This window comes from Paenibacillus agaridevorans, assembly GCF_018604145.1.
Classification (GTDB): Bacteria; Bacillota; Bacilli; order Paenibacillales; family Paenibacillaceae; genus Pristimantibacillus; species Pristimantibacillus agaridevorans.
Window position 1 is genome coordinate 4424731 of the sequence record NZ_CP075889.1, and the last position, 57671, is coordinate 4482401.

At 47.3% G+C, this 57671-nt stretch carries 38 protein-coding genes (2 of these 38 only partly in view); 3 read left to right on the forward strand and 35 right to left on the reverse strand.

The window, feature by feature from the left end; genetic code table 11:
- Together KJW29_RS18295 and KJW29_RS18300 are read left to right on the forward strand one after the other, a co-directional pair.
- Positions 1-448: the 3' end of a phytanoyl-CoA dioxygenase family protein gene (locus KJW29_RS18295; RefSeq protein WP_214630884.1), read on the forward strand. Its footprint begins 464 nt before the window's first position; the window shows 448 of its 912 coding nt (coding positions 465-912); its start codon lies off the left edge, out of view; its stop codon occupies positions 446-448.
- The gene (locus KJW29_RS18300; RefSeq protein ID WP_246608772.1) at positions 441-1328 is read left to right on the forward strand and encodes a sugar phosphate isomerase/epimerase family protein; all 888 of its coding nucleotides are present in this window, start codon (positions 441-443) and stop codon (positions 1326-1328) included. The genes KJW29_RS18295 and KJW29_RS18300 overlap by 8 nt, the downstream gene beginning before the upstream one ends.
- 76 nt (positions 1329-1404) lie before the next feature.
- On the opposite strand, the gene KJW29_RS18305 is transcribed toward KJW29_RS18300, so the two are convergent.
- From KJW29_RS18305 to KJW29_RS18330, 6 genes are all read right to left on the reverse strand, one after another.
- Positions 1405-3339, reverse strand: coding sequence for a heavy metal translocating P-type ATPase (locus tag KJW29_RS18305; RefSeq protein WP_246608773.1), 1935 nt, complete (start codon positions 3337-3339; stop codon positions 1405-1407).
- A 215-nt stretch (positions 3340-3554) separates the two neighbouring features.
- Positions 3555-4034: a glycosyl-4,4'-diaponeurosporenoate acyltransferase CrtO family protein gene (locus KJW29_RS18310; RefSeq protein WP_214630886.1), complete on the reverse strand. Its 480-nt coding sequence runs from the start codon at positions 4032-4034 to the stop codon at positions 3555-3557.
- A gap of 14 nt (positions 4035-4048) precedes the next feature.
- The gene (locus KJW29_RS18315) at positions 4049-5170 is read right to left on the reverse strand and encodes a glycosyltransferase family 2 protein (protein ID WP_246608774.1); all 1122 of its coding nucleotides are present in this window, start codon (positions 5168-5170) and stop codon (positions 4049-4051) included.
- A gap of 30 nt (positions 5171-5200) precedes the next feature.
- Entirely contained in the window at positions 5201-6700 is a 1500-nt protein-coding gene (locus KJW29_RS18320) for a phytoene desaturase family protein (protein WP_214630887.1), read from the reverse strand.
- Positions 6697-7611 (reverse strand): phytoene/squalene synthase family protein, encoded by a 915-nt coding sequence (locus KJW29_RS18325; protein ID WP_214630888.1) that lies wholly within the window; start codon positions 7609-7611, stop codon positions 6697-6699. Before KJW29_RS18325 ends, KJW29_RS18320 begins: the two co-directional genes overlap by 4 nt.
- Positions 7580-9121, reverse strand: coding sequence for a phytoene desaturase family protein (locus KJW29_RS18330; protein ID WP_214630889.1), 1542 nt, complete (start codon positions 9119-9121; stop codon positions 7580-7582). The genes KJW29_RS18325 and KJW29_RS18330 overlap by 32 nt, the downstream gene beginning before the upstream one ends.
- A gap of 206 nt (positions 9122-9327) precedes the next feature.
- Between KJW29_RS18330 and KJW29_RS18335 the strand changes: the two genes are divergently transcribed.
- Entirely contained in the window at positions 9328-10236 is a 909-nt protein-coding gene (locus KJW29_RS18335) for a MerR family transcriptional regulator (RefSeq protein WP_214630890.1), read from the forward strand.
- A 221-nt stretch (positions 10237-10457) separates the two neighbouring features.
- On the opposite strand, the gene KJW29_RS36165 is transcribed toward KJW29_RS18335, so the two are convergent.
- The 29 genes from KJW29_RS36165 to KJW29_RS18475 form a co-directional block, all read right to left on the reverse strand.
- Positions 10458-10895 (reverse strand): sensor histidine kinase, encoded by a 438-nt coding sequence (locus KJW29_RS36165; RefSeq protein WP_246608775.1) that lies wholly within the window; start codon positions 10893-10895, stop codon positions 10458-10460.
- Positions 10896-10899: 4 nt separating this feature from the next.
- Complete coding sequence (locus KJW29_RS36170; protein ID WP_246608776.1) at positions 10900-11433, reverse strand: histidine kinase dimerization/phospho-acceptor domain-containing protein; 534 nt, start codon at positions 11431-11433, stop codon at positions 10900-10902.
- Positions 11434-11823: 390 nt separating this feature from the next.
- Positions 11824-12120: a helix-turn-helix domain-containing protein gene (locus KJW29_RS18345; RefSeq protein ID WP_425517545.1), complete on the reverse strand. Its 297-nt coding sequence runs from the start codon at positions 12118-12120 to the stop codon at positions 11824-11826.
- Positions 12121-12214: 94 nt separating this feature from the next.
- Positions 12215-13408 (reverse strand): winged helix-turn-helix domain-containing protein, encoded by a 1194-nt coding sequence (locus tag KJW29_RS18350; protein WP_214630891.1) that lies wholly within the window; start codon positions 13406-13408, stop codon positions 12215-12217.
- A gap of 47 nt (positions 13409-13455) precedes the next feature.
- Positions 13456-15120, reverse strand: coding sequence for a M56 family metallopeptidase (locus tag KJW29_RS18355; RefSeq protein WP_214630892.1), 1665 nt, complete (start codon positions 15118-15120; stop codon positions 13456-13458).
- Between the two features lie 9 nt (positions 15121-15129).
- Positions 15130-15483, reverse strand: a complete 354-nt coding sequence (locus tag KJW29_RS18360) for a BlaI/MecI/CopY family transcriptional regulator (protein WP_246608777.1) — start codon at positions 15481-15483, stop codon at positions 15130-15132.
- Positions 15484-15717: 234 nt separating this feature from the next.
- Positions 15718-16266 carry a hypothetical protein gene (locus KJW29_RS18365; protein ID WP_214630893.1) on the reverse strand — a complete coding sequence of 183 codons (549 nt, stop codon included), beginning with the start codon at positions 16264-16266 and terminating at the stop codon, positions 15718-15720.
- Positions 16267-16301: 35 nt separating this feature from the next.
- The gene (locus tag KJW29_RS18370; protein ID WP_214630894.1) at positions 16302-18266 is read right to left on the reverse strand and encodes an ABC1 kinase family protein; all 1965 of its coding nucleotides are present in this window, start codon (positions 18264-18266) and stop codon (positions 16302-16304) included.
- 258 nt (positions 18267-18524) lie between these two features.
- Positions 18525-18926, reverse strand: a complete 402-nt coding sequence (locus tag KJW29_RS18375; protein WP_214630895.1) for a hypothetical protein — start codon at positions 18924-18926, stop codon at positions 18525-18527.
- 185 nt (positions 18927-19111) lie between these two features.
- Positions 19112-20185 carry a DUF4432 family protein gene (locus tag KJW29_RS18380; protein WP_214630896.1) on the reverse strand — a complete coding sequence of 358 codons (1074 nt, stop codon included), beginning with the start codon at positions 20183-20185 and terminating at the stop codon, positions 19112-19114.
- A gap of 105 nt (positions 20186-20290) precedes the next feature.
- The gene (locus tag KJW29_RS18385) at positions 20291-25771 is read right to left on the reverse strand and encodes an S-layer homology domain-containing protein (RefSeq protein WP_214630897.1); all 5481 of its coding nucleotides are present in this window, start codon (positions 25769-25771) and stop codon (positions 20291-20293) included.
- 20 nt (positions 25772-25791) lie between these two features.
- Positions 25792-28902 (reverse strand): glycosyl hydrolase, encoded by a 3111-nt coding sequence (locus KJW29_RS18390; RefSeq protein WP_214630898.1) that lies wholly within the window; start codon positions 28900-28902, stop codon positions 25792-25794.
- Positions 28903-28904: 2 nt separating this feature from the next.
- Complete coding sequence (locus KJW29_RS18395) at positions 28905-30440, reverse strand: ABC transporter substrate-binding protein (RefSeq protein ID WP_214630899.1); 1536 nt, start codon at positions 30438-30440, stop codon at positions 28905-28907.
- Positions 30441-30504: 64 nt separating this feature from the next.
- Positions 30505-31395 carry a carbohydrate ABC transporter permease gene (locus KJW29_RS18400; protein WP_214630900.1) on the reverse strand — a complete coding sequence of 297 codons (891 nt, stop codon included), beginning with the start codon at positions 31393-31395 and terminating at the stop codon, positions 30505-30507.
- A gap of 11 nt (positions 31396-31406) precedes the next feature.
- Complete coding sequence (locus KJW29_RS18405) at positions 31407-32336, reverse strand: ABC transporter permease (RefSeq protein WP_214630901.1); 930 nt, start codon at positions 32334-32336, stop codon at positions 31407-31409.
- A gap of 200 nt (positions 32337-32536) precedes the next feature.
- Positions 32537-34771 (reverse strand): AraC family transcriptional regulator, encoded by a 2235-nt coding sequence (locus tag KJW29_RS18410; protein ID WP_214630902.1) that lies wholly within the window; start codon positions 34769-34771, stop codon positions 32537-32539.
- A gap of 78 nt (positions 34772-34849) precedes the next feature.
- On the reverse strand, positions 34850-34960 hold the full coding sequence (locus KJW29_RS18415; protein WP_214630903.1) for an AAA family ATPase: 111 nt from the start codon (positions 34958-34960) through the stop codon (positions 34850-34852).
- Positions 34961-35472: 512 nt separating this feature from the next.
- Positions 35473-36501, reverse strand: a complete 1029-nt coding sequence (locus tag KJW29_RS18420; RefSeq protein ID WP_214630904.1) for an S-layer homology domain-containing protein — start codon at positions 36499-36501, stop codon at positions 35473-35475.
- An 82-nt stretch (positions 36502-36583) separates the two neighbouring features.
- Positions 36584-39298, reverse strand: coding sequence for a cohesin domain-containing protein (locus KJW29_RS18425; RefSeq protein ID WP_214630905.1), 2715 nt, complete (start codon positions 39296-39298; stop codon positions 36584-36586).
- Positions 39299-39525: 227 nt separating this feature from the next.
- Positions 39526-40404, reverse strand: a complete 879-nt coding sequence (locus KJW29_RS18430; protein WP_214630906.1) for a carbohydrate ABC transporter permease — start codon at positions 40402-40404, stop codon at positions 39526-39528.
- A 17-nt stretch (positions 40405-40421) separates the two neighbouring features.
- Positions 40422-41321, reverse strand: coding sequence for an ABC transporter permease (locus tag KJW29_RS18435; protein WP_214630907.1), 900 nt, complete (start codon positions 41319-41321; stop codon positions 40422-40424).
- Positions 41322-41396: 75 nt separating this feature from the next.
- Positions 41397-43094, reverse strand: a complete 1698-nt coding sequence (locus tag KJW29_RS18440) for an extracellular solute-binding protein (protein WP_214630908.1) — start codon at positions 43092-43094, stop codon at positions 41397-41399.
- A gap of 152 nt (positions 43095-43246) precedes the next feature.
- Positions 43247-44881 (reverse strand): response regulator transcription factor, encoded by a 1635-nt coding sequence (locus KJW29_RS18445; protein ID WP_214630909.1) that lies wholly within the window; start codon positions 44879-44881, stop codon positions 43247-43249.
- Between the two features lie 2 nt (positions 44882-44883).
- The gene (locus KJW29_RS18450) at positions 44884-46659 is read right to left on the reverse strand and encodes a sensor histidine kinase (RefSeq protein ID WP_214630910.1); all 1776 of its coding nucleotides are present in this window, start codon (positions 46657-46659) and stop codon (positions 44884-44886) included.
- A gap of 298 nt (positions 46660-46957) precedes the next feature.
- Positions 46958-55057, reverse strand: a complete 8100-nt coding sequence (locus KJW29_RS18455; protein WP_214630911.1) for a family 10 glycosylhydrolase — start codon at positions 55055-55057, stop codon at positions 46958-46960.
- 311 nt (positions 55058-55368) lie between these two features.
- Positions 55369-55455, reverse strand: a complete 87-nt coding sequence (locus KJW29_RS36815) for an S-layer homology domain-containing protein (RefSeq protein WP_373271279.1) — start codon at positions 55453-55455, stop codon at positions 55369-55371.
- Positions 55452-56747 carry a histidinol dehydrogenase gene (gene hisD / locus KJW29_RS18465; protein ID WP_214630912.1) on the reverse strand — a complete coding sequence of 432 codons (1296 nt, stop codon included), beginning with the start codon at positions 56745-56747 and terminating at the stop codon, positions 55452-55454. Before hisD ends, KJW29_RS36815 begins: the two co-directional genes overlap by 4 nt.
- A gap of 31 nt (positions 56748-56778) precedes the next feature.
- A complete protein-coding gene (locus KJW29_RS18470) occupies positions 56779-56964 on the reverse strand; it encodes a hypothetical protein (protein ID WP_214630913.1) in 186 nt (61 codons plus the stop codon).
- A 146-nt stretch (positions 56965-57110) separates the two neighbouring features.
- Positions 57111-57671, reverse strand: partial view of a hypothetical protein gene (locus KJW29_RS18475; RefSeq protein WP_214630914.1) — the 3' portion only. Its footprint extends 1110 nt past the window's final position; the window shows 561 of its 1671 coding nt (coding positions 1111-1671); the start codon falls outside the window, past its right edge; its stop codon occupies positions 57111-57113.

Genomic DNA, 57671 nt, shown 5'->3' on the forward strand with positions numbered 1-57671 from the left:
CTATCTGGACCCGGCTGATCTGAAATCTTGTCTTTGGGTCATTCCGGGGAGCAACAAATGGACGGTACAGGATTCCTACGACCGTTGCAAGCGGGAAGGCTTCGATACGTCGGATGCCATTCCGGTTCCGCTTGAGGCGGGAGACGCCATCTTGCATGATATTACCGTTCTGCACGGCTCGCCAGCTGGCGACGGCAATGCGTTGAGACGCACAGTTTACTTCGAATTCCGTCCGGGCGAGATTGAAGCCGAATTCGGACCGCATACGCTTGAGTATTTGCCTCTCAAGCAACAGATGCTGATGGAATGTATTGAGCTGCGCAAGCAAACAAGCTATGGAGCGGCCGAGGAAGCGTATCGGTATGAGCCCGAGGGCGCTCTAGCCATTCAGAAAGTAGTGAAGCCGGGGAGCTTCCGCTATCCGCATGAGGAATTCTGGCGTGAGTAAAAACAGCTCGCAGTCCTCGTCCATTCGTCTTGAAGTTCAACAATCCTGGTGGTCCATGATGGGTTTAGGCGACGGAGACAGGGAGTGGACGCTTGAGGAGAAGTTCGAGCAAATCGCGAAGGCGGGCTTTACCGGTATATTCGGCGGAATCCCCCCTAAGGAGGAGCGAGGGAAATGGAGAAGGCTGCTTGATGATTACGGCTTCAGCTTTGGAACCGGCGGTTTCCCCGCCAACGCAGCAGATCTTCGGAGCTTGTTAGAAGATGCTAAGCAATTCGGGGCGCAATACGTCAACTCGCAAGTAATCGATAGCTTTGTTACAGGCGATGATGCGTTATGGCTGCTCACAGAGCTTGACAAAGAAGCGCATCGCTTATCCATGCCGCACTTCGTCGAGACTCATAGAGGCAGAATTACGCAAGATTTGCTCCGAACAGCAAGCTACGTGGAGGCTCTACCCGGACTACGATTAACGATCGACTTCTCTCATTATATTGTCGGAGGCGAAATGGACGGATTTCTCCCTCAATATGAGGAGAAGGCAGAACCTTTATTTGATCTCCTGCTCCAGAGAACTTCATCGATCCACGCACGCCTATCTAACGGTCAACAGGTTCAAGTCAGCGTGCAGAACGAGCCCCTGCTTGACCGCTTTAGCAAATGGTGGAGCAAGGGGATGCAGTATTGGTTGGAGGAAGCAAAGCAATTAGAAGATAATGGACGAGACGCGGCATTTCCATTTGTATGCGAGTTAGGTCCAAGTCCGTACGAATTAGCGGCTAACCAATCCAATCGATTTGCAGAATCCATTCTGCTCAAGGAACGAGCGGAAGATCTTTGGGCAAGTTTATGTTCAGAACACTTATCATGCAATTGTTGATTTGCGGATCGGCACAACTTCTCCTCCATCCAAAGATGCAGAACGCATAAACTTATGCGGCTGCATCTTTTTTCTTTTATCTTTGGACTCCTGCTGATGGTGAGTCCGATTGACTGGTTCGGTTAGCGTCGCGCTGTACCAACAGCCTCAAACCGTTGAGGATGACCAGAATCGTACTTCCCTCATGTCCGATCACGCCAATCGGAAGCGATATCCCTTCAATAAAATTGGCCGTGATCAACATAAGGATAATCCCCATCGCAAATCCGATATTTTGTTTAATGATGACTGTCGTTCTTTTGCCTAGCGCGATCGCATCGACGATTTTGGTCGTATCGTCATTCATCAGCACAAGATCGGCCGTTTCAAGCGCGACATCGCTTCCTGCCGCTCCCATCGCAATTCCCACGGTTGCTGTAGCCAATGGAGGAGCATCGTTTACGCCATCGCCAACCATGGCGACATAACCGAACGTTTGCTTCAACTCGTTGATCCTATACACTTTATCTCCCGGCAACAATTCGGCATATACCCGTTCAATCCCCAGTTCGTTCGCAATCGCATGCGCGGTTTGCGCTTGATCGCCAGTTAACATCGCAACTTCAACGCCCATTTTCCGCAGCATGGCGATTGCCTGCCTGGCTTCGGGGCGGATGTCGTCGCGCAAAGCGATCACGCCTGCGGCTCCCTCCGAATTGTGCATAACCGTCACTGTCTTTCCTTCGCGTTCCAACCGGTCAATGACGGCCGATAATTCCTCCGTCCGAAAAGAATCGTTTAGAAAAGCAGGCTTCCCTATTTTCCACAAGTCGCCATTCCATTGAGCCTGAATTCCCCAACCTGTCAACGTTTGAAATTCTGTGGGTCGTTCGAGCACCTTCCCCTGTGTCTGAGCTTCTTGCACAATAGCTTTGGCTAACGGATGCCCGGACAAACTTTCCAACGATGCGGCTATTCGCAGCACTTCCGATTTGTCATATCCCTGGAAAGCAGTCACATCGGTGACAATCGGTTTTCCCGCTGTCAGCGTGCCCGTCTTGTCAAATGCAACCGCCTTAATCCGGGCGAGGTTTTCCAAGTGCGCGCCTCCCTTAAAAAGAAGCCCCTTTCTAGCGCTGCTGGATATGGCCGAAAGCATGGCGGGCATAATGGAAGCAACGAGCGCGCAAGGAGAGGCGACAACCAAAAAAACCATCGCTTTATACATCGTTTCCTCCCACGGCAAGCGGAAAAGAAGCGGCGGAACCGCAATGAGAAGCAAGGAGATCAAAATGACAACCCTCGCATAAACACGTTCAAATCGTTCCATGAAGCGTTGCGATGCCGGCTTTTCACTTTGGGCTTCCTGCACGAGACGGATGATCTTCGCAAACAATGTCGATTCGCTCAGCTGATTAACTTGAACGAACAAAGCACCTTGACCGTTCAGCGTTCCTGCAAACACTTCATCTCCCGCGCTTTTATCGACCGGAACCGATTCGCCGGTAATGGAGGATTGGTTGACGTCCGACGATCCTTCAAGCACTACGCCGTCGGCCGGAACACGTTCTCCGGGTTTGACCACAACGATATCTCCGACCTTCAACGCTTCAATCGCAACAACCGTCTCAATCCCATCTATAATCCTTATACCTGTCTCCGGTTTTAAATCCATCAGCGAGGAGATGTCGCGGCTGCTGCGATCCATCGTGTAGCTCTCCAAAGCGCCGCTAAGCGAAAAAATAAAAATAAGCACCGCGCCTTCTGTCCAATACCCGATGCTGGCCGCTCCAATCGCCGCAACGATCATCAGCAGATTGACGTCCAGATCGCGTTTAACGATCAACGTGCGCAAGCCTTCTTTCGCTTTTACAAATCCTCCGACAGCGAATGCGATTAAATAAAAGATGACCGCCCACTGATAGAAGGCACTTTCGATCCCCCATGCAATCCCGATAAAAATCCCGCTCGCTAATGCCGCCAAGCCTTCCCCATATCGACGTAACCAACGATTATGAAAGATTGAGCTCATGACCATTTCTCCTCCTCTTTGAGAATGAATTCCATTACTGCCCCCCTTAAAACAGCACATGCTGCTCCAATTAAGGAGCAGCATGTGAAACGAGAATGATTCCCGTTTTTACTTTATACAATTTTCTTGCCTCAATACAACTTTATATTTTTAATTTTACGCCAGATTCGCAGAAAAATAAAGACCAAAACCATAAACAGAAAAAAGTTCATTTTCTATATGCGATCAATAAGCCGCTGCAGACGCGGACGATTATAACGCTGGGCAATAATAATTGGCACGTTGAATAACAAAGCGTAAACCACCATCAGCCAGCCTGCCCATGCCGGATTCCAAAGAAAGAAAAGCACGGCCGGAGCCATGGATAACCAATGCGCCAGTTCGGCGCGTCTCGATTCCTGAATAAAAATTAACAAGGAGGTCTTATCGCTGCCATTAAGTTTGCTTTTATTAAAACCTCTCTTTAGAAAAATCGTTCCGTCCGGAATCCAGTGTTTCCAGGCTTTAACTCGTGCGATTTGCTGCCAGATTCGCCCTGACGCTTCCCACTTTCTTATACGATAGAGGGAGTTATCTCTTTCAAAAAATCGTCGCGGAAGCTTCAGGGTGCATACCGAAACCGCGAGATGAATGATGAACCATGCCCCGACATTAAGGAGTATGGATATTTCGTTGGGCAGTTCTATAACTCGCATACGCTCCACCTACGTCATACTTTAATATTGCGGCCCCGCCACCGAACCGAACGGCGCACTTTGCCCAAGTAAAGCGACCAGACATGTACTACGCAAAAAAATAGCAAGAGGACCGGATAGAACAAAAAGTATACAAATCGAAAGTTTCCCGTTCTTCTGGCCAGCCAGAAAAGCTGCAGCATATACGCGAAGTAGACGGCGATTGAGCCCCAGAAGGAGTCTGCAGCCAATAGCAAGGCTCCAGCCAACAACAAAGTCGTCAAAAAGCCTGCGGCGATCCAAAGCACAATCATAGCCATAATAAGGGGATGAGTGGACTTCGACGCCGTACCAAAGCTCTTCGTCCAGCCTTCAACCAGTTGGCGCAGCCCCTCCGGATACATGCGGAAGTCGATGCAGCCCCTCCCTCCGAAACATCGGACAGGATAACCTGCTTGCCTGTATCTCTCTCCAAGCGCCAGGTCGTCCATAACCGCATCCTTGACTGCCGCATGACCGCCCGTCTCGAAGTAAGTCTCTCTTCGCGTCAGAATACAGGGGCCGAATGAGCCGGCTCCTCTGACTCTATCGTCGAAGACGGAGAACACGTTCATCCCCGCCATGACGATGATATTGAATAGCGCGGATAAATGCTCATACCCCTGCCTAACCGTATGATAGGGTTGAAATGAGAGGATTCCGAATTCCCCTGCGGCAAGGGAGAAAGTGGCCGCTATTCGTCTTAAGCTATCCTCTCGCACCAGTCTGGTATCGGCATCAAGAAAGAGCAGCCACTCGCCCGTTGCGGCCTTCGCCCCCTCCCAGCAAGCGGAGGATTTCCCGATCCATCCATTATCGATCTTGGGATTGGGAATGACGGTCGCGCCATTGCTTCTTGCGATAACCGCTGTCCGGTCGCTGGAATCGTCATCCACGACGATCACTTCATACGGCTTGAAGTTCTGGGCTTGCAGAGATTGCAGTAGCGGAACTATTCTCCCTTCCTCGTTTCGTGCCGGGATAATGATCGAAATCCGGGGCGATTCCCTTAGCGTCGATGCCCCTTCCACAGCGCGTGGAATTTTCCATAACATAAGAAATCCGCTAATTCCGCCTAAACCTGCGACGATCAAACCTATATTCCATAGTACATTCAACGCTTCCGTCCTCCCGCCGCATCTTAACGATTAATAAAAGCCTCTCTGCTTGGCCTCGCTCTTCACGATTAGGTCCCGAACTTGTTGTCCGCTCAGCGTAACCATTGGCATGCCGGCGCCGGGGTTCACCGTCCCCCCAACAAAATAAAGATTGCCATACCGGCTGCTATGCTTGGGATGCTTGAACCCGTAATTGCGGGCGCGGCTAGAGACTGTTCCATAGATCGCGCCGCGATGTGAGCCGTAGGCTGTTTCGATATCATTAGGTGTCCACATATCTTCGGTCACAATACGCTGACGAAGGTCCGTCAGTCCCATATGCTCCAGCTTGATGAGCACACGCTCCCTTAAACTGTCGTAATCCTCGCGAGAGAATGGCTGATCTTGAATGTAGGGAATATGCGGTAAAATTTTTAAATTTTCATGCCCTGGAGGGGCTTGGGCCGAGTCTGTCTTATTCGCGTTCACCACATAAATCGTCGGATCGTCGGGAAGCTCATAACGTCGAAACACTTTGTCCATCTGCTCCTGCAGCCGTTCGGAGAAGAAAAAATTATGGTGAGCCAGATGCGGATAGGAGCCCGCCACGCCCAGATGAAGCACGAGACCCGAGCTGGAGGGCTCGAATCGCTTTTCCAGCTTCCTTATGAACGCCGGCTCCTCGTTCAGAAGCTGCTCGTAGGCTGGGATCACCTCCATGTTCGATACGAAGTAATCGGCGCGAACGATGGTGTCTCCTTCCAGAACCAAATGATCGATTTGCCCACTTTCAATAGCAACTAGTTTCTCTACCTTTTTCCCCGTATGAAGCTTAACGCCGAGTTCTTTCGCCAGCTTCACCATTCCTGCCGCAATCCGGTGCATGCCGCCAGGCACATACCAAAGCCCCTGAGTATGCTGCATATAGATCATCATGTTTAACACAGCCGGCGCATCATACGGAGACGAGCCAACATATTTGATGAAGTAGGCCAGCATATCACGGAGTTTTGGGTGGCTGATTCTCTTCCGAATGGCGCCATGCATCGTGGAGAAGAAGTCGAACTCCCTCATGGAGCCCAGTAATCCGTGTTCCTTGAGTATGTCAGCGAAAGTATCCAGTCCCTTACCGAAATAACCTCGTTCCGTGATTCGATAGATTCGACCTGCATAGTCCAAAAACCGTTTGTACTCCTCCATCGCTTCATCGTCCAGACATTCATTGCTCTCGGCCATTCGGTCCAAATCGCCGTACAGGTCGATAATGGTTCCGTCAGGGAAGAACGAACGCCATTCATGTTCCACCTTCTGAATCGTGATATAATCGGCCATTGTACGCCTGCTGGATGTGAACAGTTTCTCGAAGATATGGGGCATGGTCAGAATCGACGGCCCGAGATCGAACCCGAATCCATCCTGTTCCAACCGATTCAGCTTGCCGCCAAGATGATGGTTTTTCTCGAACAGCTTGACTTCATAGCCGCTCTGCGAGAGAGAGATTGCCGCCGAAAGACCTCCCAGCCCCCCTCCAATTATCGCAACAGATTTCATAACCGACGTTCCCCTTCATTCTCTCGTTTCATCAAATCCTTGGTCTGGTTGTATAGGCTTCTCATCTCCAGTTTGGACACGGCATTTCTTGTTGAGAAGCAATCGTATCCGTTGCGGCGAACCGCATTTAGAATGCCCCTGTAGATTTGAGCCGACAGCAGCACCTGAAAGCGGCTGTCCGCATCAAACTCATCGATATCTTGCATAAATTCGTCGTATAGCTCTTCCGAACGAAGCGCAAGCTTCTCCCAAACCCGCTTAAAGCTGTTATTAATCACCGCTTTTTTCAAATCGGATTCGCTGTAAGCCTCTGCTTCCATTTCGTCAGAAGGAAGATAGATCCGTCCTCTGGCCGCATCCTCACCCACATCTCTTAATATGTTCGTTATCTGCATAGCCGTGCCTAATCGAATGCCGGTCTGACGCAGATCGCGCTTCGACTCGGAAGCAACGATCGGCAACAACATGAGACCGACAGTTCCCGCCACATAATAGCTATAGGCCTCAAGCTCGCTTAACGACCTGGGCGCGGAAAAACAAATGTCCATCCGTTGCCCTTTCAGTTGTTCGTAGAAGGGCTCGATCCTCATGTCGTACCGTCGGAACACATCGCGCAGGGCTCTCCATAGAGGATGATTGATCTCCCTACCTTGGTCGAAGAGCATCAATTCGTTCTCCAGGTTATGAAGCGCCTCCAAACTTTCCTCCCGCCCCCGTACATTGTCGACGGCATCATCTGCCAATCGGCAAAATGCGTAAATCGCGAACACTGCATTCGCTTTTTTTCTCGGAAGCTGAAGAAAAGCGTAATAAAAACTTTTCGAATTTTTTTTAATAATTTCCTCGCAATACCGGTAGTCCTGCTCAAGGCCATTCGGCCTATTGCTTAATAGTGAAAGAGAAAGCTTCATTGGCATCGATCCCCCGATCATCCAGCATCAATTCTTCCGTTGCGATTTTGGCCGATAACAAGACGATAGGAACTCCTGCTCCCGGATGAGTGGAGCTTCCCGTGAAATACAGATTGCCGCAGTTACGGGGCTTGCTTTGCGGACGCATATGATTGCTTTGGGTCAGCGTCGGCCTTAAGCCGAAGCACGCTCCGTTGTAGGCATTGTATTTCTGCCGAAAATCAAGGGGCGTCATATAGGTCTCAGACACGATATCCTCTCGGACCCTTTCGAATCCCGGAATCCGCTCCAGCGATTCCATCACGCGATTCCGGTAATGCCGGATTGTCTCTTCGTTCCACTCATACCGCGTCGTCGATAGCTCGGAGACGGGAACAAGAATATATAAGCCATCTTTTCCCTCCGGAGCCATCGAAGCGTCCAGTTTCGAAGCTATGTAGACGTAGAAGGACGGATCCTCCAACAAATGGCCTTCAAATATATCGCGGATATTTTTTTCTAATTTCTCCTTGAAGAAGAAGTTATGCACCGTGTTGATCTCATCGTATTTGCGGTTCATGCCGAGATACATTACCAAGCAGGAACAGGAGTATTGAAGACGGTCTAGCTTCTTATCCGAATATTTTCCCTTCGCTTTCTTGTCTTGCACGAGATGCTTCATCGCGAATGGGAAGTCGGCGTTACACAGAACATAATCGGCCGCCCGCTCCCGTCCGTCCGCCTTAATTCCGCAAGCTCTTCCTTTCCGGATGATAATCTCCTCGACGTTCACGTTGTAGAATGCTTTGCCGCCAAGCTCCAAGAACAGACGTTCCATCGAGCGGGCCATCATATGCATGCCTCCCTTGATGAACCAAACTCCATACAGCATCTCGATCATTGGAATAATGGAATATAAGGACGGACCGCTGTATGGAGAGATGCCGATGTAAAGCGTCTGAAAGCTCAGCATCTGCTTCAGCCGTTCATGCTTAATGTATTTGCCGATAAACCGATCGGCCGTGTCGAAGGTTCTTAGCTTCATCCCTTGCCAGAGCATAAAGGGGTTGTAGAAGTCCGACCACTTCCGGAATGGACGTTGGAGGAAGTGATTTTTGGCGATCAGAAATCGTTTGTATATGACTTGAAGATAATGAAGGAAGCCCTGCGCGTCCTTGTCGCTGACGCCCTCCAAGGTATCCAGCAGCTTCACAAGGTCGGTCGATATTTCATGCTTATCGTCAGGGCCGCTTCCGAAGTAAACCGAATAGATCGGGTCCAGCTTCTCCATCGGAATGTAATCATCGGGGTTGCGCCCGGCAAGCTCGAATACCTCTCGATATAACTCGGGCATCATAACGAGACTTGGCCCCATATCGAATTGATAGCCATCCTTCTCCAACCGATGCATCTTTCCCCCGGGAATTGCTTCCTTCTCATACAGTTCAACTTCATAACCTGCATGCCTCAGACGAATAGCACTCGCAAGTCCCGCTACGCCGGCTCCGATCACAATCACTTTCTTGCTCATGTCCACGGTCTCCTCCTGTCAGTCGGCAGCGCAATTAATTATACTTTCAGGTTAATTATCATATCGCGACGACACTTTGTCAACCCTTATGTATAATGTTTATATACTAATCCATATACATAACCTTGATTTTCAAAAGACATATGTAATGTTATACTGTTAACGTTGTACAACTTAAACCTCCCTCATTAAAAGGATGAGCAACCATGAAGCAGGATAGACAGTATTTCATCAAGCAGGTTGCGAAGGTGACTGGGCTAACCGCCCAGTTAATTCGCAAGTGGGAAGAACGTTACCAGCTTATTGAGCCCAAACGGTTGCCCAATGGCTATCGTTTATATAGCGAGAGTGACGTCAATACTTTGTTATCGATCAAATCGCTGCAGAAACAAGGGTATTCTATTACGGAGGCCGTCGCTTTAACAAAAGATCACAACAATACAATGGTGTCTGATGCGGACGAAGTTCATCCGTTACAAACCGCTAGCATGCCTGCTTCGAAGCTTAACCACTTTGTGATTTCCATGCTGGAGAGCGGCAGCGCCTGCAATGAACTGGAGCTAGTCGTTCTTTTGAAACAGGCTTTCCATTATTTCGGATTAAACGCTTTTCTAACGGAGGTCGTGGCTCCGTTCTTGAAGGTGGTGGGGGATAAGTGGGAAGCCGGAGAATGGGACGAATTTCAGGAATCCGTCTCCAGCCTCGTCGTGAGGGATATGCTTGTACAAATTCGTCGTAATTTCCAATACAATGATAATGCCCCGTTAGTAATTGGCGCTTGCCTCCCTATGGAGCAGCATGAAATTCCCGTTCATTTTCTGTTGTTGCAATTGCTGCTCAAGGGCTGGAAGACATTTTTAATTGGGGCTTCCCCCGCTCCTGGCTCCATCGAATCGCTCGTCTCAAGGCTGAAGCCAAGAATTGTGCTGCTTTCCGCTTCTACGACCCTGCCCTTTGAGCATGATCCGGAGCTGCTCAATAAGCTCGACCGTTTTGCCGGGAGCATGCCTGCCACAGTATTTTATATGGGTGGCGAAGGAGCGCTCGAATACGCTAAAAAGCATGTACCCGAACGGATTATTATCGCACGAAACATGGAAGAAGTAATTATTTAACAAGAGGCAAAAAGAAGTCCACGTCCTGCTGCAGGACGTGGACTTCTAAATTGCTCAACGCTAGAAAGACGGCATATAAACTTTTCGAGTTAAACGGCTCTGCGAGACGGCTGAATACTGATCGGGAAGTCGTTTCAACCGAAACGGTCCCGCTATAGCTGTAGGAGGATATGAACCCCTCCCTCTTGCAATACACCTGAACAATCTCGCATATATGGGGATCATCGTCGACGATCTCCCTTCTCTCCCCCCGGTCGATCATATCTGTAATTGCGATCGAAGATTTGCTCGAGCTGATCTGGAGGAATACCCGTACCAGAGTCTTGCACGCTCATGATCGCACAGCGGGTATCATTGACCTCGTCCACTGCTAACGCAATACGCACCACCCCGCCGCTAGAGGTGAACTTCATCGCGTTCGACACTAGATTAAACAACGCCTGCTCTAATTTTTCAGCATCCATCTCGACAACAGGCAAGTTAGGTGGTTGATCTTCCGTATTTCCGATATCCAATATGAAATCCAACCCTGCGTCACGCACAACCAGCCCATATTGTTCAAAAAAAACACGCAAGAAGTGAATTACATGAACCTGCTCCATCCGGAACGGGACTTGTCCGGTCTCCAAATGCGACAAGAAGGACAACTCCTCGATCATGCGGTTAATTCCTTATCGTGTTATCCCGGATATACTTCAGGTACTGTTCATTGCGTTCCGGCTTGACCCTGTCCTGCACAGCTTCTACATAACCAAGCATGCTGGACAGCGGCATGCGCAGATCATGCGTAATATAGGCAAGGAGCTTTTTTCTCCCTTGCTCGGAGTGAAGCAACCGGTCGTACGAAGTGCGGAGATCATCATGAGCAGCGGATAAGGCCTGCGTGCGTTCTTGCACGGTCCGTTCCAAATTCATATTCATTTCGGTCAGCTTGTCGTTAGCGTCCTGCAGCTCGCGTGCAATCCTTTCCTCGTTCGATGCCGCCCTCGTAAATCTCGAAGAAAGCAAAATCATCTGTGCGATCGTAAACACCAACAGACCAAGCGGAGAGGTATTTCCGATCAGCGACCATTCGTTGTAATATAAAAAGTCGTTGATGACCGTCACTAAAGCAACCACCGACACCAGCAGGAAGATCAGCGCTCCCTCCATACGCCGCAATGCCGCTTTGACCAGCCCAACCATCAGATAAAACATCACTGCCGCCCAACTCGATATACTTGGTGATGCCGCCTCGCTTATGATGGGACATGAAACTGCGTTAAATTCAGAATGCCTTCTTCACTTTGGACCCTAGGGGAGTCCGATGCAGAGATGACGGCATAGCTTGCAACCAAAACAACAACAACGGCAGCTGCTATATAAAATCAAGATCGTACGAGAACCGAATCGGGAAATACCCCTCATGATGAAGCCGACCCCAATCTACAAAATTCGCTAAGTTAATTATCCTAATCATACCATCATTATAGAAAAATGTGCCATATTGGGATCGTTTATTAATGGATACTTCCCAATTATTAAATTGATGTAAGGAATGTAAAAAATGTTCTGACATCACTGGTGAATTTCGAAATTCTGATGGCGTCATCCCCACTCGTTAGTAAATCGTGTTGTGAAGGTTCCAAGACTGCTTTGTCCAACTTCCAATGAAATATCGCGAACACTCAGATTCGTATGGATTAATAAGTCCTTTGCATGTTGTAATCGAAGGGTAGAAACATAATACTGAGGTGGAACACCCATTCTTTCCTTGAAAATGCGAATGAAATGGTAAGGGCTGTAGGCTGCATAACGAGCCAATTCGGTAAGAGAAATGGGTTCGTAAATATGTTGTTTGATGTATTCAATTACTTTATCGATTTCTAAATACTTTCTCTCCACCCTTACACACCTCGTAACATTTGGTCATACAACATAATTTCAGAATACTACAATTGTCACAGCACCTCGAATTTCCATGAAATTTCAGAAAATATTAGTGCATAGACTTTGTCGAAATCGTTTCACATCCGTTAAATAACGCAAACTTGTGGAAACAATCGTCCAAGGCTGATCGCAATTGCTTGGTTTGCTTTACGTCGTTCTCATACCATATGTTTTTAACGGCGAGCGTCCCGGCTTTTCGCTCGACGATTACCTCGGCTCGTCCTATAAAGCTCTCTCCGAATAATAGCGGCAGCACATAATAGCCGAATTTACGTTTCATTGCCGGCGCGTAAATCTCCCAGGTGTAATCGAAGCCAAACAATTTGTTGATTAGTTTTCTGTCCCACATCATATTGTCCAGCGGGGCAATCAGCTCGCAACGAAATTCCGGCGCCGGATTTTGCAGGACGGCTTCAATAAGCGGCATATCTTCAGCGCGGCAGTACAGCATATCCTTTATTTGTTCCACGGTAACAGCAACAATGCGAGCCTCGTGCAACAACTGGCGGAAAACTTCGTTGCGCTGCTCTGTCTTCAATCCCCATATGTTCAGCCAGGCGTCGGATGCGCGATTCCATAAAAGGCCAACAGCGCCGATCCGGCGCAATACCCGCCACTTGTGATGCTCGAGCTCGTCTGGCAGCGGCTCCGGCGCATTCAGCAGATTTGGCTGTATGTACTTCTCGGCGATTTCGTAATACTTACGGGTTCCTTTTTTGTGATGGATTATCAACTCGCCTGTCGAGTACATCTGCTCCAGCACCGACCGGGATGCGTTGTTTCCGCCGCTCCAGTGGATGGCCGATTGCCAAGCGAAATTTCCCTCTAATTTTAAATCATCCGAACTAACCGCACCGTGATTTTGGATGTGAGTCCGTACTTGTTCTGTCAACGCCTCCATTTCGGGATATCGCTTGGCATGTTGCCTTGCAGCTTGCCTGTATCGCTCAAAATACGGCCAGTCTTCGAGAGGGATAATGGCCAGGTTCTTGTCGGGATAGTCGATCAGGAATCTATCTTTATACAACAACTCGTCGAGCATGCTTTTGGTGAATCCCTTGATTCGCGACTGCAGCACCAATTCGGCGTTTTTTCCGCAAACATCAATGGGATCGTATTGAATACAGCCGACCTGCCGCACAAAATCCAATATGCCCTGCTTTCCGGTAAATTGAAATTCGCCCAACAGCCCGTGCTTCAATAACAGAAATTGCCGTGCCTGGCGGTTCGTCAATTGGATCATGTGCGCATTCGCTCCTCTTTTTTGTCGGGATCGACGTGGTTCCCCTTTTATTTCGCCACAATAAAGTTAGGGAGATTTTTTTCAAGATACTTCATTCTTTCCGAATAATCTTGGTTTGCAAGAGTTTCCGAAAGTATATTGTTCGACACTAACAAGTCATAAAATGATTTCAGCATCTGGGCTGATATAGCGGAAGTAATCATCATTCTTTGACCGTCGATCAGAACAGAAGATATTTTTTCAGGTTGTACAAGTTCAATCTGTACGCCGTTCCTGTCGATTATGAAATACATTTCCTTTACATTTTCAAACACTAAATGTTTTACTTCTGCCCCGTTTGCCAAGCGACTCTGAACTTCTTTCATTGAATAGCCCGGAATCGGATCATTTATCAGCAGCCATTTTGCAAATTCTTTTGCATCGATTTCATCTGTATCATATTTTTTCCAAACCGCGCCATTATCTTTGCTTATCTGTATTGTGTTATCCATCATGACTCGAAGATATATTTCGTTGTCCATATAAACTGCACGATACTTTGAAGCCATAAGGCTGTCTATCAACTTTGGAACGTCATATTTCTTGTTGAATGTTAAATCGTGCGGCATTAAATCCGTAGTGGCGGCGCCTTGAGATAAGGCGGGCACTATTTTGGTTGTGATGGCACCTTGATAAAGCGAGGGCTCGCTATAGGCTATAGGTTCGTCGATATCCGTAGCAACTTCCGCTTTATCCACTGCAGAAGTCGCAAAGATGATAACAACACAGGCTGCAAGCCCAATCGCGAGCAGCATCGTGGTGATCGTGACTTTCTTGGTTTTCATGATCGATATAATCCTTTCTTCGGTCGAGTTTTTGGAAAAGTTACTTATCATCGGCGACAAGCCGATTTTCTTTTCTTCCAAACGTACAAGTGCCCTGGCATAAGTAGGTTTCATGTTGTCCCCAAATTTTCGTATGACTGTTTCATCACAGGATAGCTCGATATCACGGTTGGCAAGGATATACATGACCCATACAAGAGGGTTGAACCAATGGACACATACGCTAGTGGCAAGAGTCCATTTTTTTAGTGTGTCGAATCGCTTGATGTGCGTAAATTCGTGAGTCAGGATAAGCGCAAGCTGTTTCTCATCGTCATAATCCAAATTTTTCGGCAAGAGTACAACAGGCCGAAAAATACCGTATGTAAGCGGAGTTGAAATATGATCAAGTTGCCTGATTGGAACATCTCGCCATAACAAATTTGAATGCTGCCATTTTCCTATAAAATCGTTTCTAATAGGCACAGCCATTTTGTAGATTTTGCGATACCTTAAATGCGGAATGATAAAAAATAAAGCACACATCGTAAAACCAACGAACCACACCCATACAAAAGGCGATATTTGTGAAGCCGTCTTTAATGGCATAATCGGCGCAGTTACATGTTCTGTTATTGTCGGCATGATTACCGTAGTTCCATTAATAAATGTTGAACTTTCCGGCGCGGAAATCAATTTTGGCGCTGTAAACATTCCGTTTATATGTTCCGCTGCCGTAAAAATGCTAAATGGCGATTGAACTGAAAAAGGCACAAGCAATTGAATTAATGCAACACCCCAAAGAAACATAAAGGTCATTTTGGGCAGCTTGTGAATAAGCAAGGAACGTAAGAAAATAACTGCAAGAATAAAGACGGAAGCCGAGATGCTTATTTGAAGTAACGGCATTCCCTCACCTCATTCCATGCTATCAATAAGACGTTTCAAACGGCTAATTTCTTCTGTCGACAGTCGTTTCTGTCCCAACAATGAAGCAATCAGTCTGTCGGGGGCGCCATCATACATTTTATTTATCAGTTCCGTTGTTTCGTGTTCTTGAGCCTGCTCTCGTGTAACAACCGCGTGGCAAACGAAATTAGGCTCATGCCGCTCGATCGCCCCTTTATCAAGGCATCTCTTGATGATGGTATACGTTGTTGTTTTACTCCAACCTACCTTTTCTTTTGCAATTTCTGCAATTCTTTTTGCGGGGGTATCACCTTCTTTCCACAAGATTTCCATAATATTAAGCTCGCTATCGAATAGCTTCATAACCAAATGAATACACCTCGTTCGTATTTATTCTACTGCTGTAGAATCATATATTAACATTCTACTGTAGTAGAATTGTTTTGTCGATAGAGTCCTGTAGTTTTCTTAACGACGACAAAGTTGCGAATGCGGGGGCAAGTAAACGAGTTGGAGCCCGTCAGGAAATTCCTGACGGGCTCTTTGCGTATTATGGCAGCTTCATGATGAAGAATACTTGTGGCAGCAGGGTTCCGTTCAGGGAGCATAGACTTCCGGATTATCATTTCTCCAGGCGCCTATGCAGCCAATCAAACAGGCCGTGTAGCTTCTCATCTCTCTAGCGGATTCATTATCCTCGTAATCCATAACAATGTTTATGCCGGACTTGCGCCATGCCAATATTCGGCCTGAATAGCCGGGGCGCCAACACTCCTCATCCAATGCAGGCGGTCCATACTCGTGTATGGATTCTTCGGGCGTTGAGCTCATCGTAATCCCCCCGGGCAGGCTTCCGACGAACGGAGCTTTAATTCGATCATCTGCCCCCGGCGCAAGAAAATGTATGGCGCCAATGATCCATCCATCTTCAGCTGCATATTGGAGCCCGGTCAAATCATTTATTTTGGGAGCGCGATAGACATCAATGCGTAGCGAGGCTTTCGCCGACCAGATTATATCGTCGTTGAAATAGCTGTTCGGTGCCGGCATCCGCTTGACGCCGAATGATTGCAGCAAAGCTTGGACTTGTTTGGGCTCGTACGGATGCCCAAGCAATTGGATGAGCTGTTCGGATGCTTCTTTCATGCTTGCATTTCATTCCTTTCGATTGGAAAAAACTTTTATATCTTGGGTTTTAGCTGCTTAATCACTGACGTGATCAGTATGATCATACCGACTCCAAAGCCTGACATGGATAAGGGAGCAAGTAAAAATCGCATGATTTCCCCTTGCACAAAAAAGCTAACAAGCATGACTACCATACATATAACGGTAAAGATGCCGACTGTAAAAGTCCCAATAAAATCATTCAAATTATGATTTTCCTCACGAGCAATAGTGATTCTATTGTCTTTAAGAATAGGCAGCTCCAGTAATTTCGGGATATAATCCTCTAACTTTCCCTTGACCTTACTTAAACGTTCCTTGGCCAATTGTCCTTTATTAATCTGGCTGGCGTATGATTGACTCGCTGTTGATAAGGAATATGCTTCATTTACGGATGACAACGTCCCGTCTAGAGTAATGATTGCTCTGAATGCACCGGCAACGGTTGGTTTTAATGACAGCCCCGCCTCGGTAATCAGCGACATCAGCCGTCTCATCATGACACTCGTAGGATCATGTGAAAAAGAGGCTTCTGACAGAAGTCTACTGAGGCGTCGTTCCATCATATCTTCATCGAATAAATGTCCTTCCTCACAAACCCTCGCCAAGCCATGTGCCATCTCTTTCGTATCATTATTGCTGTAACCAACCAAGAAGCTTAACAGACCGCCTCGTTCATCATCTGATAAATAGCCAACTGAACCAAAGTCAATAAGCGCAACTTCCCCATCCGTTGTCAACATGATGTTCCCGGGATGCGGATCCGCATGGAAGATACCAATCATCAGGATTTGATCTAAAAATGCGTGCATGATCATTTCTGAAACATCGGTTGTCACTTCTTTTGTAAAACGGTTCCCTTCGATATATTCCATCGTTAGTATTTGTTTAGTCGAATACTCGGAATAAACTTTAGGCACTCTTATAGGGATTCCGTGTTCTTTAAATGCTCTTTTTAACATGTTTGTATTCAGCGCTTCGATATCAAAGTCGGTTTCTTCGATAAGATTATTTTTAAATCCTACTGCGAGTTGTATTAAACCGAGTCTTTTGATTTTAGAAGAACGCTCTGATAGCCATGACACAAATTGAATTAATAAATCCAAATCCACTGTCATCTTTTGCTTAACATCAGGTCTTAAAATCTTAACGACGACTTTCGCTCCGGTTGACTTAAGCCTAGCCAGATGAACTTGTCCGATAGAAGCTGCTGCGAGGGGTTGCATCTCGAAGGCTTCATACGTTTCATTCATGTTGCCAATTCTGCTATCAATGATTTTTTTTAGCCCCTCTTGACTAAGAGGCTTTACTTGGTCATGCAAATTAGAGAATGCTTCGATGAAATGACCAGGTAAAATTTCCTTTTGGGTTGATAATACTTGTCCGAACTTAACAAAAACTCCCCCCATATCATCAAGAATTTCGGCAATAACATGTGGGAGTTTGGCATGATCTTGCTGAATCAGATGACTCAGCCCTTTTCGCGAAGCAATCCAGAACAAACGAATCATTCGCCTGAAGCCGCGAATTTTATTCACAATATATAGGAACGGGTTTGAGGTTTGCAATATTTTAAAATTGAAAAGGCAAAGAAGCATGTATGTATAACAAGATATAAATATAATTAATAGCGGGTAATAGATAAACATCACTCTAAAGATCTCGGGATCGGATGGCGTAGAATTTTGATTGAAATAGGTAAACGATAGTACAAGTGTCACGGTGGCCGTACCAAATAATATAGCAACCATCAGCTTGAGCTGATCGTTTTTAAACGTATGGATGTTTCCAATTAAAAAATACAAAATGACGGCAACGACAATGATGCTGGTCAAGTAAAATTGCTCAAGAACTTGAACCAGTACACTGACAGCAAGCGCGCTGACTAACGATCCAATGACTTTATGTTTCTTGTTAAATAAAGTAGCAAACACTATGAATACGATGAAACACACAAACCATACAATGAAAAAGAACATACTCCATCCCCTCCGACACTTCCCTATCACTACTATAGCATACTCGGCTATTTATCACTCCAACCACGCGAAACAAACAAGGGGCTTCTCAATTATCGAAGATAACCGAGAAAACCCCTTGTTTAATTCATATAGATAGTGTCTTCGCAGAGCTATTAACTATTCATCATAATGGCCAGCCTGGGAAACCTCCACCCCCACCGCCATCCGAGTAGTCGCCAAGAATCATTCCATAGGTACTGGCGGTTACGCCCCATCTTACCTCAGCGAGGCATACTTGCTCGATTGCATGAACTCGCGATGGGCTTCCTGAATCGAGTTCGAGCGCATCAGCAGCTCCTCGGACCCGCCATGCTTCAGTTGCTCGGCAATCTGCATCAGCTTGAACGTGTTGTAATAGTTCGCATCCGCTTTGCTTCGACTATGCTGCAATGCGTCCTCATACGCTTGGCGTTCCATCGAAAGGCTCATTGCTTGATTGTATAGATTGAGATCGTGTCGTTGTAAGTAGTCCATTTCGACGGTGCGCAGCTTCTTGCCCAGCATGAGTATAATTCGAATAGATGTCAAACGCGTCTGATCCTTCGTCGCGCGCGCGTCCTTGCTTTGCTGCATCGCCTTGAAATACTCGCTGACCGGCTGGACGGATTTTACATTCACGCCATTCCCCCCTAATTACAATTTCCGTCACATGCAACGATGCCTTGGTCAAAGTATCCATCTGCATCTAACTTCTAATTTATCATGGTAGATTGCTGCGTAAATGAAATGTAAAGGAAACTTTAGGTTCGCGCTTGCAACGCAACAACGGCAACGAGCATATATCCTGTCCCTTGAATCCCAGGTCATTTCATGTTCCTCCTCATGTTCTGTAATTGGGATGAGTCAAGGTAGCCTGCCTTCACGTGGAACGTGACGGCTTCGTGGGGAGGCAATGTTTTCATCTGTCCATTCATTCGGCAGTAGTGCAGTCCTTTGTGTTCCGCTGTTGCAGGCAGCGCCATGCCCAGGGCGTCTTCGCTGCCGGTGCGCGCAATCCAACGGATGCCGTAAGGTGTATCGTCCGGACGGAACGCCACATAATGACCGTCGCCTTCCGGTGCAAGCTGCATACAATGCGCCCAGCCTCGCTCGTCCTGGTCATAACGCATCGTAAACACAATTTCCGGTTCATAGATTTGGGTCTCGGCATCGATGCGATACATCCGTCGCGGATTTCGCGCCAGTTCTTCGATATACGCTAGTAAAGCAGCCGCCTTGTCCGGCGGTAACGTACCCGGAACATCCTGGTGCACCACGATGCTATTGCTTGTATCGTAAATTTCAGCGCCTTCAACGGGACGGAAGTTAACATGGCACAAGTAAGCGTAAGACAACGGCTCGTTCCGCTTGTTTGTCACCGTCATGCGGATGTCGAACAACGTTTGATCTTCATAAAGACGAATTTGAGGATTGGCGATATAACCAATCTCAAACGCCCTGCGGTAGTAAGCCTCGCCTCCGACTTCGATATAGCGTCCGATGTCATCCTCACCAACAGCCACATAGGCCGTATCATAAAACAAAGCCGGCAATTCCCCATGCTGGGGATGAGTGTCCACGGCAGAGGGATTGCCCATAGCCGTCATACCGCAGTGGAGCATGAAACACCCATAGGACGCGCCGAAATCCTCCGTTTCAGGTGGCTCGTCGAACATCGACTTCATGGTCAGTTCATGGCCGTCAAAGGTCGCTCGCCATATTTGCTGCCCCTTAAAGGGCAAAATGATCAGTTCTCCCCGGGTATTTTGTATGCGCAGAGCGTGAACGCCGCTTGGGTAAAGGAATCCTGATGCGGATAATTCACCGGATTCCATAAAGATGTGCTCTTTGGCGACAAAAAAGTGTTTTTGCAGTTTTAGCAATGAAGGAAGCTTCATTTGATGGTTTTCCAGTCTCATACGTTCTCCTTTCTGGCACCAATCCCTGATGAATCAGAGAGCATCGGCCCGCGGCGGCCGTGCTCTCTGTTCGATTTGCGCTATTTAAAGCATCTGATACAAAAGATAGACGACCTTGGCAACCTCTGCACGAGTGGCTTGAGCGGTCGGGTTAAAGCGTTGATCGCCTGTCCCGTTCATCAGCCCCGCGCCCGCCAACTGTTCGACCGCATTAGCGGCGTACCCGGCAATCAAATCCTGATCCTTATAGGCTGCAGAAGCTTGCCCCGAAGGTTTAATCCCCGCGTACGCAAGCGCCCGCGCCAGCATAACCGCAAGATCCTGACGAGAAATCTCTGCCGCAGGGTTGAACTTGCCGTTGGAGCCTTGGACAATGCCCGCGTCAGCCAGAGCCAGTACCGCTTCGCCATACCAGCTTGTTGCCGATACGTCCGCGAACTGATGCTGCCCGGTCGATTTCAGATCGAGGATGCGAGCAAGCAGTGCGGCCATCTGACCGCGCGTGATATTGCTTGCAGGACTGAAGCGGTCGTCGCCCATACCCAGGATAATCCCCTTGGCAGCCATGGACGAGATGTACTTCGCTGCCCAATAGTTCCGCCCAACGTCCTGGAACTCCACTTTATTGCTAACCACCATGTATGAACCGATGGTTTGCGCAGTAAAGCTGATTTGGCCGCTATTGTAACGTCCGCCGAGGTTAACCGTCGTGCCGTCTTCCAGCAGTTGGAACACCGTGACATAGATCTCTTCAAAATCCGCTTCGTTAATCGGCAGCGTTATACGCACGGACGAATCGATGGAAGAGATCGGTTTACCGTCTGCTTCGAGTTGAATATGAATGATTTGACCGTTTATCATTTGTTGGCGTTGCGCTTCGGTCAAGCTTGAACCGTCGGCCGCGGACACTATAAGGGTCACCTCTTGCGCCTGATCCCCGATTGCCGAGCGCAATGCAGATAGCGGAAGATGCAAACCAGCCATCGCAGTCTCAACTTGAACACCGTTTACTCCCTGAGCGGACGCAAGCGCCAGCAGCTCGGAAGGGAACGTGAATGTCGCCTGGGAAGCTCCGCTGCCGCCAATCTCCATCGTAAGATTGGATTGGCCGTCCGAATTCGTCACATGCTTGCCCAAGTAGTCAGCCGCATTCGTGATTGTCAGCTTGGCAGGATCCGGTGTCACTACTGGCGTCACGGGTCCGTTGTTGCCCGTAGTGCCCGGGTCCGGAGTGTCCGGCAGTTTAATGTTGCTGTACGGATACAGGGTAATCTCTTGCGTCATCCCGTAGACACTGAAGAACCCGTCCTCCATAATCGGATTATCGTTATCGATCACATCGAATACTTTAACCCCATCCACATAGAGGAATATCCTCACGCCTTGATCCACATTAATGGCGCCGGTTCGAATGCTATGGCGTTGATTTGGTTTGTAATGCACATTTTCTACGTTTCCAAACCTCGGCGTATAACCGGGTATTGTGCCGATGAGCATTTCTCTAACGCCATTCGTCCACTTCTGTAATTCCCAGGTATCGTGATTGACCAGGATTGCATAGCTTTTGGTGGAAGCGTCCAGAAACATCGTATAGGGATCCTGATCCCGCAGCGTAAATCCAAGCCAGTCAGGCCCATCCATCGTCAAGTTCGATTCCATGTCGAATGTAAGCACAACATCGCCATACTTTGCCCCGGTGTAACCGCTGTTCTCCGAAACGGCAATGCCGGTTTCAGGCGGAGTCAGCGCTGTCACAGGTTTGCTCCAATACGATGTAGCCCGAATCGCATCATCCAACGAAACCTCCGGAGCTGTAATCGGCCCCGCCGCACTGTTCATACGCTTCACTGTTATTGTCCATACGTAAGACTTGCTTCCATTAGAAATGGTGAAAGTAATCGGACCTTGAGAAAAATCTAGCGAATCGCCGTTATAACCGGTGACGGAGTAGCCTTCCTTAAGCGTAAATACAGGCGTAAGCGCCGTCAGATCCACATCTTCCGATACAAAGACTTTTGCGGTTTGATCGAGCGGCTGAATCGATATGCTGCTCTCTTCGTTCAAGATCGATAAATTCAGCAGCGCAGAATCTTTCTTCAAATAAAGTGCCGGCGAGTCCGCATACATTTCCAATTGTATTTGGTGTATGGCCACTGTTCTTTGCGGAACGTCATCGGCAATATTCGCATAGTTCGACTGCAGCCCCGCATTGGATATAATCGCTTCCGCTCCCGGAACGGACGCAAAGTCTCCCCCTGGAACGTACGTATTATCAACTACCGAGTTGTTGAAGCCATAATCTCTGCTCCGATTGACGCTGTAATAATTATTATGGATATGGTTATCGTGAATGTTAGAGGCCCATATGGAATTCCACCAATAGACGGGACCGCCGACCACATTATTTTTCACATCAATGTAGGCGGATCCCGAGTCCAGGTAAATGCCGACGTCATGGGTATTGGGATCGTCATGATATCCGTAGACATAGTTTCCGGAGATCACTGTGCCTGGCTGAGCGCCAAGATTATAGATTAATCCTCCGTCGTGCAGTATTTTGCCTACATCATAGATTAAATTATTCTCGATCCGATTATTCTTGGCGCTTGTCGGAGTCGTGTATCCTTCCTCTCCCCCTGGATCCTGACGACCCCATCCCCAGCCGATAGAAATCCCAGAGTAGGGGACGGCATGAATCTCGTTTTGAGCAACAACCGTGTTCTCCGTAAAGCCTACGAAGATTGCCACGGAATCCAAATAATCTACGCCTGTTCTCGTAATGTAGTTATTGCTGACGGTATTGTTTTTCACAATATCTCTTGCATCGTCAACATAGGCATGATGATCGTCGTTGCTGCCGACGAAGATTCCGCCCGAGGAAATATCGTGAAATGCGTTGCCGACGACCTGGTTGTCCTGGCTTGCTTGCCATAAACGCAAACCGCCGGCACCCAGATTTCTAAAGGTGTTGTTCTCCACAATTATATGATGGCTATAACTGATTTCTACCGCAGAAGGCACGAAAACAACCGCATGCGTTTCGACATAAGTGCCGGCTTGCGCATCTGCATAACTATGGGTATTCGGTCCGCTCCAACCCGCATATTCGAACGTCAGAACGCTGAATGTTAAATTTTGTACGGGCGAATCCAGCGTTCCTTGCACAACCAGCAACTTCTCTGCAGCCGGCAAAACCGCAGACAGGCTCGAGATATTCTGTCCTGCTTTGGGCTTGTAATACAAAGTGGCAACGCCGCTTTGATCAACCGTCCCTTGGCGATCTAAATACCATTCCCCTGCTTGATCCAGAAGTTCATAGGCATTCTCAATCCAGGTTGGCCGATCGTTCGCTACTGGCGAGCGCGACCAATAAACCGGATCCAATACGAGATTGGTGCCATCTGCGCTCACACGTTCGCCCCTGATAATGTTATGGTGCCACTCACGTAAAATATGCACCTCAAGGTTATCCACATTGTGCCAATTTTGAAGATTATAACTTGCCGGCACTATGAACCCGGACCTGTCCGCCTTGTTAAAGAGGATATTATCCGTCAGTTTGTTCGGACCGTTGCTTGTATTTCCGGTCGAAGAAGACGAGGTGACGGCTTGATTGAAGGAATAGGTTTCACCTGTTAATTGAGCCCCTGCTGCAGAAACGATGCCTGCTGGAGCCGGTAAAGTTGTTGATGTTGCCGCCGGCAGCACTTCCGCCTCCACAAGCTGGAAACCGTAGTATATATTCCCTTCGTACAATTCTCCATTTCTCGTTTTCTGTGGAATGATCCGAATGTAGCGGCCTTCAACCGGTTGCTCAAGGATAAACTCCTGCGCAGCGCCATGACTATCCGGAATTTGACTTAATCTCAACGCATCCTGATAATCCACGCCGTTCAGCGAGGTTTGGATAATCATTTCTTCCGGATAGTGAAGATTTTTTAATGCCGGGGTATAAACGGGATATAGTCTTACTCCTCCTACTTCTTGCGGAGTGCCAAGGTCAATTGTAACTTTGGCGTCAGCTCTATTCGGCGTAACGTCTAAATGGGAAGTAAACTGTCCTTGCGAGCCATTCAGGATGCCATCGGTAATTTTATCTTTCGAAAATTTCAAATCCGGATATTCCCATGAGCCTGGTGCATCAACGGGAGCATTTCTGGCAAGATTGGCAGTGCGATATACGGCAAAGTCAGCCAATTGAAGCATGTAAATGGTTACACCTTCATACTCTTCTCCTTTGCCTAGTTTACTAGTTCTTAAACGAATATACTTAGCCTCAGTTGGCGCAAAGTTTACCGTTAGCGATGGTTCCGTCCACTGGGCGTCGGTAACTTGCGTTATTAATGTCCAGTTAGCGTTATCGTTGCTTTTTTCGATAGCGAAATCTACCGGCACATTCAGCGCCACGCCACCTTCCATTCGCGCCCATAGTCGGATCGCAGAGATTGGCTCGGCCCGTTCGCTGCTCAACTCAATCGACGCGATTCTTTCTATGGCAGGATCGGGGTTGCTTACCGTCGTGATGTTGGTAGTCGGATCTCCGTCTGTCATGTAGCTTGCCGGCCAGATGTCCGGAATCAACTGCCCCTGAACAGTGGCGAGCTTGTTTAATGCCACATTCGTGCTGAAATCCGTCCGTTCAACCAAATTCAGGTCGGAGGTATATTCATTTCCCTTGCTGCCGACAATCACCTCGGACAGGATGAGACGATGCTTGCCCGGTTCCAGGCGGTTGGATTCTCCCAGCTTCGTTACGTTAATCTTCACATAACGAGCTGCCTGATTGTCGAAGTCATACACATGCTCGGTTTGCAGATCCGGCGTCGCTTCTCCGACAACCGACTTGGCAACCGTGAAGTTAACACCGTCCTGCGACACTTCAATCGTGAAGTCGACAGGAAATCCCGCCGCTTTGCCAGCGACCGTCTTTAGGGAAGACGGGTACAGCCTGACCCTGGACACGTCATTCCTGACTTCGCCCAGGTCGATCGTAACCCACTCGTTCGCATCTGCAGTCGCATGCGCCTCGCTCAGGAATCCGTCCGATCCCGACCATTGCCAATCGACAGGGCTATCTTCGCTCTTCGCGCGCGTTGCCCGCTCGCCGTTGACATAGAACTGCCTTGCGCCTTCGGCTCCCGCGGGCACAGTCGCTTTATAGATACCGAGGCTCGGATCGAACAGCGTCCACCCCTCTACCTTCTTGCCGCCCGACAAGATGGGCTTGGCGCCTGGCGCCGCTGTGTATATGACACGATAATTGCCCTTGCCCGAATCTTCCGGCCCGAATTGCAGTGTGTCGTCTATCGCATATGTCCCATTTTTCAGATAGACTACAATGTCCCCCGTCATCCCGCTGATCTGGTCTCTTACCACGTCTCTTGCCCGTTCGATTGTCTTGAATGGGCTTGACTCGCTGCCGGCATTCAGATCGTTCCCATCAGGAGACACCCAATACGTCTGATAGGGCTGATCCGTGCTGGCCGCCGCCATGCTCGGGAACGAACTCAGCATCATCATGATCGCAATCGCGATTATTTGTAAGCGCTTACTCATTCCTTTCATCTTCGCACCTCCAGTTATATTTACAACCTCTCAGAATCTGGACGCTTCACAATGACGGTCGCTCCGTCCATTAGACCGTAATCCTCCAGTTGATAATAGATGACCTGGTTCCACTCTCCCTCGAAAGCCTCCGGACCGCACCATACCGGATTAAAAAACGCGTGATGCAGCGGGCCGAACGTGTTTCGCAGCGAACTGACGACTTCGATCTCGATCGTATTGTCGCCCATGATGCAGAACGGTGTAATATCGATTTCCCAGGGGCGCGAGATCAGCAACTGCTCTGATCCCTGGTTCACTTTTACCTTAAACAAGGTGCCTTTCGGATCGTTCAGCCGCAAGATCGCCCTGCGGTCTTCAAGCTCGGGCAACGAGACCGTGTTTCGATAGACGATGTTGCCTGAGTAAAAGGGATACCCCTGACCGACCCAGCTTCCGTTCGTCAGCCCGCCGGGCTCATCGGACAGCGCGTACGACCGGCCGCCCGTGGGTACGACGCCGAAATCGCCGACGATATAGATATCCTCAATCTCGATGCCATACCGATAATCGCACGCCAGCAGAATGTCGTTCGTCCCCTGTCTGATGTAAGCGGAGATGTCGATCAAGCCAAACTGCTTGTCCCAGTAATACTCATCCGTAACGGTGTCGACAGGGTGGCCGTTAATCGCAAGACGCCAGTTATGCGCCTGCTCGATCACGATGTGCACCGCCTGTCCCTCCGATTTGCAGCGGAATTTAAAGCTCAGCTGCAAAGCGCGCGGCTCGCCTTGTTTAACGCCATTGCGCTCGACGACCCATGGCTGTACGCCGTCATATTCGCCGAATCCGCATTCTTGCCGCATTTTACGCCTGATCTTCCATACCGGCACTTCTTCGCTCCATGCCTGGCGATCGACGGAATAACGGCAATTGTCCAGCGTTAATACGTTTTTGTGCGTTCGCTTGAACGTCCACTTCGGGCTTAAATCCATGCTGGATTCCGCGATCCAGTTCACCGGCTCCGCCGGAACAAAACTCGCGGACGTGTCGACGTAATAGACGATACTTCCGCAAGGCGCGAGAAACGTATCGATTTCCAGCCCGTACGGGCACGCTGCGGCGCAGACGTCCGTCATGTCCCCCGTGAACAAATCAAGCCGCTTCAGCTTGCCTGCCGTCGGCAGCAAAATGCGGATTTGAGCCGCCGTCTCCTTGCTCGTATTGGCCACAAAATAGTAATATTCATGCCGTTCCCGTCTGCCATGCACATAGACGTCTTTCGTTTCGCTGCCGTCCAGCCCTTCCACTTTCACTTCCCGATGGAGGAGACCGGATAATATCCGTCTCAGTTCGCCGCTGCAACCGGCATCCACCGAATAAACATTCGGCAACCGTTCGAGTTTCTTCCACCTGCCAGCGTTCTCCCTGCCGTCGATATGCGTCGGTTTATCACCGACAAAAACAACTTTCCCGCCTTTATCTGCAAAACGTTCCAGCAGCCTAACCGTGTTCTCTGACCAAGTCAACGACGGGGGGACGACTACGACCTTATATTTCCCGGCACTGGCGACCGCCATCATCGCCGTTCCATCCGCCTCTTCCTTAACAGCAGCATTATGTTCCATAATAATCTCGTCGCCGAAATCGAATGCCACTTGGCAGGACAGCAGATGCACCGTCAACTCGATCAACTGGCGGTCGTAATGGCCGATGTGGAAGCGGTGCGTTTTCTCATATGTCGCCCACAGCGACCCGATCGGATGCAGTACCAACGTATCTGCCATATATTCACCCTGAGCGCATACCCACGACGCCCGGGCAAAATAATCGTTCATGATCCGATAGCTGTCCCAGTAAGGCTGATGGTAGCTGATCGTAGGCGGATAATCCCTCTTGCGATCCCCTGTCATGGCGTACAGGACGAGATGCTGGCACAAAAAAGTGATGCCGAGGACGAAGTTGTAATCCGCCAGCCACTTCTGGTCTTCGAAGGTCATACTGTGCCCGCTGACGCCAAAAATTTCGCTCAGAACCCGCGTGCGGCCATACTGATGCGCCACGCTGGACACCTGTTTCATCGTGAGCGGCGTTGGCGTCTGGATGGAAGTTCGATCATCGGCATTGTCCGTCGGAATCGTAAGCTGGCGGCATAGGTGATCAATGCCGGGGATATGCATGTACGCATAATGGGGCATCGCCGCGCCTATGCTCGTGGCCTGCCTGTACATCGAGTCTTCCTCGAAATAATGGCCTGTGTACTTGAGTCCGTTCCGTTCGCAAAATTCGTAGACGGGCTGCGAGAACGCCGCGATGAATCGCTTTGTCAACGCTTTAAAGTACGCGTATTTAATCGCATGATGGTCGCCGCAAGGATAGAACAGACTCGGCAGAGCATCGGCAAGCTCGTAACCTTCCAACTCGCGGAAATAATGGTCGAACCCGGTTGTCCACGGCATGGCGTTCGGTTCCGAGCCGATAAACTGCGGTTCGTCTGTAAAAATACCCGGCAGATGCACACCGAACTCGGCGCCGAAGCGGCGTTCGTATCGTTCGTGCGTGATCGCCAGAAATTGCCGCACGGCTTCCGGATTAAGCAAGTCGGCATACGTCGCATGATTGTACCAGGCGCTGGGCGCCTGGCTCATCATCTTGAAAGCGACCAAGCGCGCATCGCACGCCACCCGCACATCCGCCGCTTCGGCTTCCGCAACGCGCTCGTAACGTTCCGGCTTCCCGTCTTGCATGAAAATTTTGAATACGCCGACGACATCCCGATCCGCCAAGTATCGCCCGACCTCTTCAACTTTAATATCGATTTTCAACAAATATTTTGCCCTGAACGCCTCGTTCTCGGCCGTTACAAGACCGCCCGCCGCGCCGCTCGGCCATTTATCCTCGTCATACAGCCAAGTCTCGATGCCCAGCTTCTTGCCTTCTTCGAGCGTCGCCGCTACCCGATCCATCCATTCCTCGGAAAGGTATGGCGTTTGCAGACCGACCCTGGAATGCATGAAGTATCCACCGAAGCCTTGCTTCTTCATCTCGCGAACTTGCCGTCTCAACTCCTCGTCGGCAAGCATGTCGTTCCACGCCCAGAATGGAGACGGCCTGTACGAATTTTCGGGTTCTCTGAACGCATCTGTATCCATGACTATTTGGATGCCTTCCAGTCGTCGATCTGTTTCTGCATTTCTTCGATTACCTTGTCGGAGCCGGCCTTCTTCAGCTTTTCTACGAATACCGGATAGTCCTTATCCACCTTCAATACGCCATACGTCAAGCCTTCCGCATATTCCTTGATCACCGCGGACGTATTGGCCACCTCCGTCTTGACCGGGGTCGGATCAAACGTAAATCCGATCGCCGGCGACGTCTGGGCTTCTGCGTTGATTTGCTTGTGCTGGGCCCATACATCCTCAGGCTGTCCTTCGATGAGATAACTGTTGAAGATAGTAGCCATCTCCCAGTTGGGGATACCGATATATTGGGAATCTTTATTCTGCTCGATGAATTTACCCGTTTTCTTCGTGTAGTCTTTTCCTTCAATACCGAAGGTCAGCAGATTAAACAGCTGTTCGTCCGAATTCAGCAACTCCAGCACCATCATAGCCCGCTCCGGATTTTTGGATGTCCGGCTAATGGCGGTCAGCGTCGCGAGAATTCCGCTATTGTTCAACACTGGATTGGAAACCGCCGTATTCTGCATCGGCACGCCGTAAGTTTGCGACGCCAAGGCTTCGCCGCCAGGCTGCCAAGCGCCGGCAAACCATGCGCCCATCACTTCCCCGGGCTTTAGATTTTGATCCTTCTTGGACAACAGCTCGATCGATTTGAAATAGCCCTTCTCTACCCATTTGTTGACTAACGCAAGATGCGCTTGGAATTCTTCCGACTCGAACTGATTAAATACTTTCAACGAATCGTCATTCATGTAGACAGCGCCGGGCACATCATCACCGCTGATCAGTTCCATGCCGTAGTAACCCGAAAGTTCTTTCCACCTGATTTCGATCGGGTATTTGTCAGGCTCTCCGTTCTTGAACTTTTCCAAATACGGCTCCAGATCCTCCAGCTTAAAAGTATTTCTGTCGATTCCGTACACATCGAGGCCGTATTTATCCGCAGAAGCCTGCGGAACGTTTAAAGTGGTGCTTCTTGCCGAGAATTGCTGATTGGGCACCGCGTATACTTTGCCGTTTAATTTCACCGCATTCCAGAATCCGTCCGGTATTGAGCTTTGGAGCTTGGGCGCATTCTTGCCAAGCAACTCATCCAGCGGAAGCAAGTTTCCTTTCGACGCGGCAATCTGGAAGTTGTTGAACCAGTTCGAGTAGAAGGCCAGGTCGAACTCTTCCGACGCCGCCATCATCACCTTCATTTTCTCTTCGTACTCGCCCGTATTGATCATTTTGAAATCAACTGTCGTATTGATCTTTTCCTTCAGAATTTTATTGACTTCGTCGAACACGGCGTTTTCTTCTCCCTTGGCATCTCCGTTAAAGGAAGGAAAATACCAGGTCAGCTTCACTTCTGGCAGCGCCGACGATGTTGCCGAAGCTTCGTTTGCAGCCGGCGAGCTATTTGAAGCTTGCTGCTCCTCGTTTTTTGTTGCGCATCCGACTAGCGTGAAACTGAAGACCAGGCAAAGTACGATGGCCATCCCTAACGTCTTTTTTACTTTTGACACGTTGAACCCTCCATAATGTTTTATATTGTTATTTTAAACCGGAATGGTGTCCGGAAATAACCCGTCATCCTTTTACTGATCCTACCGTTAATCCCTTGACGAAATACTTCTGAAAGAAGGGAAACACGAACAGCATTGGAAGCGAAGTCAATATGCTTAGCGCCAGTCTGGAAGACAGCTTCGGGAGTGAATCCTGGCTGATTCCCGGTGGCAAATAGCTCGCATTGTTAATGTAGAAATCAAGATTAGCCATAATTTTATAAAACAAATATTGCAGGCTAATCAGTTTGTCGTCCGTGATGAACAATAAGCCGAGCCAGTAATCGTTCCAATATTGGAAGATAATCAGCAGGCCGACCGTTGCCAGCACAGGCTTGGACAAGGGCAGTATCATTCTGAAAAATATCCCGAATTCGTTTGAGCCGTCGATCTTCGCCGATTCAATAATTTCCACGGGAACCGTCTGAAAAAAAGTCCGGAGCAGCAGAATATACCATGCCGCGACCAAATACGGAACGACCAGCACCCAAAATGTATTTTGCAGCTTCATGCTCGTGATCATCATATACCAGGGAACGAGGCCTCCCGTAAACATCATCGTGAAAAAGACATAGAATGATATTTTCTCTCTCCACTTGAAGTCCTTGCGTGCGAGCGGGTAAGCAATCATGGCGTTGACTAGCAAGCCGACGACGGTGCCTACGGCGGTTACGGAAAAAGATACCCAATAAGCATGCAGCAATTTTTGAGCATTGAGAAATATATACTCGTAAGCGACAAACGTAATCTCCCTCGGGAACAGCCGATAACCGTGATTAATAACATCCTTTTCCGGGGAAAGCGATGTGCTTATCACAATAATGATCGGTAGGATGCATAATATACTGAACAAAATAAGTATTCCATGCGAGAAAACAAGCAGTAGCCGATTATCCGATTTTTCCCTTGTATCCATGCTATTCTCCCCTAGAAAACCGCATTGTCTTCGTTCGTTTTTTTGATCAAGTAATTGGAAACGAGCACCAAAACAAATCCTACAACAGATTGATAGAATCCCGCCGCGATCGCCATCCCCGTATCTCCCATCACCCTAAGCGACCGGTATACGTAAGTGTCGATAACGTCCGTTGTGCTGTACAATATGCCGTTATCCTTCGGCAAATTGTAGAACATATCGAAGTTGCCGCTGAAAATTCTGCCAATGCTGATCAAGGTGAGCAGTGAAATAAGAGGCATCAGGAACGGCAGAGTGATTTTCAACATAATCGTCAGCTTGGAGGCGCCGTCGATCGAGGCCGCCTCATAATATTCCCTGTCGATTCCGAGAAGAGCGGCAAAATAGATCAGCGAAGTGTATCCAAGGGATTTCCAGATTGCCATAACAACGATAATGTACGGCCAATATTCCGGCTCGAAATACCAGTTCGGCGGCTCAAGGCCCAAACCGGCCAATATTCTGTTCAGGAAACCGAGACTCGGCTCCAGAAACGCGAACAGCATGCTCGATACGATGACCCAGGACAAGAAATAAGGGATAAACATCAGCGTTTGATAAATTTTGGCGAAAAGTTTTCTAGTAATTTCATTCAACAAGATCGCAAACCCGACGGCCAGCGTTGTACTTAACACGATGATAACGGCGTTGTAGCCGACCGTATTTCGCGTAATTCGCCAGGCCGTGTCCGATTGAAAAAAAAACTCGAAGTTCTTCAGTCCGATCCATTCGCTGCCGAGCAACCCTTTATCTACTCTGTAATCTTGAAAAGCGACGATCAGCCCTCCCATCGGAATGTAGTTAAAGAGCAGCAGCAAAATGAGAGCCGGCGTACAGAGCAGGAACAACTGCGCGGTACTGTTGATCTTAAAGAAACGAAAGCCTCCGGTGCGATTGTTCATGAATAAGTCCTTTCTCCACTGATCGTATTTGTGTTCCGTCCACACCCTGAGATTAGCAGGCTGCCGGCGCCGAAAACACTCCAAATTGCATACAAAGCTTAGAATTATAGATCATTCCGCCTTATGAATGCATACATTTATCCGTTTTGCCCCCGTCTGCCTCCGTTCGGCATGCCACACATAAAAAAACTCCCGTGGCATCAGCCTACGGGAGGTAAAGACTTGCGGTATTGATTCGGCGTTAAGCCCGTCGCTTTCTTGAAGAGCGTGTAAAAATATCCGCTGCTTAGGAAGCCGACCCGCTCCGAGATTTCGTTGATCGGATATTCGGTGTTCGCCAGCAACTCCTTCGCTTGCTCCAAACGAACTTCGGTTATATATTCCGCTACGGATTTGCCGTTTATTTTTTTGAACAGCCGGCCCAGGTACATCGAGGACATCTTAAATTGATTGGCGATTGTATCGATGGATAAATTCATGTCCGAGTGCCGATGATGGATCATTTCCACTACGTCCTGGATTAACTCGTCATGCTTGGCGCTCGTTTTTTCCTTCAGCTTCGCGGTCATGCTGCCGAACAAAGCGAAGAAATGCTCGTTGATTTCCTCCAGCGTCTCCAACTTGTCCAATTCCGAGATAAAAGCGTTCAAATTGTACGGCATCGGCTTTCCAGAATTCCTCTGGATCGTATCAAGCACCATGTTCATATCGACGGCCAGACGCAGCAGGCCGGATCTGACAATATTGTAGGAATAACTGACGGTATGATTCACGATTTGAATATATATATTTTGCGCATCGGCTACTTTCCCGAGCAGCAACGCGTCGATCAGCATCTTTTCTTTATCCGATGGGTACGAATACGGCTTGTCGGACAGAGTTTTAATATGGTCGGGAGTGATAATACAGCCGTGTCCATAGGTCAATCGGTAGTTGGAAGCGTCGACTGTCTCGTCATAGAGGTCTCCCGCCTCGCTTAACGTGTTCGCGATCGGACTTACAGCTACAGACAGCGAGACCTTGTACGCGGTCCGAACATAATTTTGAATGTTCTTAATGCGACTTTCCAAGGCTGCGTAGACTTCATGGGCGCTGCCGCTGCCGACATTGCTCAAGACGACAATGTGATCGGTGTCGACATCGACCGCTTCGCATTCGTACAGCGCCGATAAGATTTCGCTTGCGATGTTCATGATCGAGAATTTAATCAAGCTTCTACCGTTCGCACTGTTATTTTGTACGAATGATTTGAACCCATCTATTTTAAACAGCATCAGCACCAGCGGGGAACCGGGATTCAACTTTGTGTGAAACGTATGGAATTTCTTCAAAATGACTTCGTCCGCAAGCCGGGTATCATTCCGCAATATGTTTCTTAGAAAAATATACTTCTCCTCATTGCCCTTTTCCTTCTGCATAATCGACAAGCTGGACGCGATATTGTGGATCGGGCGGTACAGCTTGCGTGAGAGGACCAAAGACAAAAGCAGGCCGCTAACCAAAATCAATATCCCGAATAGGAACGTCTTGGATTTCATTTCATTGATCTTATGCATAATCGAGCTGTAGGGCGTGACCCGGATAAATTTCCACGCATGAGCATCGGAAGAAACGTACGAAACAAGCGACTTAACGTCGTTTACTACGTCGACAAAATAACCCGAGCCTCTATTGGAAGCCAATATCTTGTGAATGTAAGGCAAACCGGAGAGGTCCGTGAGGATGCCGTTCTCCTGATCGCTGATCACCATTTTACCGTCGTTATCGATGATGAACGTATTGCTCTGAGGTTCGGTATTCAACAGATCGATCATATTTCGCAGCCAGTTCTCGGAAATGTTGAGAATGATAATATGATCGTCAAGCGGAATCTTCTCCGCATAGGAATCGTAAAACAAAAACGTGTACACGTTTTTGCTCGGGGTGCTGACGATGCCGGGATAGGCATTATCGATATTGCGGGGAATCGGCGTGATCCGCTTGTAATCTTTAATATTTTTTAAAATTTGCAGAATGCCCTGATCGAAGAAGGTTCCCTTCTGATCCGGCTCGATTTTCTCAATATTGACAAGACTCGTATACAAAGTATCCCGTTTCGAGTTGTATACGTAGATCGAATCGACGAACGGAGAAGTTGCCCGGTACGAACGCAGTTGATCGAGCGCCAAATACTCCTCCCGCACGTCAGGCAGCGAGGCGTAGGAGAGCTTGGAGATGGTGTCGCTAAAATAAACCTGAAGAGACAAGCTTTTCGCGAGGTCGTTCATTAAAGTCGCGCTGTAGCTGATTTGCGAGAGGCCGTCTTTATTGGAATTATGGGAGATGTTCAGCCCGATCCGCTCGAATGTGAAATACAAAATGGATGAGACCACGAATATCGTGATCGTAATTGACAAAGTCAAGGAAAGTAATATTTTCGTATAAAATTTAGGCAAACTGGCTTCCCCCTTTGTTTTCTACTTCAATTTATAGAACAATGGGGGGAGCCAGTCAATACTCTTATTGACGATCTATCAATCTCTGATAAATGTATGAATTTCGCACTCGGGCAAAAGGAGGTTGACCGCTGTTGTCGTTTTGCCGACGCTTCTTTTCTGATTGGCTAGGGCAACTACTTTGCTCATCGAACATTTCTCCTTTCACTTTCACGCAAAAAAGCCGACTGTGCTGAACAATAAAGATATCAGTCGCGGGAGACAGTCCAAATTGTATCCCATCAACACTAGAACCAACAAATAAATGTTGTAGTGTCTTCTCAGCAACTAGCCTATGTTCCGTCAAAAAAACGAAAAGCCATCCCAAGCAGCTAACAAACAGCTGCTTTTGAGAGACGACTTTAAGCTTAAACCCAACTATTTTTTCCCGTTTTTGTTGCCTTTTTTGTCCGACGTTCGAGTTGTTGTATTTTGGACACCATGCCCTTGCTGTTTAGACAATCCAGTTCCCCCCTTTGCAGGTGAATGGTCATAGTATACACACTTTACACCTCAATAATGTTCGGTAGGAGCAGGTAACGCTGACTTATATGGTGAAAGTAGTTACACCGCCCCGTACGAACAATGATTTAAAGCAATTCTTTCGCCAGTTTTTGCCGCGAGTATCTTTGACTTTCTTAACGCTTAAGTTATTGTCCTTCTTAAAGCTCATCTAATTCGAATAGCAGTCTCTTCACCGCCACAGCGGCCTCCGCTCTAGTTGCCTGGCCCTGCGGAACGAACTTTTTGTTGTCTCTGCCATTAATGATTCCTACTCGAACAGCAGTTTCAATTTCCTTAATCGCCCATTCGCTTATTTGATGCACATCCACAAAGCCTATTGAAGCAGATAAGCCTAATTCCTTAAAGGTCTCCTCGGACATATATTTGCCAGCCCTCACCAGCATCACCGTCATTTCTTCCCTGCTAATAGGCCGCTCTGGTTTGAAGCTATTGTCCGTCATTCCCTTGACGATTCCGGCAGAGTAAGAACCGCTTACAACCCCTGCATACCAGGAATCGGGTGACACATCAGTAAATGGACTTTGAAAGGCAACCGTTTCAAGCTTTAACGCTCTTGTTATCATCGCCGCAAATTGCGCCCTTGTCACCATTGCATCCGGCATAAAGTGCGTATCATCCATACCTTCAATAATCCCCATCGAAGCGAGCAGTTCGACATCTTCCTTAGCCCAATGTCCCGCCAAATCTACGAACGTTTTACTCATCGGTCTACTCACAGCAATACTTTTCCCCACGGTATACGTTGTGCTTTTTAAATTATTATTTACCACTTTGATAGAGTCCCATCTTACAGTCGATTTCCCGTCTTTCTTGATTTTAAACGTTAGGGTGCCTATTGTAACATTCCCGCTTTCTCCGGGTACATCGCCGACTTTGGTATGCGCGATAATAATTTCCTTGTTTTTGATAATGGGCGAAACCGAGAAGCCTTTCAAATTCGATTTGTCCTCCAACAGCTCAAGCTTGTCAGGGTCAAAAGAGAATCTAGCTTCATATCCATATAAATCAACGATGTTTTGTCCACTCATTGTCATCGTAATTTTTCCATCAGCTGGTTTGCTTGCGTCTAACAGAAAAATCGATGCTGCTTCAGCGTTTGCCATTGTCAGGAACAGCATAGACGAGTAGAATAACATGATCATTAGCAGAGCGATCCGTTTGTGCAAGATCCTTCTTCCTCCCTTACTTAATTGCTACTATTTCCTTATGCCAAACAGGAGGAAGATTCCTCCTGTTTGGACACATGCCTCATCCTAAAATTTTCTTGGCTAATGCAGCTAAATCCTCAATGTCGATTTTGCCGTCTCCATTCAAATCCGCTTTCTTCACTTGCTCCCAATCGGGGCTACTTATGTCCTTGCCGTAATTGGCGGCCAGTACAGCTAGATCGCCTATTGTCACTTTATTATCGTGATTGAAGTCGCCAAAGATGCCATCAACTGTAACTTGAATGTTGATCGAGGACAAAGCCGCTGTATATTCGATGCCTTGGCTATCCGCCAAAACAGCGTTTGTTATCGAAATTTCACTTGTCGTATCCTGCATCACATACTTCGATCTGAACTTGATCTCCACGATCGGTGCTTGGCCTGTAACCGCATTTTCTTGCCCCTCACTGGCGAGGATCAACCGAATGGTCCCTGCGGGTTCCTTCACAATCTCGAGAAGGCTAACCCCCTCTTTTATCGATGCCGCAGAAATAAATTCTAAAGTTGCAGGATCATACGCCAAATTAATTTCTTGAGCATAAATATCGTGAGTTACGCTATCCAGTCCATATATAACCGTAAAGTCAGTATTTCCTGAAACCGAATTCGCCCCAGTTGTTAAAGAAGTTACATTCGTATCGCCGGACTCATCGTCCATCACATACAATTTGCCTTCCCCCGGAGCAAAGCTGCCCGATAGGGTTCCAGCCATGCTATTGTAATTTGTGCTGGTTTCTGCTCCCGTGATTTTCGAAACTTCTTTCACTGAGCCAGGCTTGGTCGGTATCGAGAATGAAATCATTCGAGAATCTACAATATCCCGATTCACAACCATAATATATTTGCGGCCGCTTTCATTAGTAAACGAGCTGATTATCATCGGCTGGCTGGAATCAGCCGGCTGCCAGAAGAAATCAGCAGGAACCGCCTGGGTTCCCTGCGGTCGATTCCCCGTATGATATACGGCCTCCGACTTCAACCCTTGCAGGGTCGGCCCAAGTTTTAGTACGCCTGCATTAAGATTTTTGGCGTAATAGTATAATGGGCTTTTTGTGCCGTCAGGAAGCAGGAGTGCATCCGCAATTCCGGCGCTCGCTAAAGTTCTATAAGTAAAATAATTAATACCTTTAGCGCCGTAGGCAAGATTGGTATAAACCTGGTACCTTAATTCTGCTTCATTAGGCTTTCTAAGGCTTCCCAGCTCAGCGACCGATTGGATAAACGACCAGAAATCGATCTTGGCTGCCAGCGCTTGCCTGCGGATGATCTCCAGATTATTATAGTAACCATTCTCATTTATTCCGCTGCCCAGCCTGAAAGGATAATAATCGAACATTAGAACGTCGGGACGTTTATTGGCCCAACGGTAAACATAATCCTCATAGCTTCTGTACACAATGTCTTGATTAATCGTAAACCAGAAGTCACTGTTCATGGATATGCCGTTTTTATATCCAGTCCCATCCTTCTCCCAGTCTGATCCATTCTCACCATAAACAACCCAACCAACTAAGTTCTTCCCTCCTCCATTATGGGTAAGCTCCCAATAGTAGGTTGTATCAGGGCTGACAGTCGCATTAATTGTAAATTTCGGGTAACTGACGACGCTTGCGTTTGGATTTCCCATGGTATCCTCGCCCAAAAGGGTTGTTTTAGCTAGAGAATCCCATAATTTTAGCGTTATTGTTTCACCAGCATCCCATTGACCGCCTATAAATAATTGTATAGTTGAAATAGATGTCGTTACCGCATTTGTCTTAAATGTTTGTCCCAAGGATTGGCTTGGTGTTACATAATCCCCTGAGTGCGATTCGCGAAAGAGAGCTTCTTCAGGAGCGTAGTTGGGAAGCAGATTAGCTAATGTCATATGATCCGGGTCGGCCTGTCTGAAACGTTCCATCGTGGCCTGAATCCCTGTCATTCCTTTTGCCGAAGGTTCATCTACAATGAAGTACCCCATAAGCGCAGGGTTTGTCTTATATCGATCCGCAATTTCATCAATAAGTGCTGTTGTGGGACGAGGAGCACCTTCATAAATTTTATGATTGTAATTTATCTTGAACCACATGTCACGGTTACTTTGGGCAACGCCCCCCTCATAAGCCGTTCCTCCCTCATATACATCCGATGCACTCCGTTTCACTCCAAAAGGTGTTAGGGTATCGCTAGTTAGCTCCATATAATAGGTTGTATTTGGAGAAAACCATTTGTAAATTTTAAAAATGGAATAATCCTCACCATAAGATCCTGAAACGGTTGAGCTCCCCATTAAAGTTGTCTTAGCCGGAGAGTCATATATGCTCAATGTAGCTGTGCTTTCTTCCGTCCAATCCGATCTATCGATAAATAATTCGATGGTATTGATGGCTGTGAAAGCATCCGATGTCGTGGTAAACGTTTGTCCCAATGAACTGCTATTGCTTAGAAGCCACTCTTCGTCCGCAATGGTTTGCTCGACAGTGAATGGATACATGATGAGTCTTGTATCGAGTACCATACATTTTAATCCAACTGCTTCGCATTGTTCTACTGAAGCATCATTCTTCGCAATGTTGCTTTCATTATTAAGCACCCAAGTTGCATTCATATCTTTTATCTCTTGATAATTAGCGGTTGTGGGCTCATCTGGAGGAAGATATATTCCTATCGGGAACGGGTTAGCACTCGAGGCAGTCGCCTGAAGTGAGGGCAGCCCCAGCCCTATAAAGCTAGCTAAAGTAACCAACAATACAAACTTTAAAAGAGTTTTTGGCATTCAAATACCTCCTAAATTATTTTGTAAACGCTTTCATTATTGATCTCAACAATAAGCTACATTGGACTCACCTCTTTTTATAGTTTAAGACTATCTTGCCAGGGAATAATTGACCAGCACCCCAAAGGCTACAATTCATGTATCCTTTGGGACCAGCCCCATACTTCTCTACGAATATAGTCAGGCAATACTTATGAATGGCCCTTTGGCTGATACAAGTCCCGTCATTACCCCTTTACGCTGCCCAGCACAATGCCTTTTACAAAGTAACGCTGAAGGAAGGGATAGACTACAATAATAGGCAATGCTCCCAAAAAAATTTGTGCCGCTTTGGCGGTACGGTCAGACACATCCCTTAAAATTTCAAAATCTTTGCCCGACATCGAGGTTAGATCAATGCGAACAAGTATGGTTTGAAGGTATGTCGATAACGGAAAATGTTCGGGCACTTTCATCAAAATCAGACCGTCAAACCATGAATTCCAGTGACCGACAATGGTAAATAAGGTAATAGTGGCAATTGCGGGAGTCGATAACGGCACATAAATACGCCATAAGGTCGTCCAATGTCCGGCTCCGTCCAAGGAGGCCGACTCTTCAAGCTCTTTGGGCACCCCCCGGAAGAAGTTGAGCAGCAGAATGACATTAAACACCGGCACAGCGCCAGGCAGTACAAGCGCCCACAAGGTATCCATGATGCCGGTCCACTTGATGGTCATATACCATGGGATTAAACCGCCGTTGAACAGTATCGTAAAAACGAATATCCAGGCATATTGCGTTCTGAACTTGAACACCGACGATTCTTTAGATAAAGGGTAAGCAACCAATAAAGTAAGCAGCAGGTTGATCACTGTTCCCAAGCCTACGCGTTGCAAGGTTATAACGATAGAATTTAGAAATTCCGGTTTTCGAAGAATGAATTCATAGGCATTCGTCGTAAAACCCACAGGCCACAGTTTCACCAGTCCAGCGGCGGCTGAGCTGTTGTTGCTGAATGACAATGCCAAGACGTGCACAAGCGGCAATATACAGACCAGTGCAAGAATGGACAGAAATACGATATTGATTTGATTAAACACACGGTAACTGATGCTTGATTTCAAACCGAGCCGCCTCCTTGCTAGAAAATTCGATAATTTGCGAAACGATACGCCAACAAATAGGATAACGATACCATGACAAGCGAAACGACGGACTTGAACAGACCGATAGCAGTGGCAAGACTATATTGCGCTTGCTCGAGTCCTGTCCGATACACAAGGGTATCGATAATATCGCCCGTTTCATAAACGGATGGACTGTACAAATTATAGATTTGATCAAAGCCGGCATTGAGAATATTGCCCAGGCTTAACGTAGCCAAAAGCACAATAATAGGAAGCATGCCCGGTAATGTGACATATATGGTTTGCTTCCAACGATTGGCGCCGTCAATTAATGCCGCCTCATACAGTGCCGGATTAATCGAGGTCAAAGCAGCTAAATACACGATTGTGCTGAATCCAAATTCTTTCCAGACATCGCTTATAACAATCGTGAAGGGAAACCATCGGTTATCCCCGAGAAAATAAATCGGGTTGATGCCGAGCCATCCCAGTGCCTGATTGACAATGCCATGTGACGGGGACAATATGTCAATCAGAATTCCGCTTAAGATGATCCATGATAGAAAGTGAGGCAAATAGATCAGCGTTTGAACGCCGCGTTTCAGCCAGTTTTTGCGCAATTCATTAAGCAGCAACGCAACTACGATCGGGACAATTTGACCGATTACGATTTTGGCAAACGCTATGTAAAAGGTATTGCCCAGCGCACGTATAAAGTTCGGCATCATCCACACGTTGTCGAAATGCATTAATCCGACCCACGGGTTATCCCACAGAGGCCGACCTGGCAAAAATTTCACAAAAGCAAGCGATAATCCAAAAAAGGGCACATAACTGTAAATCAATATCAATACTAGTCCGGGAAGAAGCATGAAATGCAACGGCAGTTGTTGATATTTTCTTTTGGCTTGCATGGTTTCTCTCCCCTTGGAATAGAAGAGGGAAAGAGACCATTGATTTCTTTCCCTCTTCTATCATCTAGTTTTTTATTATCTCGATGCGGCCCATTCGTTTACTTCCTTCGTAATGTCATCGCCGCCGAGTTTCTTCCAATCGGAAACAAATTTATCGAATTCATCAATGCTTGCCGCACCCATAATGATCTTCGTAAACGTTTCTTTTACAAGCGTATCAAGCGTGCTATTCTTTTCGCCCATTGTCGGAGTAGGCGGCCCGTAGTACTCACTGCGCAGGAACAGATTTTTTTCCAACATCTCTTCGATGACCTTGTAACTGCCTTCTGGACCAAATACTTTATAATAGCCCCAGCTCTGTTCATCGCCCTCAAGATATTTGGCTGTAACCGCCAATTGTCCTTCTTTTGCATTTTTCAGGCCTTCGATGTCGTTCGCCTCAATCAGACTCTTGCCTTTGCGATATACATCCAGGTTCTCTGTAATCGGAGCGCCTGCAAGAATAACGTATTTGAAGGTTTCAATGCCTTCATATTTAGGGTCTTTTTCCTGCGGCGGCTTCACATAGTTAAAGTCATAGAAGAAATTCATCATTTTCAGCGCTGCCTCAGGATGCTTGGCATTTTTTCTTACGACATAGTATTGACCGCTAGGCACATCAAATGGAATTTGGCCAAAGGCCGGTTGATCGTCTACAGATGGAAGTATATAGGGCTCCCATTGCATAGTCGGATCAAGATTTCTGCCATCTTGCACTGGCCAGATCGGCGTCCACATGGCGCCATAGTACATGCCAAGCTTACCGTTGATAACTGCCTCGGCAACTTTATCGCCGTCTCTCGTTCCGAATTCTTTGTCAATGGCTTTGAGCGAATACAGCTTTTGAAGCGCGGCAAGCGCCGTCTTCATCTCCGGTTGAATATTGCTGTTTACGAGCTGACCGGAGTCGTCTTTTAACCAGGTATTGTAATAAGCATGATATCCGTTGAGAAAGCCTTCGAAACCGGGAAAACCGCCATTCAGATCTTTGGACAAAGCCAATCCGTACGTATCTGGCTTGCCGTTGTCGTCAGGATCCTGAGAAGCAAACGCTTCAGCAATCATCTCAACATCCGCCATGGTTTTGGGATCCGGAAGGTTTAACTTCGTCAGCCAATCTTTACGAACCCACAGCAGCGGAACTTCATCAATATCCGCTCCCAGACGGGGAAGGCCCAACAGCTTGCCGCCGAACGTTGCTGAATTTAGCGCCAGACCGCCATCGTCAGCAAACATTTTTTGGGTGAAGTCAGATGCATAGTTCTCGAAAATATCTGTCAGATCAGCCAGTTGCCCCGCTTCAGCCAATTGTTTCATTTGACCGCTGTTCACCACCATAATATCGGCCAAGTCATTACTCGCTATCGCCACGTTCAATTTCTGATAATATTGATCAATCGGACCTTGCAAGGTCCATGAGTAATTGACTTTAACGCCAAGTTCTTCTTCGTATTTCTGCGTCCACAGATTGTCTGCGGCAGACTCACCTTCAACGAATTTAGTATTTTCGTCGTAAGGCCGGATTACGGATACTTCAATCGGCGGATCGTATTTGCCGAGCGGATCGACAGGCTGTGCCGATTGGCTTGGCGTCGAACTTTCGGATGGCTGCTGTGAAGCGCCGTTATCGGACGGAGCATTGTTCGACGCGTTATTGGAACTACAGCCGGACAAAATAGACACAACCAAAAGTACAGCCGCAAGCCCCATAGAAAGCGATTTCGTTATTTTCATGTTCTTTCCCCCGTGAATGATTTAGAAGAGAGCTCTCTTGATATTTAGTATAGAAGCGAACGTTAAAAAGCGAAATTGGAGGATTTCGACTATTCTTGCACTTCCGTTACCTCTTTTCGTGAAATTGATCATATCGATGAGCAATCCCGCATTTACATGCGGGATTGCTCGCGATACTCCTGAGGGCTTAAGCCAACTGTCTTTTTGAAAAAACGCGAGAAATAGGCAGCCGACTCGAAGCCGACCTTGGATGCGATATCCTGCACCTTGTCATCCGAATTTTTCAGCCTTTCGGTAGCGGCTGACAGTCGTGCTGCCATGATGGTATCCGACAAACTTTCGCCGGCAGTCTGCTTATACAAACGCGACAAATATGAAGGGGTCAATGCCACCACTTCACCAAGCCGCACCTGAGACAAATCCCCCGACAAGTTCGCTTCAATATATTGTTTAATGCGATGGACCATGCTTTTGCCATATTGCTTATTATTAGACTCTTTTCTCGAAAAAACTTCATCTCCAAGCTCTAGAGTCAAATCAATGGTTTGCTCCCAATTCATGTATACATCAGCCTTCAGCAGCAGTTCCATCACCGGCAATGCCATCATCGTTTTGAGCAGCCCTTCATCCGCCAAAACCGTCATCATCATCGAAATCAACCGATAAGCCGCCATCAGCTTCAATTCCTCATTCCCACTGGGCAGACTGGCTCTAGAAAGCTCAATAAGCTTTTTTCGAAATTCATCCTTTTGTCCGCTCTCTATAAGCACACCTAATTCATCGATCATATTTCTTACTTTTTTATCATTGGTGTCATCGATCGCGTTGTCGGTAAAACCGTGCACGCCGTCGGCCTCTGTCAGTAGCAACTCATAGCCTAGACTAAACCCTTTGCGCAACAATCCTCTTAACATATCGTGCCGAGCTGCAAGCTGCGGCCATTCGAAGCATGAACTCGTCATGGCAAAAGAAATGGTCAGGCGAAGCAAATTCTTGCAGGACTGCTGAATTCGCTCGAAAGTGCCCTGGGTAAATTGCGATACATTTATTCGTTCCAGTTCCTCTTCCCTTTCATCAAATTGAATCACCCAGGCTATATAATTTTTTTCGTAAACAAACGACTTTTCAATGGATGAACCGCGCAAGTGTTCTTGCGCGATGTTCTGTACCGCAAACATCAGCAATCGCTTGTCCGACTCTCTGTAATCTGACCACTCGTCTACGCGAGCGATTGCAAGCCAGATAGAGCGATTATGGGCAAACGATAAATTTAATTCCTCGAATTGCTCCTTTAACCCTCTCCCCGTCTTCTCACCTTGAAGCAATTCCATCAAAAACTCATTTTGCAAACTCGGCAATGCTGCCAAAAAACGGGACTGTGCCTGATCGAATTGCTCTGTTCTGACGAACTCGTCATTAATTTCATCCAACGCACGGTTAATTGCTTTCAGAACAGACTCGTCTCCATCCGTCTTAAGAATGTAATCCAGAGCCTGTTGCTGAATCGCCTCTCTTGCATATTCAAAATCGCTGTGTCCAGTTAGAAAAATGACCTTGCATCTGGGCCAGTGCCGCTTAATATAACGCTGCAGTTCCAAACCGTCCATGGCCGGCATGCAAATATCTGTCAGCACGATGTCTATTGTTGTGCGATGCAGCCATTCCAGAGCCTCGCGTGCGGAGGCAGCCTTGAACACTTCCAAATTGTCAAAATTGGCCTCTTTCACCATCGCAATCAATCCATTTAAAATAAAGAATTCATCATCGACAATTAGTATACGCCGCATCGTTATTTCCCTCCATTCGAATTCCAGTCAGCCGGCAAATGCAAAGATACCTTTAGTCCTCCCATTGCTCCAGCAGTTACATTGACCCCCCAGGACTCTCCAAACTTAAGTCTGATTCGCTTGTGTACGTTGATCAGTCCCGTATGATCGGAAGATCCTAAGGAAGGCTGATCAAGCTGACGAAGTATATTGTCGATGGTTTCAGTACTTAATACCTCTCCGTTGTTTTCCACTGAAAAGATAATAGACTGGCTATCTTTATCATCAACAAGCGACAAGATGATTTTTCCGTTTTCAATCACGTTATTTAAACCATGTTGATAGGCATTTTCGACAAGAGGCTGGAAGATAAGCCTCGGTATGCGTATGTCTTCCAAATAAGCGGTCTGGCAAACGAGCGTGGCCGCAATTCGATTCTGGAATCTCATTTGTTGAATTTCCAGATAGGAAAGAGTGTGCTTCCACTCCTGACCTATTGTCGCTTCATTGGATGCATTTCTGGTGATATAAATGAAATAATCCCCCAAATGTTGCGTGGCTCGTTCTAAATTATCCAAATCATGCATACGCGCCATGCGATGCACCATATAATACGTGTTGTACAAGAAGTGCGGATTAATCTGCGACTGCAATTGCTTCAGCTCCAATTGTTGCGCCATAATTTGTGATTGATAGATATCCTGCACCGACTGCCTGAGCCTGCTGACCATCAGATTAAACTGCCCATACAAATACTGAAATTCATCCTGATTTCCATGCGATATACTTACATTCAATTCCCCCTTTTCTACCGTGCGAAACGCTTGAACCATCCGGCGAATAGGAGAATGGATCGATCGAAAAATCCAATACGAAAATCCGACAACGGCAATAAGCGCTATGGCAAACAGACTGCTAAACAAGCTGCGGTAACGATGCATAGGTCCCATTACGTTTTCTTCTGGTATAAATAAAGTAAGCGTCATGTTTAAAAGTTCAGAACGTTCATAGACAATATAATAACTATAGCCGTCCAATGTCATGACGCTCCTGCCCGACAGATGGTCTCCCGGCTGCTCCATCACATAGCTAATAATCATTTCATTTAATCCATTGGACAAGTTCCCCGCCCCCAGCCTCCAATCTTCATTGTCACTGAATAACATAGTGCCGCCTCCGGAATCTCCAAGAGTCCGGTGCAAATAATTTTTCATGCCGAATTGATCAAGTTCCGATTGAAGTATATATAATGGAGGGGAAACCGTATAAAGGTTGGGATCCGGGTAGATCGTGCTCAATATGACCTTGCCATGCCAATAAACAAGAGGCGACAGTTGTCCAATTTTCAGTCTCTGAAGTTCTTTAACTTCCGAATCCGTCATAGGCGCAATATCCTTTCCCGAAAGGAGAGTTTTACTTATCTGAGGAATATACAACTCTGCTTGCCTGACATACAAACTTGAGGTTTCCAAAATCCAAAGCTTATTCTGAACCCTTTTTTGCATTTGCATAACATCGTAATAGGGCAGAATCGTCGACATACTGCTTAATTTCGCAATATCAATATCTAACGCATATTGCGTGTGCAACCGGATTAATCGTTCCATCTCCGCTTCCAGGGAACCAATATTAAAATGAACCCGATTCTCCATCGAACTCCAAATTTCCTTGCGCACACTTTCCGCCCCAAATCGAAATAATTGAAGGGTAACAATCAATGAAGGAATAATCGTAATCAAGAACAAAACTATAAGCTTGGGAAATATTTTCAGGTTTTTTAGCGCAGAAAATACTTTCATAAGGGAACCCTCCTTTGTGTCTGTTTGTATTAGGCATCATTATTAATTCGTCCGATGTTCTCCTAACCCTGCGGAGGCGTGCATATGAACTCTTGTATTCTCGTGACTATTATTGACTTCTGGTTACCAAATGTTAATAAACGATCTTCTATCAACGGAGTTACTTCAAAAGATTCTAGAAAGGGCCACCTGTTAAGATCATTACTATGTTCCGCTCACGAATAAACATCTACCATGAGAAATCGCCAGGCCCCCGGCTCAATTGCCGGGGGCCTGGTTTTACTGATCGATTTCAGCTTTATTTACTTGCGAACTCTAGCGCTCTAAGCAGAACGACCACCGACTCGGCTCTTGTTGCCGTTTGATTCGGAGCGAACTTGTTGCCGCCGACGCCTTGAACGAGCCCGTTCTCAACAGCCGCTGCAACTGCCGCTCTAGCCCATGCCGGGATCTCGGCGTCATCCGCAAATACAGTTGTTGCCTTGGAATTGTCGGCGAAACCAAGCGCATTCACGATCATCGTCACCATCTCGACGCGGCTGATCTTCGCGTTCGGTCTGAAGCTGCCATCGGAGTAGCCTTTCACGATTCCAGCTTCCACAGCTTGAGCGATGCCTTGTTTCGCCCACGAGCCGATGGCTGCCATATCGTTAAACTCCAGCTCGGCTCCGTTTCCTTGCAAGTTCAGCATGCGAGCCAGCATGACTGCAAACTCGGCGCGGGTAACCTCGCTCTTCGGCTTGAATGTGCCGTCAGCATAGCCGCTGATAATGCCCTTTGCTGCTGCAAGTTTAATACTTGCTTCCGCCCAGTGGCCTAGAATGTCGCTAAATTTGACTTCAACGTTCTCTTCAGGCTTAGGTTCCTCTTCTTCCGTTACCGGAGCACTTACATTTACAACGCAAGTTGCGGTCATATTTCCATCTGTGGTTGTTACTGTGATGATTGCCGTGCCGCTGCCTTTTGCTACAACTCTACCTGCACGATCAACAATCGCAACATTTTCGTTGCTGGATTTCCAAGTCACCTGCTTAAGGTCGGCATTACTTGGCCTAATAGTTGCTGTCAGCTGAGATTCATCGCCAATATTCAGTTCCAATGTCTGCTTATCCAGACTTACACCTGTAACATGTATCGGAACATATATCACTTCATGTACTGGTATTTTTGCGGCAATAAATCTTGCTACAGCACTTCTTAAGTTGACAGTTGCACTATCGATGTCTTCCTGGGTCTTTGCATCCGCTTTGGCCGTTAATGCAGCTGTTATTGCAGCTTCCAAGGCATCTTTTGCACTTTGCGGATACTGTCCGGGATTTGTACCGATTCCTGCCGTGTCTCTTAAATCTGCAGCTATTTTGAGTTGATTATCCAATTCCGTTGTATCGATTGTCTCTGATGGCATGCTTACAGTTACAACAGAGGTTGCGGTTTTATTTCCATCCTCGGTTGTCACTGTGATAACAGCTATACCCTCTGCTATTGCTGTAACCTTGCCGGTGTTATCAACTGCTGCAATTCCATCATCGCTTGATGTCCATGTTACATTCTTATTAGCTGCTCCCGATGGAGTGATAGTCGCCTTTAATTGGTAAACACCGCCAACGTTTAATTGAAGCGTTTCTTGATCAAGGCTTACTTCCTCGACTTTAATATTCGGATCCACTATTTGTGCAGCCTTAAAGCTTTCTACTGCGGCTTTCAAGCCTTCCGCTGCACGATCAATCTCTTCCTGGGTCTTTGCATTAACCTTTATAGCCGATGCAATGCTTACTGCAGCAGTTAAGGCATCTATTGCCTCTTGCGGATACTGCCCGGCTTCTGTACCAACCTCAGCATTATCCATTAGTTCCACAGCTGCTACTATTTCGCTGTCCAATGAAGATGTGTCAATTATTGGTGATTGAGTACTTTCATTTGACGGAATACTTTCATCGCTCAGCCTGTTTAATGCAGTCACAACATAATTACTAGTTGGTTGACCTGTCTGATCCGTATAGCTTTGCGGACCTGTCTCACTCTTACGAACTTTAGCAATCAGTTTAACAGGATTGTTAATGTCTACAGCCTCATTATCTTCAAAACGATAAACGGCATAGTATGCTGTATTTTCATCATTATCCTGCCAGCTAATTGTATGGCTCCCGTCTTCAAATGTCGCACTTACTAATACCGGAGCTTCAGGTGCAACTCCACCCTTCCACGGCATTGCCGGCATAAGGGCTTTGGTAGCCCATAAGTCGTTCTTAATAAGTGATGCAGCGGAAGCAGCGTTAGGAGAATTAACTTTCAATGAGTTATACGTAAAAATCATAGTACCGTCTATATTGGGGTTTGCAGCATTAAACTTAAGCTGGCGTGCAATTTCCTGATCCCCAACACCCGGGGTATTCCAAAACTTATCAGTAGTTCCTTCAACAGGATTTAGCCAGTACAAACCTACACCCATATATAGCTGTGTGTGTACATCAGGGTTGTTTTCAAGCAAATCGGACCACCATGATGAAACAACTCCATATCCTGCAGCCGAATTTGCAAATGTCCAGTACACCTGCGGGGTTATATAGTCGATTATTTCTTCTAATACCCACTTCTTAGTATCTGCATAAGCACGGTCATAGTTTGGTATTCCGGCCGAAGTTTCAGAACCATCCGGATGTCCGTCTTTCTTGTTGCCCCATACGCCTGCCGGGCTAATCCCGAATTTAACCCACGGCTTTGCTTCGTTTATTCTATTATGCAGATTTTTAACCAGTGTATATGTGTTATTTCTGCGCCAATCCTCAATCTTCGGAAACTCGGTTTTGTCGGCATAGGTATCATATGTGCTCTGATCACTATACCCGGCATCAAAACCGCCATTGCTGCCAACATAGAAATAATCGTCAAAATGTATTCCGTCTATATCGTAATTCTCGACTATTTCCATAACGGAGTCTTCAACATATTTCGCAGCTTCTGGAATTCCCGGGTCAAGGACAAAGCGGCTTGTGCCAATCTTTATCCATTCCGGATGCTTGGCATAGATACTATCCGGCACCTGGCTCAACATATTTCCGACTGCATTTAAGTCCGATAAAGGCTTTCCTGATTCGTCCTTATACATTGCCGCCGGCATGGAAACGCGGTATGGGTTAGCCCACGCATGCAGTTCGAGATTTCTTTTGTGCGCTTCTTCAATTGCGAACTGCAGCGGGTCGAATCCCGGATCGACATCCTGTTTTCCTGTCAGCCAGTAGGACCATGGCGCAAGCTCTGATTTATAAAATGCATCTGATGTCGGCCTTACCTGGAACATCACTGCATTGGCGCCTGTTTCTGCAAGATCATCAAGAATTTTTATAAGGTCTGCTTTTTGCACCGCCGCACGGGCTTGCGTGTCTTCAATCTTCCATGAATCCGTTGATGGCCAGTCAATATTAACAACAGTGCTTATCCAGGCAGCACGCATCTCGCGTTTGTTTACCGGTGTTTCCTCTGGAACATTATACTTATCCCATGGAGCTGCTATTCGTGCTGCAAGATATTTTGCTACTTCTGTATTTAATGCGGCTACAGCAACATCAATAGCAACCTGGTCAGCATGAATATCGCCTACAACTGCTTGTGCCGCTGCAATTGCGGTTGTAACAGCCGTTTTTGCATTTTGCGGATACTGTCCGCCAAGTGTCCCTACTACTGTTGAATTAACCTTGGCCTGTGCATCTGCTATAGCCATATTCAGCTCAGTTTTATCAACATTTAATGGAACCATTGCATCCTCAAAAGCTTTAATTACAGCATTTAGATCGTTTAATATACGATCAATATCTGACTGGGTTTTTGCATCAGCTTTAGCCGTTGTTGCAGCCGTTATTGCCGATGCCAAATCATCAATTGATTGTTGCGGATATTGTCCGGGTTCTGTTCCTGCATCTGCTCCATCATGCAGAGCTTTAGCCTTTGCTATCGCAGCATCTAAATCAATTGTCACTAAAGGCGAAACTACCATTCCGTCAAAATCAGCAACAGCTTGTGCTAATGCCGTTTTTGCCGCTTCAACATCTCCTTGCGTTGCACCTGCATTGTTATATACTGTGTTTGCTGCATCTATCACAGCTTGCAGTGCTGCCTTGGCTCCGCTTTGATATTGTCCTGGCAGTGCTCCTTCAACTGCAAGATCATGTTTTGCCTTTGCGGAATCTATCGCAGCTTTTAAACCTTGAATATCAATTAGCGGAATTTGTGAAGTTTTAAAGGTGTTAACTGCAGCATTTAAAGTTTCTGCTGCACGATCAATATCCGACTGTACTGTGCTGCTTACCAAAGATTGTGCAGCAATGAGAGCATCATTCAAAATTGCTGTGGAGCCTATAGGGTACTGGCCTCCCTGTGTCCCTTCCACTGCACCAAGAAGTAAGGATTTTGCAGTTGCAATAGCTCCTATCAGTGCTGTTTTATTTAATGTTGCAGCCGGAGTTACATTATATATTGCAGTAAGGTCGTCCATGTAGATCGTACTGTTTACTCTCCCAGCAGCAGAGGTTTCAACTAATCCAGGCATAATATTTAGTAAAAGGCCCGTTGATGCATTAAAAGTTGCTTGTGGTACATCATAGGTTACAAAATTCCAGCCTGATTTCATCACGGAATTGGCTGGTAAGAAATTGGCAGTTGTGGCTGAAGTACCGTCTGCCTTTCTTATTTCTGCACGTAAGCTGAAAATCGTCTCATCATTGCCATAAAGCCAAAAACCGATTTTGTTTGGTGTATTCTCTCCGGTAAATTTCAATTTTTGGTTAGGGTAGGATGCACCTTTTACATAAGCACTGGCTGTCCCGGTAGTTCCCGCAAAATTATAATCAATCTTAAATGATCGATTTCCGTTTTTCACGTAATGGGGATCATTATTATATGAAATAGTGGGCTTAGTGCTTCCTCCATCATTAATCCAGTCAACGATGCTCTTTCCGCTGCCATGGTCTTCATAGTCCTCTATGATCTGATGCCGCTCGCTTACAATCTGTGCAGCAATATAGGCATCCACTGCTGAGTTAAGCAAATCGGTAGCACTATAAAGATCTGCCATAACGGCTGCAGGATTGTTCATAACGCTAGCTGCAGCCTCAATAGCGGCATAAAGCCCCATGCGCTCCGATAAAGGATGCTGCCCGTGGCCCGTACCGGCAGTCGTGCTGTCATAAAGGCTTTGCGCAGCTGCAATTGCCCCGCTTATTTCTGTCGTATCCTTTGTTTCGCTTCCATAAACAGCCACAAGATCATCGATATAAATGGTGCTGTCCACCTTATCATTGGTTGATGTGGCAACGATACCGGGCATAAGCGTTATAGTAAGGCCCGTAGTTTGATAGGACGGAGCCACCGTGTACTCCAGATACTTCCATCCAGTAAAATTCAGCGTATTAGAAATGTTTTGATTTGTATTAGTGGAACCGGCAGTAATTCCTGCACGGAACTCTGCCCTTAGAGCAAAAGTTGTAACATTATTTCCATATACCCGGAAACCGATCTTTTGCGGTACTTCCCCGGGTTTAAACACAAGGCCCGTACCTTGGTTCGGTCGAACATAAGCGCTTGCAGTACCTGCAACTTTGGATAACTTATAGTCAACCTTCAAGGCACTATTTCCACTATGCTTTATAGCGGTATCATAGGACAAAGTTGGCGGTGTGCTGCTGGCACTGTCGCCTGTCCACCTTATCATGCTCTGGGCAGCGCCGCCGTTAACAACCCCATTTTCAAAGTCGTCCAGCACGATTACTGCAGCAACTTCAACTGTAGCCGTAACAGTAGTGGATGTACCGTTTATTGTCCCTGTAACCGTAAATCTGTGTGTCGTTAAGCAGTCAACAGCCGGATCCACACTTGGCCAGGTTACTAAAACAGTGTCCTTCGTGCCATCATCATAGGTGACCTTAACGGTATTTGGAAGCTTTGGCGCTACGCCGATACCTGTCTTCACATATACCGGATCAATGCTTGTTATGTTTACAGCACTTTCAACAGTTACCGCAGCTTCTACCTTCATTGCGGCACCTTCAACTGTTCCCTTAACGGTAAAGTTATTCATACTAGCGTAGTTTTCCGCCGGAATATCATCCCAGACTACTGCTACACTTGAGCTTGTACCGTCAGTGTATGTGGCATTAACGCTAGGGGGAAGTATTGGAGGTATTCCCACCCGGGTTGTAACAGCTATGGGCGCATATACGTTAACTGCCGGATATACGATATAGTTGCCTTCTGCTTTTAGATTAGTTCCATCAACTATTCCCTGTATGCCTTTCACGCTTGGATTTCTGTATTCATTGAAAGGTGCGGCGTTTTTGTAATCTTCAGGATCCGGTGTTTCCCATATAACAGGAAGTGACGAAACTGTATGGTCTGTATATATGACATCTACGGTAGCTGGAAATACCGGAGCCGTATTTTGTTCTGTTCTTACAATTACAGGATTCATATATTTTATAGCCGGTGCAACAACTGAAACATGTGCTTTAACAGTCATTCCTGTTAGTGTTCCGTTAGTATGAATAACTGTCCCGGTTACATCAAAGCTATTTCCGGCAGCGGAATAAAGATTAGGGTCCGTTATCTTCTCCCACTTTACCATCATATTAGCCGGAGAACCTGATGTCATATTAACCTTTACGGATACAGGAAGAACCGGGGCTGTACCGACTGCAGTAGTAAGGTCTGCATCGATTGCACTAACCGGTGTCGGTGCATTTGGCGAGCTCTCGTTATGGAGGCGGTCAAGTGCAGTGACAACATACTGTACCTTGCTTGGATCGGATACAGCTGTATCGGTATAGCTTGTTATAGTCTTGCCAACAACTGCAATAATTTTCGTTGAATCTGATGTATCAGGATTTTCATCCTGAGCAAATCTATAAATCACATAATAGGCCGTGCTGTCTGTTTCATCACTAGATGTCCATGCAACTTGTGTAACGCCATCTACAGCCTCGGCAGTAACGTTTGTGGGCATCGCTGGAGCAACGCTGCTCTTCCAGGTCAATTTTGGAGCTATAGCCTTATTCGCCCAAGCGGTTCTTACTCCTTCTTCTACAGCTTCCTTTTTATAAATTTTTGAACCTGGAACAATATTGCTGCCCTGGTATAGGAATGAACCATCGATCCCGCGGCCTGTCATTTCACTTCTATAGTTTGTATTGAGTTGTATCTCCCTGATAATCTCATCTTTGGCATAGGGATCTAAAAATGCTGTTTCAGTTGAATTGGTTGTATCATTTACCCTATACAATCCCATACCCATATAAAGCTTGGTATTGGGATTTGTAAGATGATCCGCCCACCATGTTGCTATTACACCGTAGGGAGCCACATCACGGCCAAAGGGCCAGTAAACCTGTGGGGTCAAGTAGTCAATCAGCCCCTCGTTCCCCCATCTTAATGTATCTGCAAAGCTCCTATCATAGTTAGGTCCGCCACCGGCAGTTGGAGAACCGTTAACATGCCCGTCTTTCATATTGGCCCACATGCCGGCAGGGCTTATCCCGAACTGTACCCAGGGTTTTGCAGAACGAATTTTTTGGGAAAGATCGCTGATAAGTTTGTATGTATTATTTCTTCGCCAATCGCCTATGTCGGTAAAACCGCCCTTATACTTTTCAAATGTAGCTTTGTCATCATAATCATAGGCTTTGCCCTCATGGTAGAAATAGTCATCGAAATGAACGCCGTCAATATCATACTTATTTACAACTTCCATAACGCTATCCGCTATCCATGCTTGTGCTTCAGGTATGCCTGGATCTACTACATACACACCATCATAGGCTTTTTTAATCCAATCAAAATGAGTGTTGAAAATACTCTTTGGCAGTGCCTTGAGTTGAGCAACCATGGCATCATTGACCGCAGTTGCAGCACGATATGGATTAAACCATGCGTGCAGCTCTATTCCACGCTTGTGTGCTTCATTTATTGCATATTCAAGCGGGTCAAAGCCTGGATCGCCGCCTGGTGTCCCTGTCATAACGATAGACCAGGGAACTAGATCAGATTTATATAGCGCATCGGAAGAGGAGCGAACCTGAAACATAACTGCATTCAAATTGCTGGCAACTGCCGCATCCAAGATATTGCTTAGTTCTTGCTTTTGCTTTTCCACCCTCTCTGTAGCATCAGAAATAGCTAATGATGCCGAGGATGGCCAGTCTGAGTTGTAAACGGTTACAATCCAAGTCGCACGCATATCTTCCTTCTTGGAAACATCCGAGTTTAAGTACTGTTGATAGGGTGTCCATGCATCTGAATCCGGAGGAGTAACCCCCGCCGCCGAAACGTGAATAGCAGGTAACATGGATGTTAGCATGACTACGATAAGCATCCAGCTGCATATTGCTTTACACCGCACAGATAAACGATTCATTTTCACTGCTCCTTTTATTCATTTTGGTATTTCTCTCCGAGCCACTGAATAGATTCGCCTTATTTCTTTTCCCGATCCCTCCCTATATAGTAACTTCGACAGCTTAAATCGCTTTGCGGATCCTATCTGAATATTATACAAATTCGAATGTTTCGTCAATAAATTTCACAAACATATTTTATTATGAAATTTTATTTCGACTTATAAAATTATAAGACAACTCGCCCTACTCTGCAGAATGCGGCATCCGTTGCATAAGAAAAGCCCAAGCGCTAACACGCTTAGGCTCAAATATAGAAGGTAAATGCGGCTCAGTTATATAACTCTGCACGGGTGATGACGCGATCCGGTTGGACGCTGCCATCCGAGTAACCCTGAACAATTGCTTGGAAACTCACTTCGATGCGGACAACTTGGAACGCCCATATCGGCGTACGCGCAGAAGCGCCTGCTCCCTATGCCCCATGAATCGTTCGATCTCGCACAATCTGGCGGCATACTCGCCGACCAGTGCGCTTGCTTCCGATGTGCACGACTGATAGGTACACGTTTTGAGGAACTTGCCTACCCATAGCCCTCCGGTATACCTTGCCGCTCCTCTGGTCGGCAGCGTATGATTGGTGCCGATCACTTTGTCCCCGTAGGCCACATTCGTTTCCGGCCCCAAGAACAATGCGCCGTAGTTCGTCAGGCGTTCCAGGAAATATCGAGGATTCTTGGTCAGCACCTCCACATGCTCGTAGGCCAGCTTATCTGCTTCAATTACAGCCTCTTCCAAGCTGTCTACCACTATGATAATCCCATTATTGTTCCAGGCCACGCTTGCAATGTCCGCAGTCGGCAAAGTCATAAGTTGTCTATCGATCTCGAGCAACGTCTCATGCGCAAGCTGCTCCGAAGTCGTAATTAGTACCCCGGGCGAAGTCGGCCCGTGCTCGGATTGACCGAGAATGTCGCAGGCTACCATTTCCGCGTCCGCCGTATGATCGGCAATGATCATTACCTCCGTCGGGCCCGCGAACAGGTCAATGCCAACTTGGCCGTATAGCTGCCGCTTGGCCTCGGCCACGTAGGCGTTCCCCGGACCGACAACCATATCCACCGGCTCGATCGTTTCCGTGCCCAGCGCCATAGCCGCCATCGCTTGCACTCCGCCGACAATATAAATCTCATCCGCTCCCGCAAAATCCATAGCGCAAACCGTGGCTTCTGGAATTTCGCCATTTATCGGCGGCGTGCAGCAAATGACCCGTTTCACACCGGCTACCTTGGCGGTAAGGATGCTCATATGGGCGGACGCCACCATCGGATATCGTCCGCCCGGAATGTAACAACCCACGCTATTGACAGGGATATTGCGATGCCCCAGAACGACTCCGGGCAACGTCTCTACCTCCAGATCGCGGATTGTAGCTCGTTGTTTTTCTGCAAAATTGCGTACTTGATCCTGAGCAAAACGAATGTCCGTCTTGGTTTGCTCGGGTACTTTGGCGATGATTTCGTCAATTTGCCGTCGGCTCAGTCTGAACTGCTCTGGAGACCAATTGTCGTAATGCCGGGAGAACCCGCGCACCGCTTGATCTCCGTTCTTTTTTACCTGTTTAAGAATGTCGCACACCGTTTCGTAAACCCTCTGATCCTGCTCTTCCGCTTCCGCTTGGCTTTTTCCCGTCTTCAGATACTTTGCCATTTGCAATGATCCTCCTTCATTCTGACCTGTATCAACGCTCGCTTCCCGAAGAAGCTCGAGAGCCGGTTCGAAGCTTAAAATCCACAAACTTCACGGGAATGCTGCCGTTAGCTGCGGATTGAACGGATAGTGGAAATACCGAGCTCCAGGTAACCGCGTCGTAGACATCGATAGCCGGCTTTCTTTGTTCCTGAATGGATGACACAAACTCCTGCATGACGAAGAAATCTCCGCCCCCCATGTCCCGTTCGCAGCGCTTCCGCCGACCATTTCACCCAGTCAGGATGCTCCCATCGTTTCTAGTACTGCCATAGGGACTGCCACTGGGGATCATGAGCGTTCTCATGTCATAACGCTATAAATTCAGCGAGAGGTTAAGCTGTGCGGTCCCTTCACCCAGTCGTTCCGATCGGGCATAAGAAAGTAACGATCAAGAAATTCGTCCAAATCTTCCTCCAGCATCCCCAGAACGGTTTGAATCGGTTCTGCCGAACGTTGGTTTTGTTGATCCTCTTTCAATAACGCCGTCAGTTCGGCAAGAAGCCGCTCCGGCACCTCCCGATGGTCTTCGCGATAAGAGCGAATGATGCGAACCAGATTCGTTTCCCGTAAATGATACGCATAGGACATAGCCCGTCTTTGGAAACCGTCTAACTCGTCCAAGTTTTTCTTTAATACGTCTCGAAGCGACGCGGAAACCCTTTCAAGAGCATTCCGTCCTGTTTGAATGGCCGCTTCCGCCCGCTCAGCGCTCAATTTGCATCGAAGCTGAATATCCTCGATCATCCAAGGGTCCGGCTCAAGATCGTCGGTTTTCATGAAGATCGACCTACGCGTGGATTCCCATGAGGGGGTATGGCATTGCTGCCCCCGGATAAACGCGGCAGTCATGGAATGCGACACGTCGCAAAGACCGATTTTGCG

Bases quoted from the DNA above. Each gene is read 5' to 3' on its own strand.
- KJW29_RS18305 (WP_246608773.1), bottom strand. From the start codon at position 3,339: ATGAGCTCAATCTTTCATAATCGTTGGTTACGTCGATATGGGGAAGGC.
- KJW29_RS18310 (WP_214630886.1), bottom strand. From the start codon at position 4,034: ATGCGAGTTATAGAACTGCCCAACGAAATATCCATACTCCTTAATGTC.
- KJW29_RS18320 (WP_214630887.1), bottom strand. From the start codon at position 6,700: ATGAAATCTGTTGCGATAATTGGAGGGGGGCTGGGAGGTCTTTCGGCG.
- KJW29_RS18325 (WP_214630888.1), bottom strand. From the start codon at position 7,611: ATGAAGCTTTCTCTTTCACTATTAAGCAATAGGCCGAATGGCCTTGAG.
- KJW29_RS18330 (WP_214630889.1), bottom strand. From the start codon at position 9,121: ATGAGCAAGAAAGTGATTGTGATCGGAGCCGGCGTAGCGGGACTTGCG.
- KJW29_RS18335 (WP_214630890.1), top strand. From the start codon at position 9,328: ATGAAGCAGGATAGACAGTATTTCATCAAGCAGGTTGCGAAGGTGACT.
- KJW29_RS36165 (WP_246608775.1), bottom strand. From the start codon at position 10,895: ATGATCGAGGAGTTGTCCTTCTTGTCGCATTTGGAGACCGGACAAGTC.
- KJW29_RS36170 (WP_246608776.1), bottom strand. From the start codon at position 11,433: ATGTTTTATCTGATGGTTGGGCTGGTCAAAGCGGCATTGCGGCGTATG.
- KJW29_RS18350 (WP_214630891.1), bottom strand. From the start codon at position 13,408: ATGATCCAATTGACGAACCGCCAGGCACGGCAATTTCTGTTATTGAAG.
- KJW29_RS18355 (WP_214630892.1), bottom strand. From the start codon at position 15,120: ATGCCGTTACTTCAAATAAGCATCTCGGCTTCCGTCTTTATTCTTGCA.
- KJW29_RS18360 (WP_246608777.1), bottom strand. From the start codon at position 15,483: ATGAAGCTATTCGATAGCGAGCTTAATATTATGGAAATCTTGTGGAAA.
- KJW29_RS18365 (WP_214630893.1), bottom strand. From the start codon at position 16,266: ATGAAAGAAGCATCCGAACAGCTCATCCAATTGCTTGGGCATCCGTAC.
- KJW29_RS18370 (WP_214630894.1), bottom strand. From the start codon at position 18,266: ATGTTCTTTTTCATTGTATGGTTTGTGTGTTTCATCGTATTCATAGTG.
- KJW29_RS18380 (WP_214630896.1), bottom strand. From the start codon at position 20,185: ATGAAGCTTCCTTCATTGCTAAAACTGCAAAAACACTTTTTTGTCGCC.
- KJW29_RS18385 (WP_214630897.1), bottom strand. From the start codon at position 25,771: ATGAAAGGAATGAGTAAGCGCTTACAAATAATCGCGATTGCGATCATG.
- KJW29_RS18390 (WP_214630898.1), bottom strand. From the start codon at position 28,902: ATGGATACAGATGCGTTCAGAGAACCCGAAAATTCGTACAGGCCGTCT.
- KJW29_RS18400 (WP_214630900.1), bottom strand. From the start codon at position 31,395: ATGGATACAAGGGAAAAATCGGATAATCGGCTACTGCTTGTTTTCTCG.
- KJW29_RS18405 (WP_214630901.1), bottom strand. From the start codon at position 32,336: ATGAACAATCGCACCGGAGGCTTTCGTTTCTTTAAGATCAACAGTACC.
- KJW29_RS18415 (WP_214630903.1), bottom strand. From the start codon at position 34,960: ATGAGCAAAGTAGTTGCCCTAGCCAATCAGAAAAGAAGCGTCGGCAAA.
- KJW29_RS18425 (WP_214630905.1), bottom strand. From the start codon at position 39,298: ATGCCAAAAACTCTTTTAAAGTTTGTATTGTTGGTTACTTTAGCTAGC.
- KJW29_RS18435 (WP_214630907.1), bottom strand. From the start codon at position 41,321: ATGCAAGCCAAAAGAAAATATCAACAACTGCCGTTGCATTTCATGCTT.
- KJW29_RS18440 (WP_214630908.1), bottom strand. From the start codon at position 43,094: ATGAAAATAACGAAATCGCTTTCTATGGGGCTTGCGGCTGTACTTTTG.
- KJW29_RS18445 (WP_214630909.1), bottom strand. From the start codon at position 44,881: ATGCGGCGTATACTAATTGTCGATGATGAATTCTTTATTTTAAATGGA.
- KJW29_RS18450 (WP_214630910.1), bottom strand. From the start codon at position 46,659: ATGAAAGTATTTTCTGCGCTAAAAAACCTGAAAATATTTCCCAAGCTT.
- KJW29_RS18455 (WP_214630911.1), bottom strand. From the start codon at position 55,057: ATGAATCGTTTATCTGTGCGGTGTAAAGCAATATGCAGCTGGATGCTT.
- hisD (WP_214630912.1), bottom strand. From the start codon at position 56,747: ATGGCAAAGTATCTGAAGACGGGAAAAAGCCAAGCGGAAGCGGAAGAG.
- KJW29_RS18470 (WP_214630913.1), bottom strand. From the start codon at position 56,964: ATGCAGGAGTTTGTGTCATCCATTCAGGAACAAAGAAAGCCGGCTATC.